We start from the raw sequence: 56,303 nt of genomic DNA on the forward strand, positions 1-56,303 counted from the left end.
GGCTGGCGGGTAGGTGAGCCGGCGTTCGAGACCCGCCGCGTCGAGTGCGGCGTCCATCGCGGTCAGCGCGTCGCCCGGACTCGGCATCGCCGTCACCGCCGTGGCACAGCCGACCCAGAGGCCGCCGACGGCCAGCAGCCGTTCGAACCGCGTCGCGTCCGCGAGGTGACCGGCGTACACCCTCGCGAGCGAGGTCACGGAAGAGGGGTACGCGAGGAAGTCGACGACGAGAACGGTGTTCGAGAGGAGCGCGAAGACGACGAGCGCGAGGACGGTGTTGGCCACGAGCGGCCCGAGAGAGACCAACAGCGCCTTCCACGCCGATTCGATCGGTTCGTGAGCGACCCGTCCCCCGCCGCGCCCACCCGACGTGAGCGCCGTTTGCGGCCACTCGAAGGGCGTGATCTCGCGGATCTCGATTCCGAGGAGTCGACAGACCGCCGCGTGGCCGAGTTCGTGGGCCACGATCCCCGGAACGAAGAGCACGTCGAGTAGCCTGGCGAGCGAGCGGACGTCGGCGAGCCGTTTCCCGAGGGCGACTGACGCTGGCATACGATACCCGCTCGCTCGTCCACCGTAAAACTATACTAACCGCCGACACGTTCGGGCGAGCGTCTTCGCCCGACCGACGCGGCGAGGGTCCCGCCGCTTCCGGCCGAACGCGTACGGAAAGCGGCCGAAGGCGACCGAGAGCGGACGGAATCACCGGGGGGAGGTCGAAATCCTTTTACACGCGTCCGCGGCATAGTAGAGTAACTGAGTGATATCATGGACGTCGACATCGTCTCCGAGGAGGAAAACCCCATGTTGCACAGGACCGACGTGACGTTCGAGCTGACCCACGACGAGGCCACCCCCTCTCGCCTGCAGGTTCGCGACAGCCTCGCGGCGAAGCTGAACAAGGACGCCGACGAGGTCGTCATCCGCAAACTCGACACGAAGTTCGGGATGCGCAAGACCGTCGGCTACGCGAAGGTCTACGACAGCTCCGAGTACGCCACGGAGGTCGAACAGGAGCACATGCTCGAACGCAACAAGATCACCACCGACGAGGGCGACGCCGAGGCGGAGGAGGCCTGAGATGGCGCGCCACGAACTCTACAACGACGAGGGCGAGACCGAGCGCGAGAACTGCCCGCGCTGTGGCGACTCGTTCCTCGCCGACCACGGCGACCGCCTCCACTGCGGGAAGTGCGGCTACACCGAGTGGGAGTAACGAGACGGTGAGCGGAGCGACGCGTCGGGCGCGAGCGGGCCGTCTCGCGCCCGGGGGATCGCCCGCGACCGACCGCCCGTTCTGCGTTTCGAGCCGCGAGCGAAGTGAGTCCCGTGAGTGACCCAATCCGCGTCCTCGGCATCGAGGGCACCGCGTGGGCGGCCAGCGCCGCCGTCTACGATTCCGCGACCGACGACGTGTTCGTCGAGAGCGACGCCTACCAGCCCGACAGCGGCGGCATCCACCCCCGCGAGGCCGCCGAGCACATGCACGAGGCCATCCCGGAGGTGGTGGCGACGGCGCTCGACCGCGCCCGCGAGACCCACGACGGGACGGGCGCGCCGGTGGACGCCGTCGCCTTCTCCCGCGGACCCGGCCTCGGGCCCTGCCTGCGGGTCGTCGGGACGGCCGCCCGCGCGCTGAGCCAGAGCCTCGACGTGCCGCTGGTCGGCGTCAACCACATGGTCGCCCACCTCGAGATCGGTCGCCACACCTCGGGCTTTTCCTCGCCGGTCTGCCTGAACGCGAGCGGGGCGAACGCCCACCTGCTGGCCTACCGGAACGGCCGCTACCGCGTCCTCGGGGAGACGATGGACACCGGCGTCGGCAACGCCATCGACAAGTTCACCCGTCACGTCGGCTGGTCCCACCCCGGCGGCCCGAAGGTCGAGGAAGCCGCGAGCGACGGCGAGTACGTCGACCTCCCGTACGTCGTCAAGGGGATGGACTTCTCCTTCTCGGGGATCATGAGCGCCGCGAAGGCGGCCTACGACGACGGGGTGCCCGTCGAGGACGTCTGTTACTCGCTGCAGGAGAACGTCTTCGCGATGCTCGCCGAAGTCTCCGAGCGCGCGCTCTCGCTGACCGGCAGCGACGAACTCGTGCTGGGCGGCGGCGTCGGGCAGAACGCCCGCCTCCGGGCGATGCTCGAAGAGATGTGCGAGGCCCGCGGCGCGACGTTCCACGCGCCCGAGCCCCGCTTCCTGCGCGACAACGCCGGCATGATCGCGGTGCTTGGCGCGAAGATGTACGCCGCCGGCGACACGCTCGCGCTGGCGGAGTCGCGGGTGAACCCCGACTTCCGGCCGGATCAAGTGCCCGTCACCTGGCGCGACGGGCACGAACTCACCTTCGCCGGTCGCGACGAGCGCGAGGTCGAGGGCGCCGAGGCCGTCGTCGAACTCGACCCCGACCGCGGGCGCGTCGTCAAGCGCCGCCTCCCGAAGTCCTACCGTCACCCGGACCTCGACGCCCGCCTCCGGCGCGAGCGGACGACCCTCGAAGCGCGGCTGACGAATCTCGCTCGCCGCGAGGGGGTCCCGACCCCCGTCGTCCGCGACGTCGACCGCCGGGCGGCGACGATCGAGTTCGAGTACGTCGGCGGGACGGACCTGCGAGAGGCGCTCGCCGCGGACCGCGTTCGGGCCGTGGGCCGGCACCTCGCTGCGATCCACCGCGCGGGGTTCGTCCACGGCGACCCGACGACGCGCAACGTCCGGGTCGACGGCGAGGGGACCTACCTGATCGACTTCGGCCTCGGCTACCACACCGACCACGTCGAGGACTACGCGATGGACCTCCACGTCTTCGACCAGAGCCTCGTCGGCACCGCGGACGACCCCGAACCGCTCCGGGCGGCGTTCCGCGAGGGCTACCTCGACGCGGGCGAGGAGCGGGTCCTCGACCGCCTCCGGGAGGTCGAGGGTCGGGGCCGGTACGTCGGCGAGTGACCGCCGAACCGGCGGCCCCGTCCTCCGGGGCGTACGTCGCGTCGAGGCCGCCGCGACGGCGCCGGCGGGACTGTGACGGCCCGCCGAGTCGCCGGCACTCGCGCGGTGCAGTCAGCACACAATACTCTTACCGCGGGGAGTCGTATCATCGCGCATGGCAGACAAGCCGACTTCCGGTGAGATCCTCGGGATCCCGTACAACTTCGAACGACCGAGCATGGGGCGGATGCTCTCGGCGTACTGGCAGCCCGGCGAGGGAATGCTCGTCGAGAAGCCTTTCGGCGTCGGCTACACCCTGAACCTCGCGAACTGGCGGTCGTGGATCGTCGTCGTCGTCGCGGGCGCGCTGCTCTGGCAACAGGAGAAAGGCGGGACGGAGACGGCCGACGAGGTCGACGAACCCGTCGAAGTGATCGTCGACGAGGACGACGACTGAGCGGTTTCTCCGCGACGGTACCGACCGTGAGGCGGCGAACCGACGACGCTTTGAGGACGCCGGACCGCCCCTCAGACATGCTCGTTCGGTTCGTCACCGGCAACGAGGGGAAAGCCCGCGAAGCGCGGGAGTACCTCGACGGGATCACGGCGGTCAACCAGGTCGAGTACGACTACACCGAGATCCAGAGCGACTCGCTCGGGGAGATCGCCGCCCACGGCGCGCGCGAGGCGTTCGAGGCGCTCGGCGACACCGAACCGGTGCTCGTCGACGACGCCGGCCTGTTCGTCGAGGCGCTCGGGGGCTTCCCGGGGCCGTACTCGGCGTACGTCGAGGACACCGTCGGCGTCGAGCGCCTCTGGCGGCTGGCACGGGAGGAGGAGAACCGCCGGGCGCGCTTCCGGACGGTGCTCGCGTACGCCGACGCCGAGCGGACCGAGACGTTCGAGGGGTCGGTCGCCGGCACGCTCGTCGCGCCCCGCGGCGAGGGCGGCTTCGGCTACGACCCCATCTTCGAGTACAACGGCACGACGCTCGCGGAGATGAGCACCGAGGAGAAAAACGCCATCTCCCACCGCGGCCGCGCGCTCGCGACGTTCGCGGAGTGGTACGCCGACCACCACGACTGATCGGGGTCGGCGGCCAAGTCGTATCGGGAACATACGATCTGTTCTGAAATCGGTCCGGAGGGGTTCTACTCACGGCGGCGAGTTCGAGGGGATGAGCGTAGCCGTTCGGCAGACTTATACCGGTACGGCCCGAGACGTGTTCGTAGGCGAACGGCCGAAGAACGACTCCCGTCGGCCCGTTCGTATCGAGAAATCCCGATATGAGTTCGAACGATCCGGTCGGAGACGCCTGCTGTTCGCTCGCGGAACTCCACGACGACGTGGACGCGAGCGTCGAGGCGCTGGCGGACCGACGCCCCGACGAGGAGGGGATCGACGGCCGGCGAGCCGTCTTCGCCGCGCTGGCGAACGAGCACCGACTGCGCGCGCTGGCGGCGCTGCGCGAGGGCGAACTCTGCGTCTGCGAGTTGCAGGTCGTCCTCGAAGCGCCCCAGTCGACCGTGGCCACCCACCTGCGGACGCTGCGGGAGGCCGGCCTCGTGAAGACGCGCAAGAAAGGGAAGTGGACCTACTACCGGATCGCCGACACCGCCGCGCTCGAACTGCTCGACGTGGCGGCGGCCGTCGACGTTCCGACCGACGACTGAGACACGATCATGACCGACACCCACGCGAACGGAGACGACGACGGATCGCCCGCCGACCGCCGCGCGGCCGTCCGCGAGCGCTACGGCGCCATCGCGAGCGACGACGGCGGCTGCTGTGGCTCGACCTGCTGCGACGACGCCGACGAACCCGGAAAGCCCGCCGCGGACCTCGGCTACGACCCCGCGGACCTCGACGCGGCGCCGGAGGGGTCGAACCTCGGACTCGGCTGTGGCAACCCGGTCGCCCTCTCGAACCTCGAACCGGGGGAGACGGTGCTCGACCTCGGCGCCGGCGGCGGCTTCGACTGCTTCCTCGCGGCCGAGGAGGTCGGCCCCGAGGGGCGCGTGATCGGCGTCGACATGACCCCGGAGATGGTCGAGCGCGCCCGGGAGAACGCCCGCGAGAGCCCCCACGGGAACGTCGAGTTCCGCCTCGGCGAGATCGAACACCTGCCCGTCGCGGACGGGTCGGTCGACGTCGTGATCTCGAACTGCGTGCTCAACCTCTCGCCGGAGAAACCCCGGACGCTCGCGGAGGCCTACCGCGCGCTCACCCCCGGGGGCCGGCTCTCGGTCTCGGACCTCGTGGCGACCGAACCGCTCCCCGAAGACCTCCGCGAGGACCTCGACGCCGTCGCAGCCTGCGTCGGCGGCGCGGCGACCGTCGCGGAACTGGAGGGGTGGCTCGCGGACGTCGGCTTCGAGGCGGTCGAGGTCGTCGAGGAGGCCGACTGGGACCGGGACGGAGCCGAGGACGTCCCGATCGTCTCGGCGCGGATCGAGGCGCGAAAGCCCGTCGACGCCTGACGCCGACTCACGCCCGCGGGTCGCGATCCGGGCCGGGGTAGTCGCCGCCCTCGACGGCCGCGTAGAGGCTCTCGGGGTCGAACAGGCGCGCGAACGCGTCCGGCGAGCGGACGCTCACCGACACCCGCGGCTGGAGCGTCAGCCCGGCCTTCACCGAGCGCAGGCCCTCGTCGAACGAGAGGAGGTGCGCCGCCGACCCGTGGTGGGCCGAGGCCAGCGCGGGGTGGTCGCCCGCGGGGTGGTCGGCGCGGACGCGCTCGCGGTCGAGGCGCGCGCGGTGGTCGGCGGCGAGGTCGGCGTCGGCGAGCGCGGCGACCAGCGCCTCGGTCTCGTCGAGCAGCGGGTCGCTCGCGACGAGTTCCACCCAGGAGTGCCGGCGGACGCGGTCGAGCGCCTCGCGGGCGGCGCCGCCGACGAGCAGGTCCGCCGCCAGCACGTCCGCGTCGGCGACGATGCGGGCGGGATTCGGCCGCTCAGGCATCGTCGCCCTCCCGTCGGCGCGCGAGTTCTTCGCGGACGGCGTCGAGCGAGACGTCGTACTCGTCGGCGCGGTCGAACAGGTCCCGCCAGCTTCGGCTCATGAGTGGACCGTGGCGCCCCGGCGGAAAAAGTCGGTCGTTCGGAGGGTCCCGGCCGGCCGACTCGCGGCCCGCGGGCGCGCTTACCGTTCGGTCGCCAACAGTCGGTGCGCGACGGCCCCGAGGACGAACGCGACGCCGACGTTGCCGACCAGTCCGACGAGGCCGACGCCGACGACGACCGCGAGCGAGCGCGCGTCGGAGACGGCGCCGAGCGCCGTCCGGCCGAGTTCGAGGGCGACGACCGCAAGCAGGACGCCGAGGATGGCGAGCGGGAACGCGGCGAGGACCGCGCCCGCGGCGACGAGCGCGAGCAGGAGGTAGCCGACGCCGAGGATGACGTTCGCGCCGCCGGTCCGCGCGCCGAAGGCGTGCTTGCCCGCGAGGCCGCCGCTGCCGTGGCACATCGGGATGCCGCCGAACGGGACCGCCGCGAGGCAGGTGACGCCCATACTCTTCGAGAGGGCGTCCGGCGAGAGTCGCCGGTCGTAGAGGTCGTCACAGAGCAGCGCGGTCGCGATGGCCGCGTTCCCGACGGTCATCCCGAGTTGCGCGACGGTCCCTTCGACGGCGGCGACGCTGGCGGCGGGCGTTCCGGCCGGGAAGAGCGTCGCCTCGGGGAGTCGCGGCGCGGGGAGGCCGGCCGTCCGGAGCGCGACCGCCGCGCCGATGGCGAGGACGACGAGCGCGCTCGCCCGCCGGTGGCCGAGCAGAGTGAGCGCGGCGACGACCGCGAGGCCGCCGACCGCGACGGGGACGTCCGCGAGCGAGAGGTCGACGGCCGCCTCGAGCAACAGCAGCGCGACGGCGAACTGGACCCCGCGAACGACGGGGGCGCCGACGACGGCCTGAAGCCGGCCGACGAGGCCGAACCGGCCGACGACGAGCAGGGTCGCGCCCGCGAGCAGGCCCGCGGCGGCGAGTTCGGGGTACGAGAGGCTCCCGACGATGGCGAGGCCGACAAGCGCCTTCATCGGTTCGACCGACAGCGGCACCCCGTAGTGGAGCCCCCAGACGATCTGGAAGACGCCGAAGCCGACGAGGACGTGCGGGAGCGAGACGCTCGTCGTCGCGGCGAGGGCGACCAGCAGCGGCAGGACCGTAATCGAATCCCCTAGCGCGCCCGTCAGTTCCGACGTCGAAAATTCGAGGTCCGGCCGCGTCTCCGTCGCCGACGAATGCGCCATGTACGCCGGATACGGCGGGGAACGGTTTCAGCGTTTCCCGTAATCCCTCGCGGTCGTCCCGGCGGCAGAGCGTAACTCCTTCCAGTTACTCCCGCTCCCCCAGCGCCGCATCGAGCAGCGCCTCGACCTCGCGGGCGGCCGCGTCGTCGACGGGCGAGAGCGGGCGGCGCGGTCGGCCCGCTTCGAGCCCACGCAGCGAGAGCGCGGCTTTCACGCCGGGGACGCCGTAGCGGGCCGTGATCGCGCGGTTGAGTTCGACGAGCGAGGCGTTCAGGGCGCGGGCGCCCTCGCCGTCGCCGTCCCGGTGGCGCCGGAAGACCTCGCTCGCGCGTCCGGGGACGGCGTTCGCCAGCGCGAGGACGCCGCCGTCGACGCCCGCGTCGAGCGCCGCGGCGTAGACGCTGCCGCTGCCGACCAGCACCGAGAAGTCGGCCTCGGCCGTGAACCGGACGAGTCGCTGGACGGATTCGAGGCTGCCACTGGAGTCTTTGATCCCCGCGACGTTCGGGTGGTCGGCGAGGGACTCGACCGTCCGGGGGTCGATCGCGTGGTCGGTGAACTTCGGCACGCTGTAGCAGTAGACCGGGACCGGCGACTCGTCGGCGAGGTCGCGGTAGTAGGCCGCGAGCGCGTCGTCGTCGACGCCGTAGTACGAGGGCGACACCACGAGCGCGGCGTCGGCGCCGGCCTCGGCGGCCCGCCGGGTCGTCTCGAAGGTCGGTTCGTACCCCTCCCGGCCGGTCCCCGCGAGGATCGGGAGGTCGGTCGCCCCGGCGACGGTCTCGACGACGGCGACGCGCTCGTCGGTCGAGAGCGCGGGGGCCTCGCCGGTCGAGCCGCAGGGCACGAGGAAGTCGACGCCGGCGGCTTCGAGCCAGCCGGCGAGGTCGGCGAGCGCGCCGTGGTCGACGGCGCCGGAGTCGTCGAACGGGGTCGCGAGCGGAACGCCAGTGCCGTGCATGGGCCCGGATTCGAGCGCGGGGGCTAAAGCGTGGTGGGGTCGCGGCGAGACGCGTACCAGTACCGCTAAGGCCGTCCGGCGGGACCGTCAGGCCGTGAGCGACCTCGGAAAGATCGACCGGCAGTTCTTCGACCGCCACGTCGCCCCGCGGCTGGGAGCCGACCGGGCGGACGTCGCCCTCGGGCCGCGCCACGGCGTCGACTTCGGCGTGCTCGACGTCGGCGGCGAGGCCGTCGTCGCCGCGACCGACCCGCTGTCGATCCTCCCCGCCCTCGGCTTCGAGCGCGCCGCCCGGTTCGCGCTCGACCTGATCCTCGCCGACGTGGCCGTCAGCGGGATTCCGCCCTCGCACCTCTCGATCTGTTTCACCCTGCCGCCGGAGATGACCGACGCGGAGTTCGCGACCGTCTGGGAGACGATCCACGAGGAGTGTGCCGACCTCGGCGTCGCGGTCGTCACGGGCCACACCGCCCGCTACGCCGGCTGTTCGTACTCGTGGATCGGCGGCGCGACGGTCCTCGGCGTCGGCGACCACGACGCGATCGTCCGGCCCGACGGCGCCCGCGAGGGGGATCGGCTGGTGTTGACGACCGGCCCCGCCGCCGAGGCGGTCGGCCTCCTGACGACGCTGTTCGGCGACGAGATGGCCCTCCCCGAGTCGACGCTCGACGACGCCCGCGAGCGCCTCGACGACGTCTACGCCGTCCGTGACGCCCTGACGGCGGCCGCCGCGGGGCCGGTGACCGCGATGCACGACGTCACCGAGGGCGGCCTCGCGGGCGCGCTGAACGAGATGGCCGACGGCGCCGGCGCGCGGTTCGTCGTCGACCGCGGGGCCGTCCCGGAGCGACCGGGCGTCCGCGAGGTCTGCGAGTACCTCGACATCGACCCGTGGCGGGCGACGAGTTGCGGTTCGCTGCTCGTGGCCGTCGACCCGGCGGGCGTCGACGACGTGCTGGCGGCGCTGGCCGACCGGGGCACCGTCGCCGCGGAGATCGGCCGCGTCGAGGCCGGGTCGGGCGTCTACGCCGACGGCGAGCGGGTCGAGCGCCCGGACGTCGACCCCTCGTGGGAGGCGTACGCCGAACTCGCGGGCGAGGCGAGCGAGAGCGGCGAGTAGCGACCCGCACGAGACAGAGGGTACCACCACGGATTTGTACCACGGAAGAATACCTTCGGGTATGGACGAGTTGGGAAAGGCCGACCGCGAGTTCTTCGACGAGCACATCTACCCGAACCTCGGGGCCGACCGGGCGGACGTCGCCCTCGGGCCGCGCCACGGCGTCGACTTCGGCGTGCTCGACGTCGGCGGCGAGGCCGTCGTCGCCGCGACCGATCCCGTCTTCGTCATGCCGTCGCTGGGCTTCGAGCGGGCGGCGTGGTTCGCCTTCCACATCCTCGTCAGCGACGTCGCGGTCTCGGGGCTGGCGCCCTCGCACCTCAGCGTCGACTTCAACCTCCCGCCGGAGATCACCGACGCGGAGTTTGCGACCGTCTGGGAGACGTTCGACCGCGAGGCCCGCGACCTCGGCGTCGCGATCGTCACGGGACACACCGCCCGCTACGCCGGCTGTAACTACCCGATGGTCGGCGGCGCGACCGCGATCGCCGTCGGCGACCACGACGACCTGATCCGCCCCGACGGCGCCCGGCCGGGCGACCGCGTCGTCGTCACCAAAGGCCCCGCGATCGAGGCGACCGGCCTCATGGCCATCCAGTTCGCGGACCTGCTGGCCGACGACCTCGGGGGAGCGACGCTCGAAGCGGCGCAAGACCGCTTCTACGACATGAGCCCGGTACGGGACGCGCTGGTCGCCGCTGAGGCCGGCGACGGCGCCGTCACCGCGATGCACGACGCGACCGAGGGCGGCGTCCACGGCGGCCTCGTGGAGATGGCCCGCGCCGCGGGCGTCGGGATGACGGTCGAGCGCGACCGGATCCCCGTCCGCGACGGGGTTCGGGAGGTCTGTGACGCGGTCGGCATCGACCCGTGGATCTCCATCAGCGAGGGGACGCTGCTGGCGACGGTGGCCCCCGACGGCGTCGACGCCGTCCTCGCCGCGCTGGAGGCCGAGGGGGTCCCGGCGGCCGAGGTTGGCGAGGTGACCGAGGGCGGGGGCGCGGTCGTCGACGGCGACCCGATCGACCACCCCGACACCGACCCCTTCTGGGGCGCCTTCGAGGAGCAGATGGCGCGGCTCCGGGAGGTGAGCGAGGAATGAGGCGGCCCGCGCCCGACGCGCGGCCGGTCGCGCTCACGGTCGCCGGCAGCGACTCCGGCGGCGGCGCCGGGATACAGGCCGACCTCCAGTCGATGGCCGCCCACGGCGTCTTCGGGACGAGCGCGGTCACGGCCGTCACGGCCCAGAACACCCGCGGCGTCGACTCCGCGCACGTCCTGCCGCTCGAAGAGATCGAGGCCCAGATCGAGGCGGTACTCGGGGACTTCGACGTCGCGGCGGCCAAGACCGGCATGCTCGCGACCGCGCCGGTCGTCGACCTCGTCGCCGAGCGGGTCGCCGACGCCGACGTCCCGGTCGTCGTCGACCCCGTGATGGTCGCCGCCTCCGGCGACCGCCTGCTCGACGCGGACGCCGAGCGCGCCTACGAGGGGCTGATCGCGGACGCGACGCTGGTCACGCCGAACGCCGACGAGGCCGAGGTGCTGACCGGGGTCGCCGTCGAGGACGACGCGAGCGCCCGCGAGGCCGGCGAAGCGATCCGCGAACTTGGCGCCGACGCCGCGCTCGTCAAGGGCGGGCACGTCCCCGGCGACGCCGTCAGGGACGTGCTGGTCGCGGCCGACGGCGTCGAGATATTCGAGCACCCCCGCGTCGAGACCGACGCCACCCACGGCTCCGGCTGTACCCTCTCGGCGTCGATCGCCGCCCGCCTCGCCCGCGGGGAGGCCCTCGCGGACGCCGTCGAGGCCGCGACCGCCTACATGGAGCGGGCCGTACGCTACCACTACGACGTCGGCGAGGGGCCGGGCGCGGTCAACCACCTCGTCGGCCTCCGGAACGACGCGGCCCGCGAGCCGACGGCCGAGGCCGTCCGTGAGGCCGTCGACCGCCTCGCCGACGTCGACGTCGCGGCGGTGATCCGCGAGGGCGGCACGACCGTCGTCGGCGCCACCCCGTGGGCGGAGACCGTCGAGGAGGTCGCGGCCGTCGAGGGCGGCCTCGCGCGCACTCCCTCGGGCGTCCGTCCGAACGGGGACGTCCGCTTCGGCGCCTCGGACGACGTCGCCCGGACCCTGCTCGCGGCGCGCGAGGCGTTCCCCGACCGCCGGTTCGCCGCCGACCTCCGGGCCGGCGGGGACGTCCGGCGGGCGGTCGACGCCCTCGGCTGGGACGTCGCGGCGGCCGACGAGGCGCTCTCCGACCGGGCGGCGCCGCCCGTCGCCGTGTTCGACCGCGACGGCGACGGCGACGCGGGGACCGCGACGCTGCTCGCACGCGAGGCGGGGACGCTCGTCGAGCGGACGCTGGCGCTCTCCGACCGGGTTCGCTGATCGTCGGCGCCGGACGGGTGGCTTTTTGTGAGGGCGGATCGTCACCCCGTCGCATGGTCGAGAGTCCGTTCGACGTCGAGATTCGCGTCGGCGAGGTGCGAGACGCCGAGGCGTTCCCGGAGACGAACAAGCCGGAGATGGTCAAACTGCGGGTCGACCTCGGCGGCGAGGCGGTGCAGTCGGCGGCGCAGTTGGGCTACCACCACGACCCCGACGAACTGGTCGGCGAGCAGGTGCTGTGCGCGACGAACCTCGGGAGCGTCCGGATCGCGGGCTTCGAGTCCGAGGCCCTGACCGTCGGCGTCCCCGGCGACGACGGCAACCCGGTGCTGGTGACCCCCGAGGAGGGGGTGCCGCTGGGGGGCGCGCTGTACTGACGGCCCCGGGAAGCCGCCGGGACGAGGAGTCGGACTGTCCAGTACAGATATACGTCGGGCGGACCCACGTCCCACCATGGGCGAGCCGCCACCGTCGGCGACGGGGACCAACGTCGAGGGCGAGGCACCCCTGATCGAGCCGACGATCGAGACCGAAGAAGCGACGATCACCGACGACGCCGAACTCGAGCGGACGCTCGGCCTCCCGGGCGGGCTGTCGATCGGGATCGGGACGATGATCGGCGCCGGCATCTTCGTCTTCCCCGGGATAGCGGCCGGGCAGGCCGGGCCGGCCGCGTCCGCGTCGTTCGCGATCGGTGCCGTCGTCGCCCTGCTGGTCGCGCTGCCGACGTCGGAACTCGCGACGGCGATGCCGAAAAGCGGCGGCGGCTACTACTTCATCTCCCGGGCGCTGGGGAGCCTCGCGGGGGCGGTCGTCGGGCTCTCGCTGTGGTTCGGCCTGGTGTTCGCGACCGCCTTCTACCTCGTCGGCTTCGGCTACTACGCCGTGGACACGCTGGCCGAGGTCGGCGTCGCGGTCGGCGAGGGCCCCGTCATCCCGATCGCGGTCCTCGCGGGCGCCGCCTTCGTCGTCCTGAACGTCACGGGGACGGAAAACGCCGCGAAGCTCCAGAACGGGGTCGTCGCGCTGTTGCTCTCGATCCTGGTCGTCTTCCTCACGGTCGGCGGCCTCGACGCGGTCGGCCTGATCGGCGAGCCGGCGACGCCCGAGCGGTTCGCGCCCTTCGGGCCGATGCGCGTGTTCACGACGGCGGCGCTCGTGTTCACCTCCTACCTCGGCTTCGCGCAGGTGGCGACCGTCGCGGGGGAGATGAAAGATCCCGGCCGGAACCTGCCGCTGGCGATGGTCGGCTCCGTACTCGTGGTCGGGGTCCTCTACGTGGCGACGATCTTCGTCGCGACGAGCGGGCTCGGGAGCGACACGCTCGGCGATCTCGGCGAGACGGCGATGGTCGAGGTCGGTCGCCACTACCTCGGCCCGGTCGGCGCGTTCGCCATCGTCTTCGGCGGCCTGCTCGCGACGATGTCGAGCGCCAACGCCTCCGTCCTGAGTACCTCGCGGGCCATCTACGCCGTCTCGAAGGACGCCCTGTTGCCGCGGGGCGCGACCCGGATCAACCTCCGGTACGGGACGCCACACGTCGCGCTGGGGATGGCCGGCGGCCCGATCCTCGTGTTGACCGCGACCGGGCGCGTCGAGTTGCTCGCGGAGGTCGCCTCGTTCCTGCACCTGCTCATGTACGGGCTGATGTGCGTCGCGTTGATCGTGTTGCGCCGGGACGAGCCGGAGTGGTACGACCCCGACTTCCGGGCGCCCGGCTACCCCGTCGTGCCGGCGCTCGGCGCGATCGCCAGCTTCGCGCTGATCGCGTTCATGCAACCGGGGTCGCGGTACGTCGGCGCCGGAATCGTCGTCGCGACCGCCGCCTGGTACGTCTACTACGCCCGGGACGTCGACCTGAAAGGGGCCCTCTGACCGACGATCATGACACGCATACTCGTTCCACTGGCGATCCTCGAAGGTGAGTCGGTGTCGGCCGGTCTCGTCGACCTGCTCGCGCCGCTGGACGTCGTCGTCCTCGGCTACCACGAAGTGCCCGAGCAGACGCCGCCCGACCAGGCGCGACTGCAGTACGAAGAGCGGGCGACCGACGCCCTCGCGGACGTCGCCGCGGAGTTCGACGGCGGGGGGACCGCGGAGTACCGGCTCGTGTTCACGCACGACCGCGAGCAGACGTTCGAGCGCGTCGCCGCGGAAGTCGGCGCCGACGCCTACGCCGTCCCGGGGGCGACCGGCCCGGTCGACCGGCTCCTCGTGACGCTGACCGGCGACGTCGCCGTCAGCCGGATCGTCTCGTTCGTCGCCACGCTGGTCGGCGACCGCGATATCGGCGTCACGCTCTTTCTGGCGACCGACGACGAACCCGGCGGCCGCGAGTTACTCGAACGGACCGCGGCACCGCTCGCCGACCGCGGCGTCGACGTCGGGACCGAACTGGCCGTCGACGAGCCGCCGCTGGAGGCGCTGCTCGACGCCGCGGTCGGTCACGACGCCATCGTCATGGGCGAGCGGGCGCCGTCGCTGCTCTCGCTCGTCTTCGGCGAGACGGCCGAGCGCGTCGCCGCCGAGTCCGTCGGCCCGGTGCTCGTCGTCCGGCGAGTCGAAGACGAGGAGGACGAGGAGGGCGAGGAGGCCGAGGAGGACGGAGAGGCCGAGGAGAGCGAGGAGCGCGGGCGGGACGAAGACGGGAACGGACCCCGCGGTTCGGACCGGCCGTCGCCGGATCAGTGATCGTCGGCCCCCTCCGCGTTCGCGTCCCCTTCGAGGTACTCCCCGCGGATCACGAGCACCGGATCGACCGTTCCGCCGGCTAACGTCTTCGCCCGGTCCCGGAGCACGAGCCGACGCACGGACGGGCGGCTCTCCCCGACGACGAGCATGTCGTGTTCGGTCGCGGCCGCGATGATCTCCCGGGTCGGCGAGCCGTCGACGGCGAGGTCGGTGTCGATCCGGTCGCGGTCGACTCCCTCGGCGGCCAGCGCGTCGGCCGCGTCCGCGAGGAGGTCCGCGCCGCGCTCGCGGTCGCCCTCGTCGTCGACGACGTGGAAGAACGTCACTTCGAGGTCGGTGCCGGTCAGCAACACCCCGAGGAGGTCGGCGATGTACTCGAGGTTGACGTCCCCGCGGACGGCGACGAGCACCGACTCGAGGACGGGCGCGGGGTTGAGCAGCAAGAGCGCGTCGCAGGCGGCGTCGAGGGCGACGCGCTCGAACGTCTGCAGCCGATCGTGCGTGAACACGAGCCGCGAGGAGACGTCGAGGCAGCCGGCGTCCGCGAACACGTCTTCGAGTTCCTCGAGTTCGGCGCGTGCGCTCGCGCCGAACTGGTCGCGGGCCTGATCGGTCCCGATCTGGTCGGGGATCTCACGGTAGGCAAGAAGGGCGACGGGGACGGACGCGAACGCCTCCACGATCGTCGTCGGAACGGCTTCGCCGCCGAGGACGTCGACCGGGACGAGAACGCGGTGGTCGCGAGGCGCCGTCATGCTCGGTGCCGTCGGTCCTACCACGGCCCGCGGTATATAGCTCCGGTCGATCGCCCACCCCTGAATCCGCAGCATTTTAGCGCTGGAAGGACAGTCACCGACTATGACCGAGGCGACGGGGATCGTCGGTGAGTTTCTCTCGCTGAAAGCGGGGACCGACGCCGACGTGCTGGCGATGCAGTGTGGGGACTTCTACGAGTTCTTCGGCGACGACGCCGAACTCGTCGGCGAGGAACTCGACCTGAAGGTGACCTCGAAGTCCTCGCAGGGCCAGTCGTACCCGATGGCCGGCGTCCCCCTCGACGACCTCACGCCGTACCTCAAGGCGCTCGTCGAGCGCGGCTACCGCGTCGCCGTCGCCGACCAGTACGAGACCGACGGCGGCCACGCCCGCGAGATCGTCCGCGTCGTCACCCCCGGGACCCTGCTGGAGACGAGCGACGCCGACGCCCAGTACCTCGCGACCGTCGTCGAGGACGAGGGGGGCTACGGCCTCGCGTTCGCCGACGTGACGACCGGGCGCTTCCTCGTCGCCGACGCCGCCGACGTCGACGAGGCCCTGACCGAACTCTACCGGTTCGACCCCGTCGAGGTGCTGCCCGGCCCCGAGGCGCGCAACGACGACGACCTGCTGGCGCGGCTCCGCGAGCGCCTCGACGCCACGACGAGCCTCCACGACGCCGAAGCCTTCGCGCCGAAGCGGGCCGCCCACGCCGTCCGCGAGCAGTTCGGCCGCGAGCGCGTCGACCGCCTCGACGCCGCCGAGGCCGCGATCAGGGCCGCGGGGGCGATCCTCTCGTACGTCGAGGAGACCGGCGCGGGCGTGCTCGCGTCGATGACGCGCATCGGCGCCCACCGCGGGGACGACCACGTCACCCTCGACGCGACCACCCAGCGCAACCTCGAACTCACCGAGACGATGCAGGGCGGGCGCGACGGCTCGCTGTTCGCGACGGTAGACCACACCGAGACGAGCGCCGGCGGCCGCCTGCTCAAGGAGTGGATCCAGCGCCCGCGGCGGTCGCTCGCGACCCTCGAGGAGCGGCAGGCCTGCGTCGAGGCGCTCTCGTCGGCGGCGCTGGCCCGCGACGAGATCCGCGAGACCCTCGGCGACGCCTACGACCTCGAACGGCTGGCCTCGCGGGCGACCCACGGCAGCGCCGACGCCCGCGACCTGCTCGCGGTGCGGGACACCCTCGGGGTCCTCCCGCGGCTGGCCGAGGCGGTCGCCTCCCACCCCGACCTCGCCGACTCGCCGCTTTCTCGGATCGTCGACCGGCCCGACCGCGAGGCGGCGGCCGACCTGCGGGAGACCCTCGCGGAGGCCATCGCGGAGGAGCCGCCGTCGACGGTCACGCAGGGTGGCCTGCTCAAACGCGGCTACGATCCGGAACTCGACGAGGTGATCGAGCGCCACGAGGAGGTAAAGCGGTGGCTCGACACCTTAGCCGAGCGCGAGAAGCGCCGCCACGGGCTGAGCCACGTCACCGTCGACCGGAACAAGACCGACGGCTACTACGTACAGGTCGGCAAGTCCGCGGCCGACGGCGTTCCCGACAACTACGAGGAGATCAAGACGCTGAAGAACTCGAAGCGGTTCACGACGCCGGAACTCGAGGAGAAAGAACGCGAGATCCTCAGATTCGAGGAACGCCGGGGCGACCTCGAGTACGAACTCTTCGGCGAACTGCGCGAGGCGGTCGCCGACCGCGCCGCGTTGCTCCAGGACGTCGGCCGGGCGCTGGCGACCGTCGACGCGCTGACGAGCCTCGCGACCCACGCGGCGGAGAACGGCTGGGTCAGGCCCGACCTCCACCGCGGCGACGGCCTCGACGTCTCGGGGGGTCGCCACCCCGTCGTCGAGCAGACGGTCGAGTTCGTCCCGAACGACGTGCGGATGGACGACGACCGGCGGTTCCTGATCGTCACCGGCCCCAACATGTCGGGGAAGTCGACGTACATGCGGCAGGTGGCGCTGATCGTCCTGCTCGCGCAGGTGGGGAGTTTCGTCCCCGCCCGCGAGGCGTCGGTCGGCCTCGTCGACGGCATCTTCACCCGCGTCGGCGCGCTCGACGAACTCGCGCAGGGCCGGTCGACGTTCATGGTCGAGATGATCGAACTCTCGAACATCCTCCACGCCGCCACCGACGACTCGCTCGTGATCCTAGACGAGGTGGGACGCGGGACGGCGACGTACGACGGCATCTCGATCGCCTGGGCGGCGACGGAGTACCTGCACAACGAGGTCGGCGCGAAGACGCTGTTTGCCACCCACTACCACGAGTTGACCGGCCTCGCCGAGCACCTCCCCCGCGTGGCGAACGTCCACGTCGCCGCCGACGAGCGCGACGGCGACGTCACCTTCCTGCGGACCGTCCGCGAGGGGCCGACCGACCGCAGTTACGGCATCCACGTCGCAGACCTCGCCGGCGTGCCGGACCCGGTCGTCGACCGCTCGCGGGACGTCCTGGAACGGTTGCGCGAGGAGAAGGCGATCGAGGCCAGAGGCGGCGGCTCGAACGACCCCGTCCAGACGGTCTTCGACGTTTCGAGCGGCCAGTTCCGCGGGCCGGCCAACGCCGACGGGGGCGAGCGACCCGACCGCGACCCCGAGACGGCGGCGATCCTCGACGATCTGGAGTCGATCGACGTAAACGAGACGCCGCCGGTCGAACTGATGGCGAAGGTACGGGAGTGGCAGCGACGACTCGGCGAGTAGCGCCGGCGGGTGCGCGAAGACGACGGCGACGAGGGGAGACGACGCGGCGTATCGTCGGCGTCAGTCGGTGACGAGGTGCTGGGTGAACGCGTCCTCGACGATGGTGCCACAGTAGTCACAGCGGATGCCGTCACCGACGACCTCGAACGACGTCTCGACCGGTTCGTCGGCGTTCGTGATGCAGTTGTGGTTCGGGCAACCGATGACGCCCACGACGCGGTCGGGGCGTTCGACGCGCGTCTTCTCGGCCACCTCGAACTCGCGGATGATGTTGATCGTCGCCTTCGGGGCGATCAACGAGAGGACGTCGACCTCGGACGGACTCAGTTCGCGGTCCTCGATCTTCACGATGTCCTTCCCGCCGAGTCGGTCGGAGGGGACGTTCATCCCGATGCTGACCCCCGTCCCCTCGGAGCCGTCGATGTCGAGGATCGAGAGGACGTTCAGCGCCTGACCGGCCGTGACGTGGTCGATGACGGTGCCGTTTCGGATCTTGCTGACGCGGAGTTCGTGGTCGTTGTCGCTCATGCGTTGAGGAGGGAGTCGAGGAGGGCCATCCGGACGGGAACGCCGTTGTGGGCCTGCTCGAAGTAGGTTTCGTGGGAGGTGTCGTCGACGTCGGGTGCGATCTCGTCGACCCGCGGGAGCGGGTGCATCACCGTCAGGTCGTCCGCGGCCGCCTCGAGGGTGTCGGCGTCGATCTCGTACTCGCCGGCGATCTTCCGGTACTCGTTCTCGTCGGGGAACCGCTCGCGCTGGATGCGCGTCACGTAGAGGACGTCGAGGTCGGGGAGGACGGCGTCGACGTCGGTGTGTTCCTCCACGTCCGCGCCCGCCTCGTCGAGTTCGTACCGGACGCTCTGGGGGAGCCGCAGCGACTCGGGGCTGATGAAGTGCTGGCGGGCGTCGAAGTTCGTCAGCGCCGTCGACAGCGAGTGGACGGTCCGGCCGTACTTCAGGTCGCCCATGATACCGATCGTCAGGCCGTCGAGGCGCGCGTTCTTCCGGATGGTGTAGAGGTCCAGCAGCGTCTGGGACGGGTGGTGTCCGGCGCCGTCGCCGCCGTTGACGACGGGCACGTCGACGAACTCCGAGGCCAGTTTCGCCGACCCCTCGCTGGGGTGACGGAGGACGATGCCGTCGGCGTACCCCTCGATGACCCGGACCGTGTCGGCCAGCGTCTCGCCTTTCTTCACCGACGAGGACTCGACCGGCCCCATGTCGACCGTGTCCCCGCCGAGGCGCTTCATCGCCGTGTCGAAGCTCATCTTCGTCCGCGTGCTCGGCTCGAAGAAACACAGCGCGAGGACGCTCCCGGCCTGCGCGTCGGCCACCGACTCGGGATCGGCGTCGATCTCCGCCGCCCGGTCGAGCACCGCCGTGATGTCATCCCGCGAGAGCTGGGTCGCGGAAATGAGGTGGGTGTGGCGCATCGTACGCGCCTGAGCGTTGGTCGGTCTTCAATCTTCCTTTATCAAATATCGTGCGGTTGTGACGGCCACCCACGGTACTGACCGTCCCGCAGCGAGCGAGCGTCCGGCCGAACGCGACGAGAGGCGATAGAATTATTTTCCTATGAGTCGTTCCGGGGAACATGGGCCACCTCGACGACGTCACCGTTCCGGAACTGCGACGGGCCCTCGACCGCGTCGAGGGGAAGACGCCGACGCTGCGGCTGGTCGCCGCGATCGCGTACAAAAACGGCGTCACGCAGACCGAACTGGCCGACTGGTTCGGCGTCGACCGGCGGACGATCTACAACTGGCTCGACCGCCTCGACCGACGGCCGCTGGCGGCGGCCGCACGGGACGAGCGGCGGCCGGGCCGGCCGCGGAAACTGACGGCCGACCAGCGGGCGGAACTCGAGGCGGCGCTCGAAGCGCCGCCCGCCGAGGCCGGCTACGACGCCCGCGCGTGGACGCCCGCGCTCGTCCGCCGCCACCTCCGCGAGAGGTTCGACGTCGCGTACTCGCGGGCGAGTTGCAGACGGCTGTTGAAGGGGGTCGGATACACCTACGACGCCGGGGCGAGACGCTGGCGGCCCCCGGAGTAGCGGGCGGCGGAGGACCGGCCGCGCGGCCGGACGTCTATCGACGAATGTGAGAAGTTACTTTTGTCGATCCCCGCTGCAGGGATGGACCGAACCATCACGTGATCGACACCCGTGCTGATCGTCACCCGAGGCGACCGCCGTCGGCCCCGTCATATAGCGGAGGTTTACATACATAGGTTCGTAAGAGATCCGGGCGGCGAGTCGTCTCACACCGGCTCCGCCGGCGTGGGTGCGATAGGTCAGGAAGGTGGGTCGTCAGCGGCCGCCCGCCCGGTTCGGTGTGGCGGCCGCGGCGTCGGACCGAGACGGCGCGAGACCGACGGCTCGCGGGGCCAACGCGTGAAGCGGACGACGGTCCGTCGGCTCGAACTGGCCGTCTCCGTCGTGCGTTCGCGTCACTCCTCGACGAGCGCGTGGACGATCGCCTTCTGGATGTGCATCCGGTTCTCGGCCTGGTCGAAGATGACCGACTGCGGGCCGTCGGCGACCTCGGCGGTGACCTCCTCGCCGCGGTGGGCGGGGAGACAGTGCATGAAGACGGCGTCGTCGGCGGCGGCGTCCATGAGGTCCTGGTCGACCTGGTAGCCGTCGAACTCGGCGAGTTTCTCCTCGCGTTGCTCCTCCTCGCCCATGCTGACGAAGACGTCGGTGTAGACCGCCGTCGCGCCGTCGACCGCCTCGTAGGGGTCGTTGGTGACCGTCACGTCGGCGTCGGCGACGCGCTCCTGAATCTCCTCGTCGGGCTCCATCCCCTCGGGGGTGGCGATCCGGCAGCTCACGTCCATCTTCGCACACGCCTGCATCAGCGAGTGGGCGACGTTGTTACCGTCGCCGACGAACGCCAGCGTGTCGAGGCGGTCCTTCTCGTGGAGGGTGTAGAGGTCGGTGAGCGCCTGGCACGGGTGCAGGAAGTCGGTGAGACCGTTGATCACCGGCACGTCGGCGTGCTCGGCCAGTTCGATCATCTCCTCGTGGTCGAACAGCCGGGCCATGATGGCGTCCTCGTAGCGGGACATGACCTGGCTGACGTCCGAGATCGGTTCCCCGCGGCTGAGCTGGGAGGACCCCATCTCGAAGAAGATCGCGTGGCCCCCGAGCTGGGTCATGCCCGTCTCGAAGGACAGGCGGGTCCGCGTCGAGGGCTTCGCGAACAGCATCACCAGAGTCTTGTTGTCCATCACCGAGGAGAACTCGTCGGGGTTCTCCTTCATCCGGTCGGTGAGGTCAAACAGTTGTTCGATGTCGTCGCGGCTCAGGTCGTCGATGTCTACTAGGTGTTGCATCATTCTATAATTGTACCGTTATTTCTATTCAATGCTTCGGTTGCGGTCTCGAGCGACGTGATAATCGCTCGCTCACCGCCGTTCCGGACGAACTCCGCACAGGCTTCGATCTTGGGAGCCATGCTCCCCTCGCCGAACTCCCCGGACTCGATGAGTTCGTCGGCCTCCTCCGGGCTCAGGCTGTCGATCCGCTCCTGGTCTTCGGTGCCGAAGTTCCGATACGCGGCTTCGACGTCGGTCAGGATGAGCAGCTGTTTGGCGCCGATTTCGTTCGCGAGCACCTGCGAGCCGCGATCCTTGTCGATGACCGCCTCGACGCCGCGGAGATCGCCGTCCTCCTCGACGACCGGCACGCCGCCGCCACCACAGCAGATGACGGGCTGGCCGGTCTCGACGAGGGTCGCGATGGCCTCCGATTCGACGATTTCGAGGGGCTTCGGCGACGGGACGACGCGTCGGTAGCCGACGTCGCCGTTGCTCCGCGTGGCCTCCTTCGTCCGGAAGTCCTTCTCCGCGGCCTCCGCCTCGTCGTAGAAGGGGCCGACGCGCTTCGTCGGATCGTCGAACGCGGGGTCGTCCGGGTCGACGATCGTCTGCGTCGTCGGGTTCGCCGGCGTCACCCCGAACTCGTTGCGCAGTTCCTGTTGCAGGAGGTAGCCGATCTGCGCCTGCGACTCGGCCCCGATCACGTCGAGGGGCTTCGGGTACGCCGACTCCGACTCCTCGTTCTGCAGGAGAAGCTGGCCGACCTGCGGGCCGTTCCCGTGCGTGAAGACGAGATCGTGACCGCGCTCGTACAGCTCCGCGATGTGCGGCGCCGCCTGTCGTATGCTTCGACGTTGGTCGTCGATAGATCCTTCTCCGTCTCTTAGCAGGGCGTTGCCACCCAGCGCTACGACCATGTAACCCATGGCTACCCGAACGTTGGACACCCGCCGAGAAGAATCTTGTGTAGATTCCAGCCCGGTGGTAGCGAAACGGGGAAGTGCCACGTTACACGGACACACGGCCTGCTACCGCCGCTCGCGCTCCCGCCGGCCGCTCCCGACGAGGGCGCAATACCATCTTGATTCGCGTGTGTGCGACGAGCAACACGCGCGTGGACGGGGCTCCCGTCACCGCGACGAGGGACGAAACGGCCCGTCGATGGGAGGGAGAGGCGCTCGCGTCACCTCGGCCTTTAGAACAACTTGATTCCGAGTAAATTACACACGTGTAATCGTACGTTACTTCTCGGCAAGAACTGGCGGTACCTTTATTCCCCGTAGCTGTCAACCGTCAACTGTAGTATGGTAGAGTTTGAGCCGAAAAGTTACGACGACTTTGATCCGGATCGACTCCCGTCGCTCCCGGAGGCACTCGTTCCCGTCGCAGGGATGATCCTGTTCCTCGCGGTAGGTATCGTGTACATGGGCCTCGACGCCCAGATGCCGTTACTGTGGGGGATCGCGTTCATCGGCCTGATCGCGAAGTACCACTGGGGGTATAGCTGGGACGAGCTATTCGACGGGATAACGAACAGTATCGTGATGGGGGCGGGCGCGATCTTCATCCTCTTCGTGATCTACATGCTGATCGCCTCGTGGATCGACGCGGGGACGATCCCGTGGATCATGTACTACGGGCTGGAGGTCCTCACCCCGAGCGTCTTCCTCCCGCTCGCGGCCATCATCTCGTTCATCGTCGCGTTCGCGATCGGGTCGTCGTGGACGACGGCAGGGTCGCTCGGTATCGCGCTGGTCGGGATCGGCGCCGGCCTCGGCATTCCCGCGCCGATGACCGCCGGTGCGATCCTCTCGGGCGTCTACATGGGCGACAAGCAGTCGCCGCTGTCGGACACCACGCTGCTGGCCTCCGGTGTCAGCAACGCCGACCTGTGGGACCACGTCCGGGGGATGGCGCCTAACACGATCATCATCGGCGTCATCTCCGTCGCGCTGTACGCCTTCCTCGGCCTCACCACCGAACCGGCCAGTGGAGGTGCCGCCGGCGAAGTCGCCGAGATTCAGGGCGCGCTCGCGGGGAGCTACGAGCTGTCCGTCCTCGTGCTGATCCCGCTTATCATCACGTTCGGCCTCGCGCTGGCCGGCTACCCCGCGCTGCCGGCTCTCGGCGCCGGCGTCTTCTCGGCGGTCGGCATCTCGGTGTTCGTCCAGGGTAACGGGTTCGCCCAGGCGTGGGGGACGGTCCACTACGGTACCGCCCCCGAGACGGGCGTCGACCTCGTCAACGACCTGCTCGCGAGCGGCGGTCTCGACGGCTCGATCTGGGTCATCACGATCGTCTTCGGCGCGCTGGCGATCGGCGGCCTGCTCGAGGTCACCGGCGTGCTGGCCGTCCTCGCGCACAACACCGCCAAGGCCGTCAAGGGCGTCGGCAGCGTCACGCTCGCCACCGCCGTCGGCCCGCTGCTCATGAACATCCTCACCGCCGACCAGTACATGTCGATCGTCGTGCCCGGCATGACGTTCCGGGACCTCCACGACGAGTACGGGCTCGACGAGACCACCCTCTCGCGGACGCTGGAGGAGACCGGGACGGTCTCGGAGTCGATGATCCCGTGGAACTCCGGCGGCGTCTTCATGGCGGCCGCGCTGGGCGTTCCGACGCTCACGTACGTCCCGTACTTCTTCGTGGGACTGCTCTCCCCGATCCTGGTCGTTCTCATGGGGATGCTCGACTGGAAGATGTACTACAAGGACGACTCCGGCGGGGACGAAGCGACCGCGGAGGTCGCGGAACCCACCGCGTAACCGTCCGATCTCGTCCGATTTTTTGACGCGGCGTCGACGCCCGTAAGCGCCAGCGCCAGCGGTCCGCCGCGACGCCCCGCCACGTCGGCACCCGACCGCTCGCCGGTGCGCGACGCCGCGTACCGATCACCACGCCTCCGCGCACCCGCCGCCCTCGTACGCTTCGACCGCCGCGGGTCGTCGGTGCCCTCGGCGTCGGTACGACCGTCCGTCGCCTCGACGTCCGTCCGCGGCCGTGACCACCGGGAAGCGCCGGCCGGCCCCGACCGCGTCGGACGGCCTGTCGCGGCGACGTCCGCGCCCGTCTCCGGTCGGAGGCCACCGTCGATCACTCGGTCGAGGCGACCGACACGTCGCCGTGCCGGCCGCGTGCGGAACGGACGACGGCGCGTCCGAACGGTCGACGGAGGGCGTGTGCGTCGGGCGTCGCCGCGCGTCGACTACCCCCGGGCGTCCGTAGGCGGGGCTCGACGCCGTCACACGGCCGTCCAGTAGCGCTCGTCGCCGGGACGCCGCTCGCGGTCACCTCGTCGCCGCCGATCGGATGCGACTGCGGGCGGCGAACGACGAAGGCGGGAGACGAGAACGACGAAGGCGGAGGATAGGTCGTCGTGGGAATCGAACGCGCCGGCGGCGCCGCGGTCACGTTGGCGTGCGCCGTCGACGGGAAACGGAGAGGTGAAAAGCCGTGGCAGATCGATCAGACGCGGCGGATCGGCGTCGTCATGCAGTGGATGGCGCCGTAGCCCGCCCGGAGGTTCTTGATCTTGCGGCCCTCGCCGTCGGGGACGATCTCGACGTCGTACTCCTCGCGCAGTTCGGTGATAAACGGGACCATCACGCCGTCGTCGCTCTCGTCGAACCGCACCGGCAGGATCTTCCGCGGGCCGAGCGTCAGGAAGTTCGTGACGGCCTTCAGCGCGGCGTCGGCGTCCTCGTGGTCCGGGTCGATGAGTTCGACGGCGTCGACGACCTCGAAGCCCTTCTCGCGGATGTACTCCCCGAAGTTGACGTCCGGCCGGGTGAGTTCGTAGGGACACTCGTCGCCGCCGTCGGTGCGCTCGTAGACGTCGACCACGGTGTTGTCCACGAGTTCCTGGTGGGCGACCACGAGGTCCTCGTCGGCGAAGTTGAACCACGTGTCGAGGTGCATGATGTCCATGTCGACCTCGCTGTCCTCGGACCGCTTCTGGGCGGCCTCGAACGGCGCCCGGACGAGGGCGACCTCGTCCGTACCGAAGGCGTCCTCGACGAGGAGCTTGTGCCCCGCCGCGTAGGTGGTCCGGTGGACCAGTTCGGTGTCCTCGGCCGTGACGCCGAGTTCGGGGTAGGTGTCGCCCTCCGAGATCTTCGCGGACGTCCCCAGCAGCGCGAAGTCGCCGGCCGGGATGAAGTCGCCGCCCTCGATCGTCACGTCGGTCGACTGGATGTCGTCGCGTTCGGGGACGTACTCGCTGACGTCGTGGGTGTCGACCCGACTCAGGTCGGCGACGATCTCGACGTCGTACTCGCCGTCGAGCGCCTGCCAGGAGGCCCGCGCGATGTCGACCTCGGGCTGTCGGGTGGTCTGTTTCATGCTGCACAGGACGACCCCCTTCCGGGTCACGAAGTGGGGGTCGCGCTGGAAGTACATGTTCGTCAGCGGCTGGCTCAGCGTGACGCTGGACGTGTCACAGCGGGTCGGATTGGTCCCCTCGAAGTCGCCGTTGTCCTCCGCCCGGTGGCGAACGACCTTGGCGTTGCTCGCGACCGCCTGTAGCTGGGTGTGCGGGCTGAGCCCGTGCAGGCGCGTCCAGAGTTTGTCCTGCTCGCTCAGTTCGTTCTGCGGGTCGAGGTCGCTGAGGTCGAACTGCACGCGCGAGGAGAGCAGCGCGTCCATCTCGCCGTTCGAGGCGAGGTCGTCGTGGAGATAGTGGACGGCGTCGTCGTCGCCCAGCGCCTCGCGGAAGTCGTCGGCCAGCGCGTGATGCTCGCGCTGGGCCTCCACGAGGGAGAACTGTTCGAGGAACAGGTTCGGCTCGGGATCGAGAATCCCGACGAACGTTTCCACGCCGGGGAGGTGCATTCGAACGGCCTCCAGCGGCGCCCACTCCGCGGTTGCCTGTACTTTCGGTGCGTCTGTCTTGCGGTTTCGGTCGCCGCGTTGCGTACGTTCGGTCAAGTCGATCAGCGCTCCGTAGGAGTCGATTCGCAGTTTCGAGCTATAAACCTTCTGCCGATTCTACAGAAGCCGGAAGCAGCGGCCGATGACGGGGTATGCGAACGATTCGCGGTCTCGCCCGGCGCCCGAAGAGCGCGCCGGGACGCGGTCACTCGTCCTCGTCGTACGACTCGGTCTCCAGGTTCACCTCGATGAGGTTCGCCGTCTCCATCACCGTGTCCGGGAGGTCCTCGGTGAAGCGGTCCCCCCGGAGGCGGCTGGCCGGCGCCGTCACGCTCACCGCCCCGGCGAGCCGTCCGTCCTGGAACAGGATCGGCGCGCCCACCGCGCGGGTCCCGCGGATCTTCTCCTCGTCGTTGATCGCGTACCCGCGCTCCCGGACGGTCTGCAACTCGGCTCGAAGCTCCTCGGGGTCCGTGATCGTGTTCTCGGTCTGCGGTTCGAGTTCGCCGTCGCCGACGATCTCGTCGATCCGCTCCTCGGACAGGTGCGCGAGGAGCGCCTTCCCCGCCGCGCTGTCGTAGAGTTCCTGTGGGGTCTCGCGCATCCTGAGGTGGTACTCCTTTGCCACCGCGTCCTTTCCGATCGACTCGTAGATCGCCACCTCGCCGCCGTTGCTCTCGATGACCAGGTGGACGTACTCGCCGGTCTCCTCGGCGAGCGAGTCGACGGCCTCCCAGCCGGCCCAGTAGAGCGGCGTGTGGTTCCGGACGTGTTCGCCGATCGTGACGAACCGGTAGCCCAGTCTGTAGGCGTCGCCCTCCCTCGTGACGAGTCCCTGCCGGTCGAACGTCGTCAGGTAGGTGTGGAGCGTCCCCTTGCTGAGGTCGACGTCCGCGTCGAGATCCGCGAGCGTCGCGCCGCCGCGATCTTTGATAGCTTCAAATATCTCCATCGCCCGCAGTACGGAGCCGATTTGACGAACCTCGTCTCGATCGGGCGCGCTTGCGTCCATAGTGGACGGTTGTAGTACCAGTGGTATAAGTCATCGCCCAACTCCCGTATCTCTGGACCGAGAAGATGGGTTTGATACTATCGGACGGCCGATCGGGGCGGTCGAGCCGGTGACGCGAGGAATTTCAACGTCGACGTCGCGATAGCGGCGAGATACGGCCCTGAGACGGTCGTTTTCGTCCGAACACGAACGGGGGCGTCGAACGTGACGGCGAACTGCGTTTGAAATGCTCGAACGGCTCCGTTTCGGCCGAAACGACCGAACGCGACCCGATTAACCCAATTCCGGCGTTTCAGGCCCGCCAGACCCCACTATTCGAGAGGGTCACGTAGAACGCACGCGGGAAGCGCGTCGAAACGACGCGTTCGCCGTTCGATATCCTCAAACGAACGTGTTCGTCGTTCGACCCTAAAAGCCAAGATTTGGCGGGTGAGAGGCCTTGAGTCGTCCGAACCGTGCCGAGCCCCGGATCGACGTCGAACCTCCGCGCTCCCGGCATCCATTACGATAGTACGGTTGTAATCGACAGGGCGAGCATCCCATTACAAACATATGTTTGTAATCCAATCGTCCGTCCCCGGCGGACCCTCGACCACCGCACGAACGGGGATCGGTTCGCGGAGTCGGCCCACGACCCCGACCGGGACGGCATCGTTAGAAACTATTTGAGAGTTGTTGTGCATCTATTAACTCGATCCGTAAATTTCGGTCGCGGAGCGCGAGTCACGACCGGGAGCGCACCTGGCGCGATTTTCGAGGGTTTCACGCCCGATCAGCGGACGGAGCGCGTTCGTCGTCGGTCCACAGTGACTCACCGACGAGTCGGTCGGATACTCGGCCAAGAACTGCCCAAAACGTTCGACATCGGAACCCAATTCGGCGAGATCACGGGTATCGTGGAACGGGCTGAAATGTAGTTTACATACCTCGTGAATAAAATCAAAATAGAGTTTATACCCGCCGGCCGAGCACCCGACTCGCTCTCGACGCCCGGCGGGGCCGGCGCCGTCGCGGCCCCGCTCAGAGGTCGGCGGCGGCAAAGCGGCGGTAGCCGATCGTCAGCGGGACGACCAGCCAGAACGCGAGCACGGCGAACCCGACCGCGGGGTCCGCGTAGAACGCGTCGATCTCGCCGGCACCCATCGCCGCGCCGGTCGTGGACGCGAGGTCCGGCAACGCGGCAGCGAGCGCCGTGATGTACGCCGACGAGGGCGAAATCTGCGACACGAGGAACGTCCAGTCGGGCATCCGCGCGGGCAGCGAGAAGCCGTTGGCGGCGTAGACGACCGCCATCGGAACGACGTCCCACAGGAGTTCGAACGCGACGAAGAAGCCGAGCGCGAACGTCGTCGCCCGCGATGTCGACCCCGTCGTCGCGGAGATGGCGACGACGATGCTCACGTAGACGGCGGCGAACAGCAGCGTGACGAGTACGAACGTCGCGACGGGGACGAGTTCGACCGTGCCGAGCAGCGCGAGGCCGAACCCGAGGCCGGCCGCGAGGCCGATCGCCAGCGCGGCCACGAGCACGGCCGTTCGGCCGAGTACCTTCCCCACGAGCACGTCGCGGCGGGTGTGGGGCAGTGCGAGGAGCAGTTTGATGCTCCCCAGTTCGCGCTCGCCGGCGATCGACTTGTAACAGATCACGATCGCCGTCAGCGCGACGAACAGGGCCGCGTTGCCCGCCGTGAAGAACAGCAGGCCGCCGATGGAGGCCTCCTCCGTCCCCCCGAGCATGGCGGGCAGTTCGACGTACGAGTACGACGTCAGCGTCAGCACTACCACGAAGACGCCGAGCAGCGCCCACAGCGCCCGCGAGTGACTCGCGTCCCGGAAGTCCTTCTTCGCGACGGCGGCCCAGCTCATGCGCGGACCTCCACTTCCTCTTCGGTCGTGTACTTCACGAACAGGTCCTCGAGCGAGGACTCCTCGACCGAGAAGTCGCCCACGGTCGCGCCGGCGTCGTCGAGGGCGTTGAGCACGTCGAACTTCGAGCCGTCGGTCAGCGACACCCGGAGGCGCTCGCCGTCGAGGGCGACGTCGGTCACCCCGTCGATCCCGGCGACCGTTTCGAGGATCGCGTCGTCGACGCCGGAGACGGCGACGTCGAGGAGCGTCGCCGCCGCGGTCGACTCGCGCAGGCCGTCGACCGTGTCGACCGCGACCAGTCGGCCGCGGTTGATGATAGCCACGCGGTCACAGATCGCCTCGACTTGCTCCATGACGTGACTGGAGAAGAAGACGGTCGTCCCGCGGGCGTTCTCCTCGCGGACGATTTCGCGCATCTCGCGGGCGCCGTTCGGGTCGAGCCCCGAGGAGGGTTCGTCGAGCACGAGGAGGTCGGGGTCGCCGACCAGCGCCATCGCGAGGACGAGCCGCTGGCGCATCCCCTTCGAGTAGCCGCCCGCCTTGCGGTCGGCCGCCCCCGCGATGCCGACGCGGTCGAGCACGGCGTCGACGTCCTCGTCGATCCCCTTCGACTCGGCGACGAACTCGACGTGCTGGCGGCCGGTGAGGCGGTCGTAGGCGTGGTAGGCGTCGGGGAGGACGCCGGTCCGCCGGCGGACGGCGAGGCTCTCCGCCTGCGCGTCGTGGCCGAGCACCGTCGCGGTGCCCTCGGTGGGTCGAACGAAATCGAGCAGGATGTCGATCGTCGTCGACTTCCCGGCGCCGTTCGGGCCGAGGAAGCCGAAGATTTCGCCCTCCTCGACGGTCAGGTCGAGGCCGTCGACGGCGACCACGTCGCCGTACCGCTTGGTCAGCCCGGAGAGTTCGATCGCTACCATCGCCCCTCCGTTCCGGGTCGATTCCGCTCACAGTCGGCCAGAATGGTACTCACAGGTCGTACGGTGGATAGGCTAGGGCATAAGTATTGTTAATTGTGTTACATATTGACAGCCGCGTTACTCAAACCCGTTTGAGAAGACCGGATCAGCCGCCGTCGACCGGCGTCACGGCGAGCGAATCGTCCATTTCGAGGGCGAGCGTCTCGCCGTCGAGCGTGATCTCGAAGCGGGCCTCGAACGGCGAGCGGGAGGCGACGTCGACCGTCCAGTCGTCGGACGCGAAGCGGCCGAAAAGCTCCCAGAGCGGCGTTTCGAGCGGCGGGAGGCCGTGGCGACGGAGGAAGTCGGCGGCCGTGGGGTGGAGCGCGACCGGTACCTCGATCGGGACGTGGATCACCATCCGGCACTCGCGACAGGTGCTGACGACGGTGTAGAAGGACACACCGTCCCGGTCGTGCGCGTCGACGGACGCGTCGGCGCGGCCGTAACACTCCGGGCAGACGCCCCCGCGGGTCGCGACGAACGCGCTCCAGATGCGGTAGCCGAAGCTCTCGGTTATCTCCGCCGGCGACCGTCCCGCGGCCTGACTCCGCGGGAACGAGTCGACCAGCAGGGTCGACTCGCACGCCGAACACCGCACGACGAACCGCTCCTCGTGCAGGTCGGCGACGAGGTCGGCCTCGCGACAGACCGGACAGGTGCCGTCGACGGCGACCGCGTCGAACGCGGGCGGACTCTCGTAGAGGCCCGAGCGGACGGCGCGAACGATCTTGTCGCCGGCGTAGGTCAGCCGGTAGCCCTCGGGCGTCTCGGCGACGAACCAGCCGACCAGTCGCTTGAGGTGGTAGGCAAACTGCGAGGTGCTGTCGACGTCGACCGCCTCGTACAGTTCCGTAAACGACATCACGTACCCGTTGGTCCGTTCCTCCCACTCCCGGTCGGCCAGCGCGAACAGGATTTCGAGGCGGCGTTCGCTGCCGAGCGCCTCGATCGCGTCTATCGCCGCCCGACCGATGTCGGCGTCGTCCGAGGACTCCATGGGGGAGGGTAGGGCGTCGGCGCCTAAACCAGCATCCTCTCGGTTCGGACCCGTCCCGACGACGATCAGCCCCGCCCGCCGACGTCCCCGTCCGTCAGGCGCTCGATCGACGTCACGCGCGCTCGCCAGTAGGGCAGGTCCCCCTCCGGCAGGTTCCACTCGACGTCGGCTTCGAGCGGAACCAGCAGGCCGTCTCGCTCCGCGTAGTCCCGGAAGCGCCCCGTCCAGGGGGCGTAGGCGTCGTCCTCCTGCCGGTACCGGTCGGCCGTCACCCGCGTCACCAGCCCCCGGTCGTCGACGTGGAAGACGAGCGAGGCGGTCACGCCGCGGTGTTCGAGCGTCGCCCTCGCCGAGCGGTCGTCGATCGCCTCCCACTCGACGGCCCGGTCGAGCAGCGCGTCGGGGTACCAGACGGCCTCGGCGAGGTACCGCGTCAGTTCCCCCTCGTTCATCTCCGGGGAGGGGCCGGCGTCCGCCACCGTGACCGCCGAGCGGAGTTTCGCCCGCAGGATCCCCTCCCCGTTCGCGTACAGGTCGACGACGCGGGCCGGGAGCAGCGGGAAGACGTCGATCGTCGCGTCCCAGACGAAGCCGGGCGGGTCGACCGCGACGTGCTGGGTCGCCCGCAGCGGCCGCCACGGGGCGTCCGGCCCGCCGAGGCGGAACTCGCCGCGCTGGCGCAGGCGGACCAGCCGGGCGCGACCGGCGGTCGGCCCGTCCCCGAGGACGGTCCCGAGGTACCGCTCGACGGGCGCCGGGAGAGTCGACGGGTCCGCGTCCGCGTCCGTCGACCCCGCCGCGGCGGCCGCACGGAGGGCGTCCACGTGGCCGTCGATCTCGGCCTCGAAGCGGCGCGCGCGCCTCGCGCCGGCCGCGGCCGCGGCGCCGCCGAGCGCCGCGAGCGCGACGGCCGCCGTCGGCCACCGGCGTTTGAGGAGGTTGCTCATACGACGATACCTCGCTCCGCCGGGCAAAAAGGTGCGCGTGAACGGGCGCCCGGTCGCGGTCACCGGCCGTCGGACCGCCCGCCGTCCGGGGTCGGCCGGCCGACGCGCGAGGCGTGGAGGCCCCGGCCGACGACCGCGACGACCGCGAGCGCCAGCGCCACCGTGATCAGGGTGTGCGAGACGTTCAGCACGGTCAGCGCCTCCCAGTCGACGACGTCGCCGGCGACGATCTCCTCGAACTGCACCGGCGCGAGCGAGCCGAGGGCGTTCTCGGCGCCGTGCATCAGCATCGCCAGCAGGATGCTCCCGCCCGAGCCGTTGTAGACCCACGCGAGTAGCACCGAGAAGCCCGTGATCCCGACGAAGTACGCGAGTTGCGACGGCAACGACCACTGGGAGTGGATCGTCGTCGGATCGAAGAACAGCGGCAGGTGCCAGAGCCCCCACAGGATCCCGACGACGACCGCCGCGGGCGTCGCGCCCAGCCGCGCCTGCAGTTCGGGCTGGGCGAAGCCGCGCCAGCCGAGTTCCTCCTGCCCGCCGCCGAGGAACGTCGCGAGGACGAGGCCGATCCCGAGAGTGACGACGTCGGGCGAGAACGTCCCGAAGTCGACGGGTCCGCCCGCGAACTGGGCGACGGCCGCCGCCGCGAGCGTGATCGCGGCCGGGACGCCGATCGCCGCGGCGTACCACTTCGGGTGGACCCGCCAGCGGACGATCCCCCGCGCCCACTCGCGGAGGCCGTCGCCAGCGGCGACGAGGACGACGGCGGCGGCGATCGCCGGCCCGAGCGCGCTGAGGAAGCCGCTGACGATCCAGCGCGTCCACGAGGGGTCCATCTCCAGGACGATGACGATGCCGTTCAGCGACCACGAGATCGCGTACGCGAGGGCGAAAAACGACAGGAGCCGGTGGTCGGCGATCCAGTTGTCGGTTCGGGTCACGGTGTGTCGGTAGCGCCCGTCCCGGAAAAGGTTGTCTGTTTGATACGTATCGGAATCGCAACTCAAACGGAGTTGAGCGACGCGAGCGGCACGTCGGCGTTCCGAAGTGAACACACTGATAGGCGGCCGCTTCGTACCCGTCGTCGAACGCCGTGGGGATCGACCGATGACAGACGACACCGACATCCGTCCGCTCGACGAGGACACCGTCGCCCGCATCGCCGCCGGCGAGGTGGTCGAGCGGCCCGCCAGCGCCGTCAAGGAACTCGTCGAGAACGCCCTCGACGCCGACGCCTCGCGGATCGACGTGGCCGTCGAGGCCGGCGGCACGGAACTGATCCGGGTCGCCGACGACGGCCACGGGATGACCGAGGCCGACGCTCGCGCGGCGGTCCGCCAGCACACGACGAGCAAGATCGACGGCCTCGAAGACATCGAGTCCGGCGTCGCCACCCTCGGCTTCCGGGGGGAGGCCCTGCACACCATCGGCTCGGTCTCGCGGCTGACGGTCGAGACGCGCCCCCGCGGGAGCGCCGAGGCGGGAACGAAACTCGTCTACGAGGGCGGCGAGGTGACGGGCGTCGAACCGACGGGCTGTCCCGAGGGGACGGCCGTCACGGTCGAGGACCTCTTCTACAACACGCCCGCGCGCCGGAAGTTCCTCAAGACGACCGCGACGGAGTTCGCCCACGTCAACCGGGTCGTCACCCGCTACGCGCTGGCGAACCCGGACGTGGCCGTCTCGCTCTCCCACGACGGCCGCGAGGTGTTCGCGACGACCGGTCAGGGCGACCTGCAGGCGGCCGTCCTCGCGGTGTACGGCCGCGAGGTCGCCGCGTCGATGATCCCCGTCGACGCCGGACCCGACGACCTCCCGCCGGGTCCCGTCGAGTCCGTCTCGGGGCTCGTCTCCCACCCGGAGACGAACCGTTCGACCCGCGAGTACCTCGCGACGTACGTCAACGGCCGCGCGGTGACGGCGCCAGCCATCCGCGAGGGGATCATGGGCGCCTACGGCACGCAACTCGGCGGCGACCGCTACCCGTTCGTCGTCTGCTTCCTCGACGTCCCCGGGGACGCCGTCGACGTGAACGTCCACCCGCGAAAGCGCGAGGTCCGCTTCGACGACGACGACGCCGTCCGCCGGCAGGTCGACGCCGCCGTCGAGGCCGCGCTGCTTGACCACGGCCTGCTGCGCTCGCGGGCCCCGCGCGGGCGGTCGGCGCCCGACGAGGCGAGCGTCGAACCCGAGACGCCGGCCGGGGCGAGGGACACGGCGACGGCGAGTGCCGAGGCCGACTCGCGGAACCCGACCCCCGAACCGACGGGGACGAATCGCCCCGACGGCGTGACGGACGGCGAGTCGACCGGCGAGCGTGCGTCGGGGACGAGCGCCGGCGCCGACGCCGAACCCGACGGGACGGCGAGCGCTGGCTCGGCTACCGCCCCCACACCCGAACGAGCGCCGTCGGCCGACGCCCCCGGGACGAGCGAACCCCGTTCGGACCCGTCCGACCGGCACCCGTCCGCGCGAGGTCGCGAAGCCAGCGCGGACCCGGGCCGCCGGGAGCGCGAACGGGACGCCGCCGACCGGGCCCGCAAGTTCGCCGAGGCGACCGAACAGCGGACCCTCGACGGCGAGGTCGCGACCGGCGACGCGACGTTCGACTCGCTGCCGCCGCTTCGGGTGCTCGGCCAGTTGCACGACACGTACCTCGTCTGCGAGACGCCCGACGGCCTCGCGCTGATCGACCAGCACGCCGCCGACGAGCGGGTCAACTACGAGCGCCTGCGCGAGGCGTTCGCCGCGGACGCGACCGCGCAGGCGCTGGCCGAACCCGTCGAAATCGAACTCACCGCGGCCGAGGCGGAGGCGTTCGCGGGCTACCGCGAGGCGCTCGAACGCCTCGGCTTCTACGCCGACCGCGTCGACGACCGGACGGTGGCGGTGACGACCGTACCGGCGGTGATAGAAGCGACGCTCGAACCGGACCGCCTGCGGGACGTCCTCTCGTCGTTCGTCGAGGGCGACCGAGAGGCCGGCGCCGAGACGGTCGAGGCGCTGGCCGACGAGTTCCTCGGCGACCTCGCCTGCTACCCGTCGATCACGGGCAACACGTCGCTGACCGAGGGCTCCGTGGTCGACCTGCTCGCGGCGCTGGACGACTGCGAGAACCCCTACGCCTGCCCGCACGGCCGGCCCGTGATCGTCCGCATCGACGAGGACGAGATCGAGGACCGCTTCGAGCGCGACTACCCGGGCCACGCCGGGTGAGCGGGGGCGACGGCGAACGCGCAACGCGTTTCCCCGAGGGCGACCTCACCGACGGTATGCGCGAACTCGACGGCGCCGACGCCGGCGGGCAGTTCCTGCGAACCGCGCTGGCGCTCGCGGCGCTCGAAGACGAGACGGTCCGGATCGAGAACGTCCGCGGCGGGCGGGAGACGTCCGGCCTCCGACCCCAGCACCTCGCGGCGGTCGAGACGCTGGCCGCGATCCGCGACGCCGACGTCGCGGCCAGACAGGCCGGGGGCGCGCTCGAACGGCTCGCCCCCGCCGACCGCGGTCTCGAAGTGGCCGAGCGCGTCGAGACGACGGCCGCGAGCGACTGTCCCGGCTCCGCCGTCGTCCTCCGGGTCGACCACGGGAGCGGCGTCGCCGGCTTCTCGGCGCTGGGCGAACCCGGGAAACCCGCCGAGCGCGTCGGCGAGGCGGCCGCCGACGCCGCGGACCGGTTCCTCGCGGGCGACGCGCCGGTCGACCGACACGCGGCCGACCAGTTGCTCCCGCTGCTCGCGCTCGCCGGCGGGCGCGTCCGGATACCCGCGGTGACCGGCCACGTCGAGACGGGGCTCGCGCTGCTCGAAACGCTCGGGTACGAGATCGGCCTCGAAGCGGGCGACGCGGACGGGGGAGCGGTCGTCGCGGCCGAGCCGCGAACCCGCCCGTGACAGGCGAGCGCGCCCGCGGATCGGCGGTGGCGAGCCGTTCGGCCGAGCGCCGTCGCCTGCGACGCGCCCGCGGTGACGCCGAGGGAACCGGCGCCGGCGCCCGCCGTCACCGACACAACTTATAGCCCGGCCGGTCATTGCCGAGACATGACCGACGCGAACGCCGCCGGCGCGGGGCCGGTTCGGGGGTGGAACCGATGAGCGACCTCGTCACGTTCGGCGAGACGATGCTGCGCCTCTCGCCGCCGGGGAACGAGCGCCTCGAAGCGGCCACCGAGTTCGAGGTTCGTGCGGCCGGCGCAGAGAGCAACGTCGCCATCGCCGCCGAGCGCCTCGGCGCGGTGTCGACGTGGACCTCGAAACTGCCGAACTCGCCGCTTGGCCGGCGGGTCGCGAGCGAACTTCGCGGGTACGGCATCGAGACGGAGATCGTCTGGAGCGACGAGGGCCGTCAGGGGACCTACTACCTCGAACACGCGGGCAAACCCCGCGGGACGAACGTCGTCTACGACCGCGCGAACGCCGCGATCACGACCGCCGAGGCCGGCGAGTTCGACCTCGGGCTGATCGAGGACGCGCGCGTCTTCTTCACGACGGGGATCACGCCGGCGCTGTCGTCGACGCTTCGCGAGACGACGCTGGCGATGCTCAAGGCCGCCAAACGCGGCGGGACGACGACCGCGTTCGACCTCAACTACCGCCGGAAGCTCTGGACGCCGGAGCAGGCAAAGGAGACGCTCACGAAGCTGTTCCCGGGGATCGACGTGCTCGTCATCGCCGCCCGCGACGCCCGGACGGTGCTCGGCTACGAGGGCGAACCCGAACGGCTCGCCCACCAACTCGCCTCGCAGTTCGACTTCCGGACCGTGATCGTCACCCGGGGCGAGCGCGGCGCGCTCGCCTGGCACGACAACGTCGTCCACGAGCACGACGCCTACGAGACCGAGACGGTCGACCCCATCGGCACCGGCGACGCCTTCACCGGCGCGTTCATCGCCCGTCGACTCGCCGGCGAGGGCGTCCCGAAGGCGCTCGAGTACGCCGCCGCGACCGCCGCGCTCAAGCGGACCATCCCCGGCGACGTCGCCCTCGTCACCAAAGCGGAGGTCGACGCCGTCGTCTCCGAGCGGAGCACGGAAATCTCGCGGTGAGCCGGCGGAGGGTTTTTCGACCGCGTCGAGAGAGCGCATCCCCATGACGCGACCGATCCGTCCCGCGACGACCGACGACGCGGCGTCGATCCGCGACGTCGCCCGCGAGAGCTGGCACGCCGCCTACGACGCGTTCCTGGGCGAGGAGACGGTCGAGGAGACGATCGACGAGTGGTACGCCCGCGACCAGTTGCGCGAGTCGATCGCGGACGACGGCGCCCGCGTCTTCGTCGCGGAGGGAGCGTCGACCCTCGTCGGCTTCGTCCACGCCGGCCCCGCACGCGAGGAGCCGTCGGTCGCCCACCTCGTCCGCCTCTACGTCCGGCCCGGGATGTGGGGCGAGGGCGTCGGGAGCGCGCTGCTCGAACGCGCCGAGACGGCCCTGCGCGAGGACGGGTACGACCGGCTCCGGCTGGTCGTCCTCGCGGACAACGAGGTCGGCGTCTCCTTCTACGAGTCGCGGGGGTTCGAGCGGATCGAGGCGCGCGAGAGCGGACTGCGGGAAGACCTCGAAGAGTACGTCTACGAGAAGGGGCTGTGAGGTGGGCTACAGCGTCTTCTCGGCTTCTGCTCCTGCGCCGCTCGCCGCTTCGAGGCCTCGCTTACAACGTGCGCTCGGCTTCTTCGTCTTCGACCACGTCGATACCGCGGTTGTTGACCGCCATCGGATCGAGGCCGACCTCCTGGAGGAACTGCTTGTACTCGCGTTCGCACTGCTCGGCGGCCTTCTGCTTGTCGCTGGCGCGGTCACAGAGCGCGACGAGGTTCTCCGGGACGTCGTTCCGGTAGACGATCCAGTGGTTGATCAGGTCGCTGAGCCTGCGGATGGGGCTCGTGAAGTGGCCGTAGATCTCGAAGTTCAGCGCGTGGTGGCCGCCGAAGGGGTCGTTCATGTACTTCGCGCGGGGCATCACCTTCATCACGGCCCACTGGATCTTGTCGAGTTGCCGGCCGGGGGCGGTCTCCAGCGTCGCGTTCACCGCCTTCCGGGGGTCGTCCCACGTGTCGCCGGGGATCGAGACGCCGTCGAGTTCCTGAATCTCCTGGAGGGCCTTCGACCACTCGTCGGGGGTGGGCTGGGGGTGGACGCGGTACATCGCCTCGACGCCGCGATTCCACATGAGTTCGTGCGTGACGGCCTTGTTGGCCTTCAGCATGCACTCCTCGATGATCGTGTGCGCGCGGTCGCGACTCGGGTTGAGCACGAGCGAGCCGTCCTCCTTGCGCTGTTCGTGCATCCGGTCTGCGAGGTCGTAGACGAGCGAGATCCCCTCGTGCAGCGGCGCGTCGGGGTCGTCGAGGCGTTGTTCGGCCTGCGAGTAGGTGAGTCGCTCGTCGGACTCGATGACGGACTTGTAGATGTCGATCGACTCGTAGGAGAGGGTCTCCTCGTCGAGGTGCATCTCGACGGTGTGGGCGAACCGCTCCTCGTTGGGGACCAGCGAACAGACCGACTCGGCCAGCACCGGCGGGAGCATGTGGATGGTGTACCCGGGCAGGTAGACGGTGTTGCCGCGCTCGACGGCCTCGGCCCACATCGCCGACTCGGGGTGGACGTAGTGGGTGACGTCGGCGATGTGGACCCAGAGGACGTAGCCGTCCTCGCGCTTCTCGATCGAGAGCGCGTCGTCGAAGTCCTGGGCGTCGACGGGGTCGATCGTCCACGTCGTCAGGTGCCGCAGGTCCTCGCGCTCGTCGATCTCGGCGGTGATCTCCGACTGAACGTCCCCCGTTCGCGCCTCCGCCTCCTCGATCACCTCGGGGGGAAACTCGTCGCGAATCTCGAACTTCTCGAACAGTTCCTCGCGCTTGTTCTCGAGGTGGCGCGCGAGGTCCTCAGAAATCTGGACGGGGCCCTGGCCCTCGGCCGTCCCGGCGTCGGCCTGCGCCTGTGCGTCGTCGCTCATACTCCTGCCTACGGAGGTGAGCGCCAAAGACGTGTCGGGACGGTCGCCGAACTCACGACTCCTCGAGGGGCCCGTAGCGCTCCTCGACGGTCGCGAGGTACCACGAGAGGAACTCCGCCTGCGAGCGCTCGCCCGCTCCGAGTTCGATCAGCAGGTCTTCGAGTTCGTCCCGCGACTGGTGACAGAGGTCGTTGTCGCAGGGCTTGCAGAGGTACTCGAACTCCTTGCCGTCGCGGTCCCAGCGGTCGCCGTGCTTGTCGTACTCGCGGGCGTCGTCTCTGGCGACGGTCTCCCCGCAGGCGATGCACGTCACCGTCTCCGCCCGCCACCGGGAGGGCCACATAGTAGGACCCTCGGCGTGGGACCACTTAGCGACTAGCACAATCACATCTTACCGCGACGGTCGCGGAACCCGACCGGTCGGGAGAACGGGCGTTTTATACCTCGACCGGCCGTCCACCCGGACATGCAGGTCAAGTCCCGACACCACCTCCGGAGCGACGCCGTCGCGGACCTCGAGGACGCCGCCGAAACGCAACTCGGCGTCTCGCTCGACGGGGACGCCTACGAACGCGTCGAGTTCGAGGACAGCGACCGCGAGGTGGTCCTCGTCGACGGTCAGCCGCAGGTGGCCTACTTCGACGAGGGGCCGTTTCTCACCGTCCGCGGCGCGAACGCCTACGACCCCGAGCGGCGGGTCGTCACCGTCGACGCCGGCGCCGTCTCGTTCGTCAGCGACGGCGCCGACGTGATGCGCCCCGGGATCACCGAGGCCGACGAGGGCATCGAGGCGGGCGACCTCGTGCTCGTCGCCGAGGAGTCCCACGGGAAGGTGCTCGCGGTCGGCCGCGCCCGCGTCGACGGCCCGGAGATGCTTGGCGACGAGGGGAAGGTCGTCGACTCGCTGCACCACGTCGGCGACGAACTGTTCGGCTTTACCGGCTGAGAACTCAGTCCTCCGCCGCGTCCATCGAGTCCTCCTCGTAGGCCTCCTCGTACCGCGCCATCGCGTCCTCGTAGCCCCGCTGTGCGAGGTCGTAGGTCTCGCGCAGGTCCGCGATCGGCGTCTCCGTCGCGTCGACGCGCAGGTCGTGGGTGAACGGCGTCAGTTCGTACTCCTCGGTCGTCCGCACGAGCAACGCGGCGCTCTGGATCGGGAGTTCCTCGCGCCTGTCGCCGCCCTCGGCGTGGCCCGCCTCCAGTGCGTCGATCAGGCGCTTCGCGAGCGGTTCGTCCCGGTCGCCCTCGCGGTAGGTCGCCGCGGTCGCCTCGATCACCGACTCGCCGGTCAGGAGGTTGCCCGCGACGGTGAAGGTCTCGCCCTCGACGTGGCCGTACCAGTCCTTGCACTCCTCGCCGGAGAACGCGAAGGTGCCGTCGGCGTCGACGCCGTGTAACTGGCGCTGGGACGCGCCGTCGTCGGCGGCGAGCAGCGCCTCGAGGGCGTCCTCGACGGCGAGTCCCTCGTCGACGTACCGGATCCCGCGCCGGCCGAGGTCGACGTTCACGAGGCTCTGGGTCGCCACCGCGCCGTTCTCGCTGGCGAACGGACAGAGGGTGCCGACGCCCGGCAGGCGGGTCGTGACCGCGACGCCGAAGCGTCGCCGTTCGTCGCCGTTCCCGTCCTCGTACCGTTCGCGGACGCAGATGCTGAAGGTCACGGCTGGCCACAGGGATCGAACCGGCAAAAAAGTCGCTATCGGGAGACGATTCGAAACCGGGTCGGCGCGACGGCTTACGCGCCCTCGATGCGCTCGCGCAGGCTGATGCCGGCGTGGCCGCTCGCACCCACGGCGATGCCGAGCAGGTACAGCGCGGTCAGCACCACCCCCAGCGACGCGCTGGCGGCGCGCGAGTCGGTCGCGTCCTGTCGGTTCGACAGGTCGGCACAGACCTCGACGATCTCGCGGGTCGCGCGGGTCGTCAGGCTGTTGGGGTGGTCCGCGAGCGTCGTGGCGATCGGCGGGCTGATCCGGTAGTACAGTCCGACGAGCGCGCGCCCGATCGGCGTCGCCGACATCGACTCGTCGCGGAACCGCCGCAGCGAGTCGAGCGTGTCGCTCTCGCCGGCGGTCGCCGTCGTGATGTAACAGCCGCCGCCGTCGTCGTTCTGACACGCGGTCTCGCCGTCACACGTGCTCGGCTCCTCGAGGCCGAGCGAGGCCGCGACGTTGAGCCGACCGTAGCCCTGGTCCGCCTCACACCGGCAGATGTCGTCGGCCCCGTCGCGCAGTTGCTGGCGGGCATCGCTGGCGGAGGCGCCGTTGGCGATCAACACCGCGCCACCGCCGGCGACGTGCGGGCACGCCATCGACGTGCCGTCGAGCGTGTTGTAGCCGCCATCGTTGTACGTCGAGTAGACGCCGGCGCCGGGTGCGGCGATCTCGATCTCGGGGCCGGTCGAGGAGAACGATGCCAGGTCGTCGTTCTCGTCGGTCGCGCTGACGGCGACGACCTCCGGGTAGGCCGCCGGATGGCTCACGCAGTCCGAACAGGGGCCGTCGTTGCCGGCGGCCGCCACCAGCAGGACGCCCTCGCTGTCGGCGTACTGGACGGCGTCCTCGACGACCGAGGAGGCGCTGCCGCCGAGGCTCATGCTCCCGACGTCGTAGCCCTGATCGGCCGTCCACTCGATGCCGGCGGCGATGTCGTCGTAGTACCCGCTGCCCTGGCTGTCGAGTACCTTCGCGGCGTGCAGGGTCGCCTCGGGGGCGACGCCGACGACGCCCTCGTTGTTGTCGACGGCGGCGACGGTGCCCGCACAGTGGGTGCCGTGGCCGTTGTCGTCGTCCCACGAACCCGTGCCGGTGAAGTCCGCGCCCGCGCCGAGGTTGGCCTCCAGGTCCGGGTGGTCCTCGTCGATGCCGGTGTCGATGACGGCGACGTCCGCGCCGTCGCCGGTGTAGCCGCCGTCGTGTGCGACGTCGGCCCTGACGGTCTCGATGCCGTACGGCGTCGACTGCGCCAGCGCCTCCATCGTGCCGTTCTCTTCGACGTACCGGACGTTCGGGTTGTTCTCGAGGGCCTCGATCGCCGCCTCGGAGAACCGGCCCGCGACCGCCTTTCCGATCGATCCGAAGTCGAGTTCGCGACGCACCGATTCCGCCGCCGCACGAACGTCGCCGAGGCCGCCATCGGCGACGACGCCGACGACGTGACCCACACTTTCGTCGTTCGCGGATGCCTGTCCCGCCAGCGCGGCCGTACCGACGCTTGCACCGACTCCTCGAATGACCGTTCGCCGTGAGATTCGATCATTTGCCATGGTAATTAAACCACACGACCAGTGTTAGCTATCCGAATATAAATCCACCCGTTCGTTAACGATATGCTATTATAATTTCCTGTTTTTATCTCTACGAGCGTATTTGCCCAAGATTTAAATTAGGGAGCGTGCGGGAGTCGTCCGTGCGGTCGGCACCTCGGCGGAGGCCGGCGAGTCGTCATCGAACCGGGGGTCGACTGCGCCGTTCTCGCTGGCGACCGGACAGGGGGTGCCGACGCCCGGGACGGGTCGTGGCCGCGACGCCGAAGCGGCGGTGGATCTCGCCGTCGTTCTCGTACTCCTCGCGGACGCAGTCGCTGAACGGCCGGGGCGACGCGCCGTCGCGTCGAAAAAGATCGGCCCGCGGCAGCCCCGTCAGAGCGACTGCGTGTCGGTCGTCTCGTTGCCCGCGGCGTCCGTGACCGCAAGGCGGACCGCGTCCGCCGCGCCGCGCGTGCGGAGGCCGTGCTCGCCCGACGCGCTCGCGCCGGAGACCGAGGACGTCTCCTCGTCGACGACGACGTCGCCGTCGAGCAGTTCGCTGGTCACCGACGCGAGGTCGCCGTCGGCGTCGGAGACCGACCACTCGACGTCCGCACGGGTCCACGGCCCGGAGGTCCGGGTGGAGACGACGAACTCGTCGATCGAGGGCGCCGAGTCGCCGTCACCGCCGCCGCCGTCGTCGATGCCGAGCGCCGCGGCGACGTTGACCCGGCCGTAGCCCTGTTCGTTCTCGCCGAGGCCGACGTCGTCGGCGGTTTCGCGGAGGCGCTGGCGCGCTTCCGTGTCGGTGTAGCCGTTGGCCATCAACTGGGCGGCGGCGCCGGAGACGTGCGGGCACGCCATCGACGTCCCCGAGAACCGGTCGTAGTCGCTCCGCGGGATCGACGAGAGCACGTCGACGCCGGGCGCGGCGAGTTCGACCTCCGGCCCCGTCGAGGAGAAGTCCGCGAGGTCGTCGTTCTCGTCGGTCGCGCTGACGGCGACGACCTCCGGGTAGGCCGCGGGGTAGCCGACGCAGTCCGAGCAGGGGCCGTCGTTGCCCGCCGCGGCGACGAGCAACGTTCCCTGCTGGCGGGCGTAGGCGCAGGCGTCCTCGACGACCGAGGAGGCGTCGCCGCCGAGGCTCATGCTCCCGACGTCGTAACCCTGATCGGCCGTCCACTCGATGCCGGCGGCGATGTCGTCGTACGACCCGCTGCCACAGCAGTCGAGTACCTTCACCGCGTGGAGCGTGGCGTCGGGCGCGACGCCGACGACGCCCGTGTCGTCGTCGACGGCGGCGACGGTACCCGCACAGTGGGTGCCGTGGTCGTTGTCGTCGTCCCACGCCTCGTAGCAGGTGCTGATGTCGTTCGGGTCACAGAAGAGGCCACTGGAGCAGTCGTTCTGACAGGCGGCCTCCTGTGTGGCCCACCCCTCGCCGAGGTTGTCCGCGAGGTCCTCGTGAGTGGCGTCGATGCCGGTGTCGATGATCGCCACGTCGGCGCCGTCGCCCGTCTCGCCCGCATCGATCGCGAGGTCCGCCCCGACGGTCTCGATGCCGTACGGCGTCGTCTGGGCGAGCGCGCGCATCGTCCCGTTCCTCTCGACGTACCGGACGTTCGGATCGTTCCCGAGGGCCTCGATGGCCGCCTCGGAGAACCGGCCAGCGACCGCCTTTCCGATCGATCCGAAGTCGAGTTCGCGCTTGACCGACGTCGCCGCGCTACGGGCCGCGCTCGCGCCGCGGTCGGGTTCGACGCCGACCACGTACTCGTCGCCCTCGCTCGCGGTCGCCTGTCCGGCGAGCGCCGTGCCGGCGACGCCGGCGCCGACGCCGCGAAGTACCGTCCGTCGTGAGATGTGCTCATTTGTCATGGTTATTCAAACCACGGTGACGGTCACCAGATCCCGAATTATAAACCGACCGGTTGTTCTCCCGGAACGACCACTTGCAGGAATACAGATCGGCGACGTCGGACGGCGAATCGGCGGAACGGTCCCGATCGGCACGCGATCCGGACACTCCGTCTGACGTAAGAACTATACTCGCGGCTGCGGTCGGTGTTCCCTATGGGATTGATGAGCAAAATCCTCGGCGGCGGCCAGTCCCGGTCGGCCGAGGACTACGTCGAACTCGACCTCGACGACGTCGCCGGCGGCGGCAGCGAGGCGACGATGCACGTCCACGTCGCTGAGATCGACGGCCAGGCGTCGGTCATCGACATCAAAGACGCCGTCTACGACGGCGACGTCGTCGTCGCCGACATCACCCGCCTGCGGACGAAAGACAGCACGGTCGAGCACATCATGGACGAACTCCGACAGGTGGCACAGGAGGTCGACGGCGACATCGTCCAGAAGGGCGACGACCAGATCATCGTCACTCCCACCGGCGTCCGGGTCGGGCGGGAGAAACTCGGGAAGCGGTAAGTCGACTCGGTCTCGTTCTCGTCGGTCGCAGTAGCGCGTCGGGAGCGGTCGCCGCGAGGTTCCCGCCGGCGGGTCACCGCGCAGTCGCGTCGCCGTCGCTACGGGACGGAAGCGAGGGGAGAGAAATGGGGGAGTTAGAAGTAGTCGATGCTCGGGGGCAGTTCGAGCTTCATGCCCTTGCGCTCGCGGATCTCCATGATCTTCTCGGACTGCAGCGAGTCGGCCATGACCTCGAAACCGGCGTTCTCGGTGTTCCAGGAGGCACGGCCCTCCGTGGCGGAGCGGATGTCGGAGGCGAAGCCGATCATCTCCTCGACGGGCGCGATGCCCTCGACGACCATGAGGTCGCCCTCCTGGTACATGTCGTCGACGCGGCCGCGACGGCCCTGAATCTCGCCGGAGGCGGCGCCCATGTGGTCGTTGGGCACGTCGATACGGACGTCCTGCATCGGTTCGAGCAGCTTGATCCGGCCGTCGATCAGCGCCTTGTGGACGGCCTCACGGGTCGCCGGGATGACCTGTGCGGGACCGCGGTGGATGGTGTCCTCGTGGAGTTTGGCGTCGTGGAGGCGGATGAGCGAGCCCTGAACCGGCTCGTTTGCCAGCGGACCGTTGTCGAGGGCCTCCTCGAGCCCCTCGATGACGAGTTCCATCGTCTCGTTCAGGTGCTGGATACCCTTCGTGTCGTCGATCAGGATGTTCGTCCCGTGGATGTGCTCGACGTTCTGGGACGTGTCCTTGTCCATGCCGGCTTCCTGGAGCGCCTCACGGCGTTCGAGTTCGGGCATGTCCATCGACGCCTCGCCGAGCTTGATCGTCTCGACGAGTTCCTCGCCGAGGGGTTCGACGGAGATGTAAAAGCGGTTGTGCCGGTTGGGCGAGATGCCCTCGACGACGTCGCTCCCGCGCTGGACGGCCTCGCGGTAGACGACGATCGGCTCACCGGTGTTGACCGGGATGCCCTGATTCTTCTCGATGCGCTGGGTGATGACTTCGAGGTGGAGTTCACCCTGCCCGGAGATCAGGTGCTCGCCGGTGTCCTCGTTGATCGTGATCTGGATCGTGGGGTCTTCCTTCGAGACCTGCCGGAGCGTCTCGATGAGCTTGGGCAGGTCGTCCATGTTCCGTGCCTCGACGCTCTTCGTGATGACCGGCTCGGAGATGTGCTCGATCGACTCGAACGGCGTCATCTCCGCCTCGGAGACCGTCGAGCCGGCGATGGCGTCGCGGAGGCCGGTGACGGCGGCGATGTTCCCCGCCGGGACGTGCTCGACCTCCTCGCGCTCGCCGCCCATGAAGATGCCGACGCTCTGGATGCGGTTCTTGCCCGCGGTGCCGGAGACGTACAGCTCCTGACCCTTCTCGATCGTCCCGGAGAAGACGCGGCCGGTCGCGATCTCGCCGGCGTGGGGGTCCATCGAGATGTCGGTGACCATCAGGACGACCTCGCCGTCCTCGTCGACGACGCGCATCGACTCGGCGACCTCGGAGCTGTCGTCGCCGCGCCAGATACGCGGGATACGCCGGGGCTGGGCTTCGAGCGGGTTCGGGAAGTGCTCACAGACCATGTCCAGCACGACGTTCGACAGCGGCGTCTTCTCGTGGAGCTCCTGGCGCTTGTCGCTGCGTTCGAGTTCGATGATGTCGCCGAAGTCCATGCCGGTGCGCTGCATCGAGGGCATCGAGACGCCCCACTTGTACAGCGCCGAGCCGAAGCCGACGGTGCCGTCCTCGACGGAGACGGTCCAGTCGTCGACGTCGTCCATGTCCTCGGTCATCCCGCGGATGAGTTCGTTGACGTCGTGGATGACCTTCAGCAGGCGCTCCTGCATCTCCTGGGGCCCCTCCTGGAGCTCCGAGATGAGGCGGTCGACCTTGTTGATGAACAGCGCCGGCTTGACGCCCTCGCGCAGCGCCTGTCGCAGCACCGTCTCCGTCTGGGGCATCGCGCCCTCGACGGCGTCGACGACGACGAGCGCGCCGTCGACGGCGCGCATCGCGCGGGTGACGTCGCCGCCGAAGTCGACGTGACCCGGCGTGTCGATGAGGTTGATGAGGTGGTTGGTCCCCTCGTACTCGTGGGTCATCGAGACGTTCGCCGCGTCGATGGTGATCCCACGCTCCTGTTCGTCCTCCTCGGTGTCCATCGCCAGCTGCTGTCCGGCGGTCTCGTCGGAGATCATGCCGGCGCCAGCCAGCAGGTTGTCCGAGAGGGTCGTCTTTCCGTGGTCGACGTGAGCGGCGATGGCGATGTTCCGGATGTTCTCCGGCTCGTCCATCAGCCGTTCACACTCTTGGACGATCTTCTTGCGTCGGCCCATATACGCCCCTTTACCGGTAGCGGGGTCAAAAGGGTAGTGTTTCGTCGTCGCCGGAATCGGCGAATACTCGGCCTCGAACGCCGGAACGTCAAATTTACGTGAGTGAATGCCACGCAGTAAGCGCCCCGTTCCGACCTGCGAAGACGAGCGCAAGAGCCATACAACTACGGCCCTTGGTAGACTCACGCATGGATCTGCGAATCCAGGGGTCGGGGCCCACCGCTCCATTTCTCGGCGCTCGCGACCTCTTCGAGACCGAACGGGACCTCTCGCTGCCCGTCCACGTCCGCCTGCGAGAGGACCCCGACGAGCGGACCTGGGCGGGCCACTACGACGACCGGCACGTCCTCAACATCTCCAGACAGGCCGCTTCGAGCGCGCTCGCACGCGAACTCGCGCTCCACGAGTTCGCCCACATGGCCCGCCACGAGGAAGAACACCCGTCGCACGTCCAGTCGACCGAGGAAGCCCTCTACCTCGCGCTCGCCGGCCGGCGAGTCGAGCGGCGCAAACTCGCCCACTGCTACCAGATCGCAAACCACATGAAAGACATCTACGCCGACGACATCACCCTCGCGGTCGGCCCCGGCGAGAAACTGCTGGCGTTCCTCGAATCCTCGCTGGCGACGGCGGTCGCCGACCGCCCGCAGGCGCCGCCGCGGCCGGGCCACCGGCGCATCTCCGCGAGCGCCGACCCAGAGATCACGGCCGTCAACGCGGCGTTCGCGCTCGCGCTGGCCGAGCGCCACGACCTGCTCGAACCGGGCCACCGGCTGTACGACCTCGCCCACGCCGCCTCGATGGACGCCCCCGGCGTCGACTTCGAGGGCTTCCGGGAGCGGTTCCGGGAACTCGCCCGCGAACCGGACGCGAGCACCTACCGGCAGACGCTCGTCGAGGCGACGCGGTCGTACGTCGGCGGCGAGGGCGTCGCGGCGGACTGACTCCGACCCGAATCAGCCGACTGCGCCGCCCCGACCGTTTCGGGCCGGCTGAACGGTTTGAATTTGAATCCTCCCGAACGGGAGTGAACGCGCCCGGACTACCGGCCGGGTTGACGTGTCGTCCGACGCGTCTTTCGCTCGCCGATGACCAGGTCGACCGACAACGACGCCGGCGTTTCGCGACGAACACCGAGGTGATCTACGAAGACGAGACCGCCGAAGAATAAGCGCCGCGACCGGCGGACGGCGGCGTCGCTCCGTTTCGAGTGGCGGTGTCGCGGTCGTCGTGTTCGAGCGTCGAACGACGAGAAAACTGTCGAAAACCGACGGGAATACCGCTGCGAACCGACTTAGCGGGCAGCCGCCGCGACGCGCTCTTTCTCCTCTTTCTGGCCGATGGCGTAGGTCCCGACGTCGTAGTTCGCCGCGCCGATGAGTTGGCTGGCGATGGCCTCCTCGGCCGTGGTCGGCGACTTGAACGAGGCGTTGTGGACGCCCTCGGCGATGAACTTCAGCGCCTGGTCGACGCGGCGCTGGGGCGCGACGTCGACCGCCTTCGGGACCGAGATGCCGCCGTACTTCAGCCGGACGGTCTCCTCGCGGGGCGCCGCGTTCTCGACGGCCGTCACGAGCACCTGCACCGGGTTCTCGTCGGTGCGCTCGTGGACGATGTCGAACGCTTCGCGCACGAGGTTGAGCGTCTGCTGTTTCTTGCCCGTGTTCTCCTCGGTCTGCATCAGCCGGTTGATGAACCGCTCGACGACCGAGATTTCGGACTTCTGGAACTGCTTTCGGGCGTGGCGACCCGCGGTGTGGGCGACGGGCGTCACCGAGATGTACCGCTCCGTCGAGGGGTCGTTGTACTCGATCTCGCTTACCTCCCACTTCCCGAACAGCTTCGCCGAGAGGTCGCCGCCGCCGGCCGGGGCCTCGGGTTCGGGTTGGTCTTCCGTGCTCATGTTAGCGCACCGGTTTCTCCGCGTTGCCCCGCACCAGTTCGAGCAGCGACACGCCGTTTACCTTCTCGACCTTGTAGTTGACACCGGAGAGGTCGCCCATCGCGCGACCCTTCGCGCCGCCGATGCCGGCGATGGTCACTTCGTCGTGTTCGTCGATAAACGAGATGGCGCCGTCGCCGGGACAGAAGGCGGTGACCTGCTTGCCGTTCTTGATCAACTGGACCCGGACGCACTTCCGGATCGCCGAGTTGGGCTGTTTCGCCTCGATGCCGACTTTCTCCAGTACGATGCCTCGGGCCTGCGGGGCGCCCTCGAGGGGGTCCGACTTCTCGCGGAGGCCCCGGGCACGGCGCGCGTAGTCAGAGTCGGACCACCGCTGATTCTGGCGGTCCTTCTTGAGCTTGCGCGCGGCGTACTTGCCGTTTGCCATAGTACCCGTGGCTATCCGACGAAGGCACTTAAGCGCCCCGTTTCCGACGGGCCGTTACGCCGCGAGAGCGCCCGATGGAGGGGAACGAAGCGATCTCGTGGCGTTTCGTCGCGTAAACGGTACGCTCGTTGAGCGAACCGCGGCCGACGGCGATCAGCGCGTCTCGACCGACGGCGCCGCGGCCTCGAGCAGTGCAGACCGGTCCAACTCGGCCACCGACGCCCGCCCCGACAGCCCGAGCGTCAGGTCCAGGTCCGCGAGGAAGTTCCGGCACACCTCCCGCACGCCGTCCTCGCCGTCGACCGCCAGCCCGTAGACGTACGGCCGGCCGAGCAGCACCATCTCGGCGCCGAGCGCCAGCGCCGTCACCGCGTCGGCGCCCCGCCTGATCCCGCTGTCGAACAGCACGGGGGCGTCGCCGTACCCGGCGTCAGCGAGCCGGTCGACCACCCGCGGCAGCGCCTCGATCGCCGGCAGGGCGTTGTCGACCTGTCGGCCGCCGTGGTTCGAGACGATCACGCCGTCGGCGCCCGACTCGACCGCCAGTTCGGCGTCCTCGGGGTGGACGATCCCCTTGACGAGGATCGGCAGGTCGGTCAGCCCCCGGAGCCACTCCAGATCCGCCCAGGTGAGCGAGGCGTCGCCGAAGACGTCGACGAACCGCATGACCGCGGCGTCGGGGTTATCCTCGGGCGGGTCCGCCAGCAGGTCCCGGAAGACGGGGTCCGAGAAGTAGTTCGCCACCCCCTCGCCGTCGAGAAAGGGGAGGTACGCCCGCTCGACGTCGCGCTCGCGCCAGCTGATGACCGGCGTGTCGACCGTCACCACGAGCGCCTCGTAGCCCGCCTCCTCGGCGCGCTCGACGAAACTCGCCGTCAGGTCGCGCTCGGAACTCCAGTAGAGCTGGAACCAGCCGGGTGCGTCGCCCAGTTCGGCGGCGACGTCCTCGATCGTCTCCGAGGCGGCCGAACTCCCGACGAACGGCAGCCCGAGGTCCGCGGCCGCCCGCGCCGACGCGAGCTCCCCCTCCTCGTGGAGGATCGACTGGACGCCGATCGGCGCCAGCGCGACCGGCGCGGGGTAGCGCTCGCCGAAGAGGTCGACCGAGAGATCCCGCGAGGCGACGTCCCGGAGCATCCGGGGGACGATCCGCCAGCGCTCGAACGCCGTCCGGTTGGCCCGCTCGGTTCGCTCGGCGCCCGCGCTGCCCGCGACGTAGGCGAACGCCTCGGGGTCCAGCGCCTCCTCGGCCGCCGCTTCGAGGGTCTCGTACGACGGCGGCAGCGACGGCGGCTGTCCGGCGAGCATTCCCTGCGTGTAGACTTCGACCAGCCGTTCCCGGCCGTACGAGGGCGAGTCGTCCTCGGTCATGGCAGCCGCTCTGTCACGAACGACCGTATAGTTCCGGGTCGGGAGCGCGGCCCTCAGAGCAACTGCACGTCGTCGATGCCGAAGTGCCGGTCCGCGAGCGTCCGCACGGCCTCGATGGTCCGGCCGTCGCTGCCGATGGCGACGCCGCGGTCCTCGCTTGCGACCTCGACGTAGGCGACGGTGCCGGCGTTCTCGCTGAGCGTGACGTTGTAGACGGCGGCCGGCGCGAGCGCGTTCGCGACGAACGCCGCGGGTTCGTCGGCGCCCTCGACGAGGCGGACGGACCGGTCGACCCGCTCCTCGAACCGTCGGACGCGGCGGCCGCCGGGGCCGATGGCCGTGGCCATCTCGCCCGGTTCGACGACGACCAGCAGGCGGCCGTCCTGACGGACGCAGTCGCGGCCGGTCGCGCCCGTCACCTCCTCGAACAGCGCGAGCGTGCGGCGGGCGTCGTCGTCGAGCGTGACGCCCATCAGCTTCAGTCGGCCTTCGGGCTGGTCGAGCCCATCCGGAGGTCGACGTCGCCGGTGCCCAGCTTGATCGGCTTGCCGACGATGACGTTCTCCGTGACGCCGTTTAAGTCGTCGACCTCGCCGTGGATCGCCGCGTTGAGCAGGTGGTTGACCGTCACCTCGAACGCCGCCCGCGCCAGAACGGAGTCCTTCGAGCCGGAGATGCCGTGGCGGCCGATCGACTCGATCTCGCCGCGGTTGGTCATGATGTCCGCGACGAGCATCAGGTGGCGGACGTTGACGTCGTCCAGCCCCTGCTCGGCGAGCGTGTTGTTCGTCTCCTCGATGATCGCCTCGCGGGCCGCCTCGACGCCGAGGTTGCGGTAGATCTCGTGGATGTTGTTCGTCGTCGTCCGCGTCGCGTCGACGCCATCGATCTCCAGGACGTCGCCGAAGGCCGACCCCTCGGTGTAGAGGACGAACTCCTCACCGTCGTCTCCGTCCGAGGCGCCCTGCGCCTCGCGCTCCTCGCGGCGGATGACGACCCGCGAGATGTCCTCGATCCCCTTGAACGTGATGTCCCGCAGCTCCTCGACCAGCTGGAGCAGGTCCCGGTACGAGGGTTCCTCGGGGCCGAACTCGACGGTCGTCTCCCGCTGGATGGCCTCGACGCCGAGGTGGTCCTCGATGATCTCGGCGACCTCCTCGGGCGTGATCATCCGCTCTTCGAGCGTGTCGCGGTTGAGCGAGATCTGTACCCGCATGTCCGCGACGTTCGTCGAGACGTCGCCCAGCGCGAGGATCTTCGTCGCCTCGATCTTCCAGACGACCTCGTGGGCCTTCTCGCGCTCGGTAGCGAACTCGTCTTCCAGGTGGACGGTCATCATCGGCGTGTCCGGGGTCTTCCGGGCGTCGACGAGTTCGATCAGCCGCGGCAGCCCCTGGGTGACGTCGATCTCGGCGACCCCCGCGTAGTGGAACGTGTTCATCGTCAGCTGGGTGCCGGGTTCGCCGATCGACTGCGCCGAGACCGTCCCGACGGGGTCGAGCGGGTCGACCCGCGTGTCGAGGTAGCGGTTCTCGACGGCCGTCGCGATCTCGTCGGCCTGCTCGGTCGTGACGCCGTCGCGGGCCTCGATCGTCTCGTAGACGCGGTCCTTGAGCCGCCGGGGGAGGTCGGTGTCCTCGACGACCGCGATCACGTCCTCGCCCACGTCGTACTCGAGTTCAGTCATCGGAGCTCACCTCCGCGCCCTCGGGGGTGCGACGACTGTCCGCGTGCTCCGAGAGGTTCGTCGGCCGCGGCGTGGTGCCGATGAACGCCTCGCGTTCCTCCTCGGAGTCGAACTCGGCTTCGATGACGCGGTCGGCGATCTGATCGACGTCGATGTCGTGTTCCTCGCCCGAGGAGACCTTCACCGGCGAGGTGCCGTCCTCGCCGAACTCGAACTGGACGATGGTGTCGCTGGTGTCGCGGACGGTGCCGTCGTACTGCGTTTCGAGTTCGGAGAGGGCGTTGATCAGCCGCCGCTGGAGGTAGCCGGACTTCGACGTTCGCACGGCGGTGTCGACCAGCCCCTCGCGACCGCCCATCGCGTGGAAGAAGAACTCCCGCGGGGTGAGCCCGGCCGTGTAGGAGTTCTCGACGAAGCCGTGGGCCTCCGCGGAGAGGTCGTTCTCCTGGTAGTGGCTGAGCGTGCGGTTCTCGTAGCCGCGGTTGATTCGCTCGCCGCGAACCGCCTGCTGGCCGACGCAGCCGGCCATCTGGGTCAGGTTGAGCATCGACCCGCGGGCCCCGGAGGTCGCCATGACGACCGCGGGGTTGTCCTCGTCGAAGTGCTCCTCGGCGATGTTCCCCGCGTTGTCGCGGGCCCGCGAGAGCGTCTGCATGATCTTCATCTCGAGGGTCTCGTCGATCGTCCGACCCGGCAGGGACTCCAGTTCGCCCCGCTCGTAGGCCTCGATCAGCTCCTCGACGCGGTCGTAGGCGTCGTCGATGGTCTCGTCGATGCGCGAGCGCGCCTCCGCCGGGATCGTCTCGTCGTCGATGCCGATCGAGAACCCGAAGTGCATGATCGCACGCATCGCCAGCGTCGAGACCTCGTTGATGAAGATCCGCGCGCGCGTGTTGCCGTAGACCTTCGTGATCGTGTCGACGATCTCGCCGCCGAACTCGCCGACCTCGTCCTCGGCGATGGTGCCGGAGACGAGCTGGCCGTCCTCGATGGTGACCTGCTCGCCCGTCGTGCCCGTAAACTCGAGGTTGAGGTCGTCGGGCAGCAGTTCCGAGAAGACGTCCCGGCCGGTCCAGAACGGCTCGCCCTCGTCGTCGATGCCGCTCGGCTCGGGCAGTTCGTCGATCCGGGTCGCCCGCAGGAGGTCGAGCGCCTGCGTCTCGTTAAAGCGCGGGTTGTCGTGGGTCAGCAGGTAGGTCCCGCTGATGTGGTCCTGGATCGCGCCGATGATGTTCTCGCCGAAGCGCGGGGAGAGGATCTGCTCCTGGACGCGCATCAGGACGCGGGCCTCGGCGCGGGCCTCCTCGTTCTGGAGGGCGTGCATGTTCATCTCGTCGCCGTCGAAGTCGGCGTTGTACGGCGGACAGACGACGGTGTTCAGCCGGAAGGTCTTGTACGGCATGACCACGACCTCGTGGGCCATGATCGACATCCGGTGTAGCGACGGCTGGCGGTTGAAGATGACGATGTCGCCGTCGATGAGGTGCCGGTTGACCTCCCAGCCGGGTTCGATCTTCTCCGAGAGCTCCTCGCAGTTCTTCTCGGTCACCTTCAGCCGGCGGCCGTCCGGCCGGCGCACGTAGTTCGCGCCCGGGTGGGCCTCGGGGCCGTTGCGGACGTAGCGCCGGGCGTCGGCGAGGTTGCGCTCGGTGACGTTCATCGTCTGGGTCATCTCCTTTGCCACGCGGTCGGGGACGCCGACCTCGTTCAGGCTAAGCGTCGGGTCCGGCGAGATGACCGTCCGCGCGGAGAAGTTCACGCGCTTCCCGGACAGCGAGCCGCGGAATCGGCCCTCCTTGCCCTTGAGCCGCTGGGAGAGGGTCTTCAGCGGCCGGCCGGAGCGGTGGCGGGCCGGCGGCGTCCCGCTGATCTCGTTGTCCATGAACGTCGTGACGTGGTACTGCAGCAGTTCCCACAGGTCCTCGATGATGAGTTGGGGAGCGCCGGCCTCGCGGTTCTCCATGAACCGCTGGTTGATCCGGATGATGTCGACCAGCTTGTGCGTGAGGTCGTCCTCGGAGCGCTGGCCGTTGTCGAGGGTGATCGACGGCCGTGCCGTCACGGGCGGTACCGGCAGCACCGTCAGGATCATCCACTCGGGCCGGGAGCGCTCGGGGTCGATGCCCAGCACCTCGATGTCCTCGTCCGGGATGTCCTCGAACCAGTCGCGGATGTCCGAGGGCATCAGCTTGTTCGTGTCCTCCTCGGTGAGGTCGATGCCGAGTGCCTTCTCGATGGCCTTGCGCTGGCCCTCGCGTGGGCGGAACGATCCCGAGAGGATCTCGTTGATCCGCGAGAGTTCGATCTCGGTCTCCGCGGCGAGTTCGTCCGGCGTCGTCCGCTCCTCGTCCTCGCCGCCCTGCATCGCCGCGGCGATACGCTGGGAGTACTCGCTGGTGAGGACCTGCTGGACCTCGTAGTACGTGGTCGGCTTCTCGTGTTCGATGTCGTACTGGATCTCGCCGCAGTGGGGACAGCGGTCCTTCTTGCGGGCCTGCCTGATCGCCGCCTTCGTCACCTCGTTCAGGTCCCGACCCAGCTTTCGCGACTCGACGATCTGGTCGCGGAACTCGTCTTTCTCCTCCTCCGTCAGGAGCAGCCGCGAACACTCCCGGCAGGTCCCACGCAGCAGGCGCCGGATGAGCTTCGTGAAGCCGACGTGGATGACGGGCGCGGCGAGTTCGATGTGGCCGAAGTGGCCGTTACACGACCCCGAGTGTTTCCCGCAGGTCTTGCACTCCAGACCGGGATCGATCACGCCGAGTCGGGGGTCCATCAGCCCCATGTCGATGGGGAAGCCGTCGTCGTCGTAGGTGTCGGCCGTGATGATCTTCGTCGCGCTCATCTCCCGGTACTCCTCGGGCTCCATGAGCCCGAAGTTGATCGATCCGATGTCCTTCGGTGTGGTGTTTCTGATCATCTTAGACGGCGTCCTCCAGTTCGAGTCGCGGCGCGATGCCGAGTGCCTTCATCTCGTCTAACAGGAGCTTGAACGCGTAGCTCATCTCGATCTCGTGGATGTCGGTCTCCTCGTCGCAGTTCGGACAGTAGACCCGGCGTTGCTCGACGTTCTCGACCGCGCTCATCCCGCAGTTGCCACAGACGTGGATGAACTCGCGGTCGGACTCGTCGAGCAGGCGCTCCTTGAGCGTCATCGCGGCGCCGTGACCGATGAAGACGTCGCGCTCCATCTCCCCGATACGGAGCCCGCCCTCGCGGGCGCGGCCCTCGGTGGGCTGGCGGGTGAGCACCTGCACCGGCCCGCGCGAGCGGGCGTGCAGTTTGTTCGAGACCATGTGGTAGAGCTTCTGGTAGAAGATCACGCCCACGAAGATCTCGGCCTCGATCTTCTCGCCCGTCACGCCCGAGTACATGACCTCCTTGCCGGCGGAGTCAAAGCCCGACTCTTCCAGACCCTTCCGGAGGTCCTCCTCGTCCTCGCCGAGGAACGGCGTGCCGTCGACCCGTCGCCCCTCCATCGCGCCGAGTTTGCCGCCGATCATCTCCAAGATGTGCCCGACGGTCATCCGCGAGGGCAGCGCGTGCGGGTTGACGACGAGGTCCGGCACGACCCCCTCCTCGGTGAACGGCATGTCCTCCTGTGGCGCAAGGTGGCCGACGACCCCCTTCTGGCCGTGGCGGCTGGCGAACTTGTCCCCGAGTTCGGGGATGCGCTCGTCGCGCACGGAGACCTTCGAGAGCTTCGAGCCGTCCTCGCCCTCCATCAGCGTGACCGTGTCGACGACGCCCGACTCGCCCGAGCGCATCGTCACGGAGGTCTCGCGGCGCTTCTGGGGCGAGAGCCCGCCCATGTCGTCGGGTTCCTCGAGGAACCGCGGCGGCGAGGTCTTGCCCAGCAGGACGGAGTTCTCGTCGACCTTCGTCTCGGGGTTGACGAGGCCGTCCTCGTCGAGGTGGGCGTAGGCCTCCTCGCCGCGGGCCCCGCGGACGTCCTGGGAGGGGATCTCGAAGCGGTCCTCCTGACCGCCCGGGTAGCGGCGCTCCTCGCCCTCGTAGGTCCGGAAGAAGTGCGAGCGGGCGAGCGCGCGCTCGACGCTGGCCTTGTTCATGACCAGCGCGTCCTCGATGTTGAACCCCTCGTAGCTCATCACGGCCACGACGAAGTTCTGGGCCGCGGGGCGGTCGTCGAAGCCGATCTGCTCGGTGGTC

Annotated in this window: 52 protein-coding genes (2 of these 52 running past the window's edge); 23 read left to right on the forward strand and 29 right to left on the reverse strand. The window is 69.7% G+C overall.

The features are described from left to right. Nucleotides 1-552, reverse strand: the 5' end (the start) of a protein-coding gene (locus tag NKG98_RS10150) for a zinc metalloprotease (protein ID WP_254765809.1). 870 nt of this gene lie to the left of the window's left edge; 552 of the gene's 1,422 nt are visible here — the first part of the coding sequence; the start codon lies at nucleotides 550-552; its stop codon lies off the left edge, out of view. A gap of 216 nt (nucleotides 553-768) precedes the next feature. On the opposite strand from NKG98_RS10150, the gene NKG98_RS10155 reads away from it, so the two are divergent. From NKG98_RS10155 to arsM, 7 genes are all read left to right on the forward strand, one after another. Next, nucleotides 769-1,080 (forward strand): 30S ribosomal protein S24e, encoded by a 312-nt coding sequence (locus tag NKG98_RS10155; protein ID WP_254765810.1) that lies wholly within the window; start codon nucleotides 769-771, stop codon nucleotides 1,078-1,080. A gap of 1 nt (nucleotide 1,081) precedes the next feature. Further along, nucleotides 1,082-1,216 (forward strand): 30S ribosomal protein S27ae, encoded by a 135-nt coding sequence (locus tag NKG98_RS10160; protein ID WP_254765811.1) that lies wholly within the window; start codon nucleotides 1,082-1,084, stop codon nucleotides 1,214-1,216. 113 nt (nucleotides 1,217-1,329) lie between these two features. Beyond that, on the forward strand, nucleotides 1,330-2,946 hold the full coding sequence (locus tag NKG98_RS10165; RefSeq protein WP_254765812.1) for a bifunctional N(6)-L-threonylcarbamoyladenine synthase/serine/threonine protein kinase: 1,617 nt from the start codon (nucleotides 1,330-1,332) through the stop codon (nucleotides 2,944-2,946). Between the two features lie 154 nt (nucleotides 2,947-3,100). Then, on the forward strand, nucleotides 3,101-3,382 hold the full coding sequence (locus tag NKG98_RS10170) for a DUF5808 domain-containing protein (protein WP_254765813.1): 282 nt from the start codon (nucleotides 3,101-3,103) through the stop codon (nucleotides 3,380-3,382). Between the two features lie 77 nt (nucleotides 3,383-3,459). Further along, nucleotides 3,460-4,011 carry an XTP/dITP diphosphatase gene (locus NKG98_RS10175; protein ID WP_254765814.1) on the forward strand — a complete coding sequence of 184 codons (552 nt, stop codon included), beginning with the start codon at nucleotides 3,460-3,462 and terminating at the stop codon, nucleotides 4,009-4,011. Nucleotides 4,012-4,211: 200 nt separating this feature from the next. Next, nucleotides 4,212-4,598, forward strand: a complete 387-nt coding sequence (locus NKG98_RS10180; protein ID WP_254765815.1) for an ArsR/SmtB family transcription factor — start codon at nucleotides 4,212-4,214, stop codon at nucleotides 4,596-4,598. Nucleotides 4,599-4,607: 9 nt separating this feature from the next. Further along, nucleotides 4,608-5,405, forward strand: a complete 798-nt coding sequence (gene arsM, locus NKG98_RS10185) for an arsenite methyltransferase (protein WP_254765816.1) — start codon at nucleotides 4,608-4,610, stop codon at nucleotides 5,403-5,405. Nucleotides 5,406-5,412: 7 nt separating this feature from the next. Here arsM and NKG98_RS10190 read toward each other — a convergent pair whose 3' ends face one another. The 3 genes from NKG98_RS10190 to NKG98_RS10200 all read right to left on the reverse strand — a co-directional run bounded on the left by NKG98_RS10190 (nucleotide 5,413) and on the right by NKG98_RS10200 (nucleotide 8,131). Beyond that, entirely contained in the window at nucleotides 5,413-5,886 is a 474-nt protein-coding gene (locus tag NKG98_RS10190) for a DUF7384 family protein (RefSeq protein ID WP_254765817.1), read from the reverse strand. Between the two features lie 180 nt (nucleotides 5,887-6,066). Next, on the reverse strand, nucleotides 6,067-7,170 hold the full coding sequence (locus NKG98_RS10195; RefSeq protein WP_254765818.1) for a putative sulfate/molybdate transporter: 1,104 nt from the start codon (nucleotides 7,168-7,170) through the stop codon (nucleotides 6,067-6,069). An 85-nt stretch (nucleotides 7,171-7,255) separates the two neighbouring features. Next, on the reverse strand, nucleotides 7,256-8,131 hold the full coding sequence (locus NKG98_RS10200) for a dihydrodipicolinate synthase family protein (RefSeq protein ID WP_254765819.1): 876 nt from the start codon (nucleotides 8,129-8,131) through the stop codon (nucleotides 7,256-7,258). Between the two features lie 94 nt (nucleotides 8,132-8,225). On the opposite strand from NKG98_RS10200, the gene NKG98_RS10205 reads away from it, so the two are divergent. The 6 genes from NKG98_RS10205 to NKG98_RS10230 all read left to right on the forward strand — a co-directional run bounded on the left by NKG98_RS10205 (nucleotide 8,226) and on the right by NKG98_RS10230 (nucleotide 14,336). Continuing rightward, nucleotides 8,226-9,251: an AIR synthase family protein gene (locus tag NKG98_RS10205; RefSeq protein ID WP_254765820.1), complete on the forward strand. Its 1,026-nt coding sequence runs from the start codon at nucleotides 8,226-8,228 to the stop codon at nucleotides 9,249-9,251. Nucleotides 9,252-9,312: 61 nt separating this feature from the next. Further along, entirely contained in the window at nucleotides 9,313-10,353 is a 1,041-nt protein-coding gene (locus tag NKG98_RS10210) for an AIR synthase family protein (protein WP_254765821.1), read from the forward strand. After that, entirely contained in the window at nucleotides 10,350-11,645 is a 1,296-nt protein-coding gene (gene thiD / locus NKG98_RS10215) for a bifunctional hydroxymethylpyrimidine kinase/phosphomethylpyrimidine kinase (RefSeq protein WP_254765822.1), read from the forward strand. Before NKG98_RS10210 ends, thiD begins: the two co-directional genes overlap by 4 nt. Nucleotides 11,646-11,698: 53 nt before the next feature. Next, the gene (locus tag NKG98_RS10220; RefSeq protein ID WP_254765823.1) at nucleotides 11,699-12,022 is read left to right on the forward strand and encodes a tRNA-binding protein; all 324 of its coding nucleotides are present in this window, start codon (nucleotides 11,699-11,701) and stop codon (nucleotides 12,020-12,022) included. Nucleotides 12,023-12,098: 76 nt separating this feature from the next. Next, nucleotides 12,099-13,520 carry an APC family permease gene (locus NKG98_RS10225; protein ID WP_254765824.1) on the forward strand — a complete coding sequence of 474 codons (1,422 nt, stop codon included), beginning with the start codon at nucleotides 12,099-12,101 and terminating at the stop codon, nucleotides 13,518-13,520. A gap of 9 nt (nucleotides 13,521-13,529) precedes the next feature. Next, nucleotides 13,530-14,336, forward strand: a complete 807-nt coding sequence (locus NKG98_RS10230) for a universal stress protein (protein WP_254765825.1) — start codon at nucleotides 13,530-13,532, stop codon at nucleotides 14,334-14,336. Here the strand turns inward: NKG98_RS10230 and NKG98_RS10235 are convergent. Then, nucleotides 14,330-15,091: a universal stress protein gene (locus tag NKG98_RS10235; protein WP_254765826.1), complete on the reverse strand. Its 762-nt coding sequence runs from the start codon at nucleotides 15,089-15,091 to the stop codon at nucleotides 14,330-14,332. The two genes, NKG98_RS10230 and NKG98_RS10235, sit on opposite strands and share 7 nt — an antisense overlap. A 103-nt stretch (nucleotides 15,092-15,194) precedes the next feature. Between NKG98_RS10235 and mutS the strand changes: the two genes are divergently transcribed. Beyond that, on the forward strand, nucleotides 15,195-17,810 hold the full coding sequence (gene mutS, locus NKG98_RS10240; protein ID WP_254765827.1) for a DNA mismatch repair protein MutS: 2,616 nt from the start codon (nucleotides 15,195-15,197) through the stop codon (nucleotides 17,808-17,810). Nucleotides 17,811-17,870: 60 nt separating this feature from the next. Here the strand turns inward: mutS and pyrI are convergent, their stop codons facing one another. Both pyrI and pyrB read right to left on the reverse strand, forming a co-directional pair. Beyond that, on the reverse strand, nucleotides 17,871-18,338 hold the full coding sequence (gene pyrI, locus NKG98_RS10245) for an aspartate carbamoyltransferase regulatory subunit (RefSeq protein ID WP_254765828.1): 468 nt from the start codon (nucleotides 18,336-18,338) through the stop codon (nucleotides 17,871-17,873). Beyond that, a complete protein-coding gene (gene pyrB, locus NKG98_RS10250; RefSeq protein WP_254765829.1) occupies nucleotides 18,335-19,243 on the reverse strand; it encodes an aspartate carbamoyltransferase in 909 nt (302 codons plus the stop codon). Before pyrB ends, pyrI begins: the two co-directional genes overlap by 4 nt. 161 nt (nucleotides 19,244-19,404) lie before the next feature. Here pyrB and NKG98_RS10255 point away from each other — a divergent pair, with 161 nt between their 5' ends. Then, entirely contained in the window at nucleotides 19,405-19,863 is a 459-nt protein-coding gene (locus tag NKG98_RS10255; RefSeq protein WP_254765830.1) for a helix-turn-helix domain-containing protein, read from the forward strand. A gap of 395 nt (nucleotides 19,864-20,258) precedes the next feature. On the opposite strand, the gene argF is transcribed toward NKG98_RS10255, so the two are convergent. Together argF and arcC are read right to left on the reverse strand one after the other, a co-directional pair. Continuing rightward, nucleotides 20,259-21,146, reverse strand: a complete 888-nt coding sequence (gene argF, locus NKG98_RS10260) for an ornithine carbamoyltransferase (protein WP_254765831.1) — start codon at nucleotides 21,144-21,146, stop codon at nucleotides 20,259-20,261. After that, on the reverse strand, nucleotides 21,146-22,057 hold the full coding sequence (arcC, locus tag NKG98_RS10265; protein WP_254765832.1) for a carbamate kinase: 912 nt from the start codon (nucleotides 22,055-22,057) through the stop codon (nucleotides 21,146-21,148). The genes argF and arcC overlap by 1 nt, the downstream gene beginning before the upstream one ends. A gap of 378 nt (nucleotides 22,058-22,435) precedes the next feature. Between arcC and arcD the strand changes: the two genes are divergently transcribed. Continuing rightward, on the forward strand, nucleotides 22,436-23,899 hold the full coding sequence (gene arcD, locus NKG98_RS10270; RefSeq protein WP_254765833.1) for an arginine/ornithine antiporter ArcD: 1,464 nt from the start codon (nucleotides 22,436-22,438) through the stop codon (nucleotides 23,897-23,899). 700 nt (nucleotides 23,900-24,599) lie between these two features. Here the strand turns inward: arcD and NKG98_RS10275 are convergent. From NKG98_RS10275 to NKG98_RS10305, 7 genes are all read right to left on the reverse strand, one after another. Then, nucleotides 24,600-26,060: an arginine deiminase family protein gene (locus NKG98_RS10275; protein ID WP_304612834.1), complete on the reverse strand. Its 1,461-nt coding sequence runs from the start codon at nucleotides 26,058-26,060 to the stop codon at nucleotides 24,600-24,602. A gap of 148 nt (nucleotides 26,061-26,208) precedes the next feature. After that, a complete protein-coding gene (locus NKG98_RS10280; RefSeq protein WP_254765834.1) occupies nucleotides 26,209-27,015 on the reverse strand; it encodes an IclR family transcriptional regulator in 807 nt (268 codons plus the stop codon). A gap of 1,020 nt (nucleotides 27,016-28,035) precedes the next feature. Continuing rightward, a complete protein-coding gene (locus tag NKG98_RS10285) occupies nucleotides 28,036-28,881 on the reverse strand; it encodes an ABC transporter permease subunit (protein WP_254765835.1) in 846 nt (281 codons plus the stop codon). After that, complete coding sequence (locus tag NKG98_RS10290; RefSeq protein WP_254765836.1) at nucleotides 28,878-29,801, reverse strand: ABC transporter ATP-binding protein; 924 nt, start codon at nucleotides 29,799-29,801, stop codon at nucleotides 28,878-28,880. Before NKG98_RS10290 ends, NKG98_RS10285 begins: the two co-directional genes overlap by 4 nt. A 145-nt stretch (nucleotides 29,802-29,946) precedes the next feature. Further along, the gene (locus NKG98_RS10295; RefSeq protein WP_254765837.1) at nucleotides 29,947-30,840 is read right to left on the reverse strand and encodes an ArsR/SmtB family transcription factor; all 894 of its coding nucleotides are present in this window, start codon (nucleotides 30,838-30,840) and stop codon (nucleotides 29,947-29,949) included. 65 nt (nucleotides 30,841-30,905) lie between these two features. Next, a complete protein-coding gene (locus NKG98_RS10300; protein WP_254765838.1) occupies nucleotides 30,906-31,787 on the reverse strand; it encodes a DUF6920 family protein in 882 nt (293 codons plus the stop codon). Between the two features lie 59 nt (nucleotides 31,788-31,846). Then, nucleotides 31,847-32,731, reverse strand: coding sequence for a type II CAAX endopeptidase family protein (locus tag NKG98_RS10305; RefSeq protein ID WP_254765839.1), 885 nt, complete (start codon nucleotides 32,729-32,731; stop codon nucleotides 31,847-31,849). 166 nt (nucleotides 32,732-32,897) lie between these two features. Here NKG98_RS10305 and mutL point away from each other — a divergent pair, with 166 nt between their 5' ends. The 4 genes from mutL (at nucleotide 32,898) to NKG98_RS10325 (ending at nucleotide 37,375) form a co-directional block, all read left to right on the forward strand. Next, complete coding sequence (mutL, locus tag NKG98_RS10310; RefSeq protein WP_254765840.1) at nucleotides 32,898-35,006, forward strand: DNA mismatch repair endonuclease MutL; 2,109 nt, start codon at nucleotides 32,898-32,900, stop codon at nucleotides 35,004-35,006. A gap of 56 nt (nucleotides 35,007-35,062) precedes the next feature. Beyond that, nucleotides 35,063-35,683 carry an RNA 3'-terminal phosphate cyclase gene (locus tag NKG98_RS10315; RefSeq protein ID WP_254765841.1) on the forward strand — a complete coding sequence of 207 codons (621 nt, stop codon included), beginning with the start codon at nucleotides 35,063-35,065 and terminating at the stop codon, nucleotides 35,681-35,683. A gap of 197 nt (nucleotides 35,684-35,880) precedes the next feature. Next, complete coding sequence (gene kdgK1 / locus NKG98_RS10320) at nucleotides 35,881-36,834, forward strand: bifunctional 2-dehydro-3-deoxygluconokinase/2-dehydro-3-deoxygalactonokinase (RefSeq protein ID WP_254765842.1); 954 nt, start codon at nucleotides 35,881-35,883, stop codon at nucleotides 36,832-36,834. 43 nt (nucleotides 36,835-36,877) lie between these two features. Continuing rightward, entirely contained in the window at nucleotides 36,878-37,375 is a 498-nt protein-coding gene (locus tag NKG98_RS10325) for a GNAT family N-acetyltransferase (protein WP_254765843.1), read from the forward strand. A 61-nt stretch (nucleotides 37,376-37,436) separates the two neighbouring features. Here the strand turns inward: NKG98_RS10325 and NKG98_RS10330 are convergent, their stop codons facing one another. Next, entirely contained in the window at nucleotides 37,437-38,741 is a 1,305-nt protein-coding gene (locus NKG98_RS10330) for an RNB domain-containing ribonuclease (protein ID WP_254765844.1), read from the reverse strand. Nucleotides 38,742-38,793: 52 nt separating this feature from the next. After that, nucleotides 38,794-39,084 carry a DUF7562 family protein gene (locus NKG98_RS10335; protein WP_254765845.1) on the reverse strand — a complete coding sequence of 97 codons (291 nt, stop codon included), beginning with the start codon at nucleotides 39,082-39,084 and terminating at the stop codon, nucleotides 38,794-38,796. Nucleotides 39,085-39,207: 123 nt separating this feature from the next. Between NKG98_RS10335 and NKG98_RS10340 the strand changes: the two genes are divergently transcribed. After that, nucleotides 39,208-39,687, forward strand: coding sequence for an RNA-binding protein (locus NKG98_RS10340; RefSeq protein ID WP_254765846.1), 480 nt, complete (start codon nucleotides 39,208-39,210; stop codon nucleotides 39,685-39,687). A gap of 4 nt (nucleotides 39,688-39,691) precedes the next feature. Here NKG98_RS10340 and NKG98_RS10345 read toward each other — a convergent pair whose 3' ends face one another. From NKG98_RS10345 to NKG98_RS10355, 3 genes are all read right to left on the reverse strand, one after another. Continuing rightward, nucleotides 39,692-40,402, reverse strand: coding sequence for a DUF1028 domain-containing protein (locus tag NKG98_RS10345; RefSeq protein ID WP_254765847.1), 711 nt, complete (start codon nucleotides 40,400-40,402; stop codon nucleotides 39,692-39,694). A 74-nt stretch (nucleotides 40,403-40,476) separates the two neighbouring features. Beyond that, on the reverse strand, nucleotides 40,477-41,904 hold the full coding sequence (locus NKG98_RS10350; RefSeq protein WP_343230392.1) for a S8 family peptidase: 1,428 nt from the start codon (nucleotides 41,902-41,904) through the stop codon (nucleotides 40,477-40,479). A 477-nt stretch (nucleotides 41,905-42,381) separates the two neighbouring features. Further along, a complete protein-coding gene (locus NKG98_RS10355) occupies nucleotides 42,382-43,866 on the reverse strand; it encodes a S8 family peptidase (RefSeq protein ID WP_254765849.1) in 1,485 nt (494 codons plus the stop codon). 195 nt (nucleotides 43,867-44,061) lie between these two features. Between NKG98_RS10355 and NKG98_RS10360 the strand changes: the two genes are divergently transcribed. Next, entirely contained in the window at nucleotides 44,062-44,421 is a 360-nt protein-coding gene (locus NKG98_RS10360) for a cell division protein SepF (protein WP_254765850.1), read from the forward strand. A gap of 134 nt (nucleotides 44,422-44,555) precedes the next feature. Here the strand turns inward: NKG98_RS10360 and NKG98_RS10365 are convergent, their stop codons facing one another. Further along, complete coding sequence (locus tag NKG98_RS10365) at nucleotides 44,556-46,742, reverse strand: elongation factor EF-2 (RefSeq protein ID WP_254765851.1); 2,187 nt, start codon at nucleotides 46,740-46,742, stop codon at nucleotides 44,556-44,558. Between the two features lie 188 nt (nucleotides 46,743-46,930). Between NKG98_RS10365 and NKG98_RS10370 the strand changes: the two genes are divergently transcribed. Continuing rightward, a complete protein-coding gene (locus tag NKG98_RS10370) occupies nucleotides 46,931-47,686 on the forward strand; it encodes a DUF5781 family protein (RefSeq protein ID WP_254765852.1) in 756 nt (251 codons plus the stop codon). A 350-nt stretch (nucleotides 47,687-48,036) separates the two neighbouring features. Here the strand turns inward: NKG98_RS10370 and NKG98_RS10375 are convergent, their stop codons facing one another. The 7 genes from NKG98_RS10375 to rpoB all read right to left on the reverse strand — a co-directional run. After that, on the reverse strand, nucleotides 48,037-48,645 hold the full coding sequence (locus NKG98_RS10375) for a 30S ribosomal protein S7 (protein WP_254765853.1): 609 nt from the start codon (nucleotides 48,643-48,645) through the stop codon (nucleotides 48,037-48,039). Nucleotide 48,646: 1 nt separating this feature from the next. Further along, entirely contained in the window at nucleotides 48,647-49,075 is a 429-nt protein-coding gene (locus tag NKG98_RS10380; RefSeq protein WP_254765854.1) for a 30S ribosomal protein S12, read from the reverse strand. A 153-nt stretch (nucleotides 49,076-49,228) separates the two neighbouring features. Continuing rightward, on the reverse strand, nucleotides 49,229-50,446 hold the full coding sequence (locus NKG98_RS10385) for an alpha-hydroxy-acid oxidizing protein (RefSeq protein ID WP_254765855.1): 1,218 nt from the start codon (nucleotides 50,444-50,446) through the stop codon (nucleotides 49,229-49,231). A 53-nt stretch (nucleotides 50,447-50,499) separates the two neighbouring features. After that, nucleotides 50,500-50,919: a NusA-like transcription termination signal-binding factor gene (locus NKG98_RS10390; RefSeq protein ID WP_254765856.1), complete on the reverse strand. Its 420-nt coding sequence runs from the start codon at nucleotides 50,917-50,919 to the stop codon at nucleotides 50,500-50,502. A gap of 5 nt (nucleotides 50,920-50,924) precedes the next feature. Beyond that, a complete protein-coding gene (gene rpoA2, locus NKG98_RS10395; protein ID WP_254765857.1) occupies nucleotides 50,925-52,133 on the reverse strand; it encodes a DNA-directed RNA polymerase subunit A'' in 1,209 nt (402 codons plus the stop codon). Continuing rightward, the gene (locus NKG98_RS10400; protein WP_254769460.1) at nucleotides 52,126-55,050 is read right to left on the reverse strand and encodes a DNA-directed RNA polymerase subunit A'; all 2,925 of its coding nucleotides are present in this window, start codon (nucleotides 55,048-55,050) and stop codon (nucleotides 52,126-52,128) included. Before NKG98_RS10400 ends, rpoA2 begins: the two co-directional genes overlap by 8 nt. Before the next feature lie 4 nt (nucleotides 55,051-55,054). Continuing rightward, on the reverse strand, nucleotides 55,055-56,303 hold the 3' portion of the coding sequence (rpoB, locus tag NKG98_RS10405) for a DNA-directed RNA polymerase subunit B (protein ID WP_254765858.1). 581 nt of this gene lie beyond the right edge of the window; 1,249 of the gene's 1,830 nt are visible here — the last part of the coding sequence; the start codon falls outside the window, past its right edge; its stop codon occupies nucleotides 55,055-55,057.

The organism is Salinilacihabitans rarus, from assembly GCF_024296665.1.
Lineage (GTDB): Archaea > Halobacteriota > Halobacteria > Halobacteriales > Natrialbaceae > Salinilacihabitans > Salinilacihabitans rarus.

Excerpts from the sequence above, each read along its gene's own strand:
- NKG98_RS10210 (WP_254765821.1), top strand. The coding sequence starts at position 9,313 with ATGGACGAGTTGGGAAAGGCCGACCGCGAGTTCTTCGACGAGCACATC.
- thiD (WP_254765822.1), top strand. The coding sequence starts at position 10,350 with ATGAGGCGGCCCGCGCCCGACGCGCGGCCGGTCGCGCTCACGGTCGCC.
- NKG98_RS10175 (WP_254765814.1), top strand. The coding sequence starts at position 3,460 with ATGCTCGTTCGGTTCGTCACCGGCAACGAGGGGAAAGCCCGCGAAGCG.
- NKG98_RS10170 (WP_254765813.1), top strand. The coding sequence starts at position 3,101 with ATGGCAGACAAGCCGACTTCCGGTGAGATCCTCGGGATCCCGTACAAC.
- NKG98_RS10180 (WP_254765815.1), top strand. The coding sequence starts at position 4,212 with ATGAGTTCGAACGATCCGGTCGGAGACGCCTGCTGTTCGCTCGCGGAA.
- NKG98_RS10225 (WP_254765824.1), top strand. The coding sequence starts at position 12,099 with ATGGGCGAGCCGCCACCGTCGGCGACGGGGACCAACGTCGAGGGCGAG.
- NKG98_RS10315 (WP_254765841.1), top strand. The coding sequence starts at position 35,063 with ATGCGCGAACTCGACGGCGCCGACGCCGGCGGGCAGTTCCTGCGAACC.
- NKG98_RS10255 (WP_254765830.1), top strand. The coding sequence starts at position 19,405 with ATGGGCCACCTCGACGACGTCACCGTTCCGGAACTGCGACGGGCCCTC.
- NKG98_RS10300 (WP_254765838.1), bottom strand. The coding sequence starts at position 31,787 with ATGAGCAACCTCCTCAAACGCCGGTGGCCGACGGCGGCCGTCGCGCTC.
- NKG98_RS10355 (WP_254765849.1), bottom strand. The coding sequence starts at position 43,866 with ATGACAAATGAGCACATCTCACGACGGACGGTACTTCGCGGCGTCGGC.
- NKG98_RS10295 (WP_254765837.1), bottom strand. The coding sequence starts at position 30,840 with ATGGAGTCCTCGGACGACGCCGACATCGGTCGGGCGGCGATAGACGCG.
- argF (WP_254765831.1), bottom strand. The coding sequence starts at position 21,146 with ATGCAACACCTAGTAGACATCGACGACCTGAGCCGCGACGACATCGAA.
- NKG98_RS10365 (WP_254765851.1), bottom strand. The coding sequence starts at position 46,742 with ATGGGCCGACGCAAGAAGATCGTCCAAGAGTGTGAACGGCTGATGGAC.
- NKG98_RS10220 (WP_254765823.1), top strand. The coding sequence starts at position 11,699 with ATGGTCGAGAGTCCGTTCGACGTCGAGATTCGCGTCGGCGAGGTGCGA.
- NKG98_RS10385 (WP_254765855.1), bottom strand. The coding sequence starts at position 50,446 with ATGACCGAGGACGACTCGCCCTCGTACGGCCGGGAACGGCTGGTCGAA.
- NKG98_RS10200 (WP_254765819.1), bottom strand. The coding sequence starts at position 8,131 with ATGCACGGCACTGGCGTTCCGCTCGCGACCCCGTTCGACGACTCCGGC.
- NKG98_RS10330 (WP_254765844.1), bottom strand. The coding sequence starts at position 38,741 with ATGAGCGACGACGCACAGGCGCAGGCCGACGCCGGGACGGCCGAGGGC.
- NKG98_RS10335 (WP_254765845.1), bottom strand. The coding sequence starts at position 39,084 with ATGTGGCCCTCCCGGTGGCGGGCGGAGACGGTGACGTGCATCGCCTGC.
- NKG98_RS10360 (WP_254765850.1), top strand. The coding sequence starts at position 44,062 with ATGGGATTGATGAGCAAAATCCTCGGCGGCGGCCAGTCCCGGTCGGCC.
- mutL (WP_254765840.1), top strand. The coding sequence starts at position 32,898 with ATGACAGACGACACCGACATCCGTCCGCTCGACGAGGACACCGTCGCC.
- NKG98_RS10340 (WP_254765846.1), top strand. The coding sequence starts at position 39,208 with ATGCAGGTCAAGTCCCGACACCACCTCCGGAGCGACGCCGTCGCGGAC.
- NKG98_RS10325 (WP_254765843.1), top strand. The coding sequence starts at position 36,878 with ATGACGCGACCGATCCGTCCCGCGACGACCGACGACGCGGCGTCGATC.
- arcD (WP_254765833.1), top strand. The coding sequence starts at position 22,436 with ATGGTAGAGTTTGAGCCGAAAAGTTACGACGACTTTGATCCGGATCGA.
- NKG98_RS10380 (WP_254765854.1), bottom strand. The coding sequence starts at position 49,075 with ATGGCAAACGGCAAGTACGCCGCGCGCAAGCTCAAGAAGGACCGCCAG.
- NKG98_RS10285 (WP_254765835.1), bottom strand. The coding sequence starts at position 28,881 with ATGAGCTGGGCCGCCGTCGCGAAGAAGGACTTCCGGGACGCGAGTCAC.
- NKG98_RS10160 (WP_254765811.1), top strand. The coding sequence starts at position 1,082 with ATGGCGCGCCACGAACTCTACAACGACGAGGGCGAGACCGAGCGCGAG.
- NKG98_RS10190 (WP_254765817.1), bottom strand. The coding sequence starts at position 5,886 with ATGCCTGAGCGGCCGAATCCCGCCCGCATCGTCGCCGACGCGGACGTG.
- NKG98_RS10235 (WP_254765826.1), bottom strand. The coding sequence starts at position 15,091 with ATGACGGCGCCTCGCGACCACCGCGTTCTCGTCCCGGTCGACGTCCTC.
- NKG98_RS10370 (WP_254765852.1), top strand. The coding sequence starts at position 46,931 with ATGGATCTGCGAATCCAGGGGTCGGGGCCCACCGCTCCATTTCTCGGC.
- kdgK1 (WP_254765842.1), top strand. The coding sequence starts at position 35,881 with ATGAGCGACCTCGTCACGTTCGGCGAGACGATGCTGCGCCTCTCGCCG.
- NKG98_RS10375 (WP_254765853.1), bottom strand. The coding sequence starts at position 48,645 with ATGAGCACGGAAGACCAACCCGAACCCGAGGCCCCGGCCGGCGGCGGC.
- pyrI (WP_254765828.1), bottom strand. The coding sequence starts at position 18,338 with ATGAGCGACAACGACCACGAACTCCGCGTCAGCAAGATCCGAAACGGC.
- NKG98_RS10280 (WP_254765834.1), bottom strand. The coding sequence starts at position 27,015 with ATGGACGCAAGCGCGCCCGATCGAGACGAGGTTCGTCAAATCGGCTCC.
- pyrB (WP_254765829.1), bottom strand. The coding sequence starts at position 19,243 with ATGCGCCACACCCACCTCATTTCCGCGACCCAGCTCTCGCGGGATGAC.
- NKG98_RS10230 (WP_254765825.1), top strand. The coding sequence starts at position 13,530 with ATGACACGCATACTCGTTCCACTGGCGATCCTCGAAGGTGAGTCGGTG.
- NKG98_RS10390 (WP_254765856.1), bottom strand. The coding sequence starts at position 50,919 with ATGGGCGTCACGCTCGACGACGACGCCCGCCGCACGCTCGCGCTGTTC.
- arsM (WP_254765816.1), top strand. The coding sequence starts at position 4,608 with ATGACCGACACCCACGCGAACGGAGACGACGACGGATCGCCCGCCGAC.
- rpoA2 (WP_254765857.1), bottom strand. The coding sequence starts at position 52,133 with ATGACTGAACTCGAGTACGACGTGGGCGAGGACGTGATCGCGGTCGTC.
- NKG98_RS10290 (WP_254765836.1), bottom strand. The coding sequence starts at position 29,801 with ATGGTAGCGATCGAACTCTCCGGGCTGACCAAGCGGTACGGCGACGTG.
- arcC (WP_254765832.1), bottom strand. The coding sequence starts at position 22,057 with ATGGGTTACATGGTCGTAGCGCTGGGTGGCAACGCCCTGCTAAGAGAC.
- NKG98_RS10155 (WP_254765810.1), top strand. The coding sequence starts at position 769 with ATGGACGTCGACATCGTCTCCGAGGAGGAAAACCCCATGTTGCACAGG.
- mutS (WP_254765827.1), top strand. The coding sequence starts at position 15,195 with ATGACCGAGGCGACGGGGATCGTCGGTGAGTTTCTCTCGCTGAAAGCG.
- NKG98_RS10195 (WP_254765818.1), bottom strand. The coding sequence starts at position 7,170 with ATGGCGCATTCGTCGGCGACGGAGACGCGGCCGGACCTCGAATTTTCG.